Genomic DNA, 55,221 nt, shown 5'->3' on the forward strand with positions numbered 1-55,221 from the left:
GAGCTTGAGCGCGTCCGGCCCTTCGTGCAGCTCTTTGCCGATATGGGCCTGGACCAGCTCGTTGAGGCCGAGAATGCCGACCAGGTAGCTGACGCGCCACATCCGGAGGTACGGCTGGCCGTCGCGCTGCATGGCCAGGAGCGAGAGCGGGCCGCGCTGCCCGGCCGCCATGATCTCGTCGATGAACTTTTTCTTTTGTAAATGGGCCCGGGCGACCATCTCCAGCGCCTGGTCGATCAGGTCGAAGAGCCGGTTGGACGAACCGCTCGCCTTGAAAGCGAGGCGCGGCAGGTTGATCGTCACGTTCTGCAGCGCCGAGTAGCGCATCCGCCACGGCTCCTTGGCGTCGTCCAGGTCGGACTGCTCCAGCTTGAAAGAAAGCCGGCAGCATTCGGAGATCTTGGCGGTCTCGCCCCGGTCGAAGACGTAATAAGTGTTCCCCATATCAGCCGCGCACTCCGAAATGTGGCGGAGGAACTCCTCGTGCCGCGGCGTATTGAAGAACTTCTCGGTCATGTGGACGAGCGGTTTGGGGAAGAAGAACGGCCGCCCCGATCCGTCGCCCGCCTTATACACATTAAAGAGCGCCCAGACGAACTTCTGCGATTCTTCCAGGTAGTCGCCGTACTTCTTGCCGGTGTAGGTCCCGCCCGGGCCGATCGCCGGGACGTTCTCAAAGTGTTTGGGGATCTCCCAGTACAGGTTGATATCGGAGAAGATCGCCTGCCCGCCGCGGGCGACCGCCTGCTGGCTGTACTCGTAGATCATCATCTGGGCGATCTGTTCGATCTCGCTGTCGGACATGCCGACCAAAAACGGCGCGAAGAAGAGGTTGACGGCGTCCCAGCCGATCGCGCCGGCGAACACCCCCTGGAGCGCGGCGGAGAACTTGACCATCTGCGCCAGCAGAACTTCGGCGTGCTTGGCCGGCTTGGCGATGGAGATGGCGTTCGGCAGGTCGAGGCCGAATTTCTTGACGTATTCGACCGACTGGCCGCTGCAGTACGGCCGGTCGATGAAGCCGAGGTCGTGCAGGTGCAGGTCGCCCCGCATGTGGGCGTCGGCGATGTCCTGGGTAAAAACGTGCATCAGCGCGAACTCTTTCTTGATGTTCTCCGCTAACGTTAAATTCGTCGCCTCCGGGCCGTGCGGCACGTTGGCGTTCTCCTTGTTCGGGTTGAAGATGATGTTCTTGACGTCGTAGAGCGGCGAGCCGAGCCGGGTGTGCCGGCGGCGCGCCTCTTCCAGGCCGTATTCCAGCAGTTTGACGTCGACCAGCTCGCGGACGAGCGGCGCGGTGATCGAGCGGATGTTCATCGCCCGGACCTGCTTCTCCACTTCCAGCCCGATCTCTTCGGCGATATCGCGGTTAAGCTCCGTCTCCTTGATCAAGGCCTCGACGATCTTTTCCCGGCTCCAGCCGACGATGTCGTCACCGGACGTCCGGACGAATAAGGCCAAATCGGTCGAATCTGTACGTGTAGCCTGGGTCATCTTAGTACCTCCTGTTAACTCCCCGCCTATTCGGCGGGTGAAGCGGTCAATTCTTTGACTTCTTTCAGAAATTCCGACACGTGCTCGAACTTGCGATAGACGGACGCGAACCGAATGTAAGCGACCTTGTCGACCGCCTGCAGTTTTTCCATGATCAGTTCGCCGATCTTGTGGCTCTGGACCTCGCGGCCGGCTTCCCGGTGGATATCGCGCTCGATCTCGTCCACGATCTCCTCGATCGTCTCCAGCGAGACCGGGCGTTTCTGGCAGGCGTGCAGGATACCGCGGATCAGCTTATCGCGGTTGAACTGTTCGCGCCGCCCGTCCCGCTTGATGACCATGATCGGGCGCTCTTCGATCCGTTCGTAGGAGGTAAAGCGGCCCCGGCAGGACAAACACTCGCGGCGGCGGCGAACGACGCTTCCTTCGTCAACTTCCCTCGACTCGAGGACCTTATCTTCAATTGTGTCACAAAACGGGCATTTCATATAGATTTAGGGTGAGACAGAGATTAACACACCATATCTGGGGGTGTCAATAGGCCTTTTTTCCCTTAATTGGGAAGGGTTTCCGCCGTTTTTACGTCGTGACCGAGCACATAATTATAGGCATTCATCGCCTTGCCCGCCTCCGGTTTTACCGTCCGGACCAGCAGGTCCCCGCCGCCGGTAGCGACGACAAAGCCGTCGCCTTTTAAAATATGCAGGATCATCCCCGGCAGCTTGTCGCCGGTAACCAGATCAACGCCGTATGGCTCCGTTTGCAGGATCTGCAGCCGCTTGCCATGGCAAAAAGTGTGCGCCGCCGGCCAGGGAACCAGCCCGCGGACCCGGTCGTTGATCTCCGCAGCGGTTTTCCGCCAGTCGATCTCGCCGCTTTCGCGCGTCAGGACCGGCGCGTAGGTAACGGCCGTCTCAGCTTGCGGCTGATAGCGCGCTTTCCCCTGCTCGATCTCGGCTAAAGTGGCGAGCAGCAAGCTTTTGCTTTGCTCAAAAAGTTTGGCCAGCAGTGTTTCCGCATTGTCCGCCGGTTCGATCGCGAGCTTTTGCTGGCTGATGATCGGACCGGCGTCGAGCCGTTCGACCAGTTTAAAGATCGTGATCCCGGTCTCCTGTTCGCCGTTCAGTAAAGCCCATTGGACCGGCGCCGCACCGCGGTATTTCGGCAAAAGTGAAGCGTGAACGTTGATAAAACCGTGCCGGGGAATATCGAGCAGCGCCTTGGGCAGGATCTGCCCGTAAGCGGCCACGACGGCGATGTCCGGCTTAAGCGAGGCCAACAGCGACCGAAAAACCGGGTTGTCCTTGACTTTCGCCGGTTGTTCGAGCGGCAAGCCGTGCTTGAGGGCCAATTCTTTAACCGGCGAGAAAGCGAGCTTCTGGCCCCGCCCCTTCGGCCGGTCCGGCTGCGTCACGACGAGAACGATCTCGTGCTGGGACTTTATTAACTCGGCCAGCAGCGCCGCCGCCGGCTCGGGTGTGCCAAAATATATTATCTTCATGCCTTCTCCGCGACAGGAAGCTGGAAGATGAAGCGGGCCCCTTGCCCTTTCCCTGCCGACTCCGCCCATATCTTACCATGGTGATTGCCGATTATCTCCCGGGCCAGCGCCAGGCCGAGACCGACGCCGCCGACCTTGCGGGTCATGGCGTCCTCGATCTGGTAGAACTTGTTAAAGATCTTGTCCAGATACAGCGGGTCGATGCCGATCCCGTTGTCGGCCACGGTCACTTCCAGAAAATTGCCGGCGTCGCGCGCGGTAATGTTGATGACCGGCGCGCCCGCCGCGGGCGCGAACTTGAGCGCGTTCTCGATCAGGTTAATAAAGACCTCGGCCATCTTTTCCCGGTCGCCCATAAAACTGTGGTTGCGCGTCGTCAGATTCAAGTTGATCCGTGCCTGGCGCTTTTCCAGCTGCGGCCGCAGCGACTCCATTGCCGCGGTGATGACCTCGTCGATCGTGACCAGTTCCCGTTGGATGCTGAAGCGGCCGGTCTCGATCCGGGAAAAATCGAGCAGCCGGTTGATCAGCGTCAGCAGCCGCTGGTTATTCTCCTTGACGATCGTCAGGTATTTGCGCTGATCGTCGCTGATCGGCCCGGCCACGCCGGCCAGAAAGAGCGAGACGTAGCCGTCGGCCGAGGTGACCGGCGTCCGCAGCTCGTGGGAGACCATGGAGATGAACTCGTTCTTCAGCCGGTCAAGTTCGGTCAGGCGGGCGACCGCTTCCTTTTCCCGCTCGTAGCTGCCGATGTTCTCGATGGCGATTGCCAGCTGGTCGGCGATCGTCGAGAGCAGCGCCTCTTTCTGCGCCAGTTCCGAGCCGGCGTCCAGGACCAGCGTGCCGATCACTTCCCCTTTGGCCTTGATCGGCACGGTCAGCGCGCCGCGCAGGCCGTCGGTCGAACCGCCGGCAAAGCGGACGGTCTGGTCGGGGTTCAATAAAGCAAAGTTGACCACGCCGATCCGCTCCATGGTCCGCCGGATCAGGAGCTCGAGATCGAGGCTGCTGCCGATCGCCCGGGCGATATCGAACAGCGCCCGCAGGTCTTCCGTCCGCTCGCGGACTTTAACTTCCAGCTCCCGGTTCCAGTTCTCCATGACGTCGCGCGCCCGCTTGATCTCCTGCGTCATCTCGTTGAAATAATTAACGACGTCGCCCAGCTCGTCGTTGCTGTCGGGCCGGAGCGTGAAGCTGAAATCGCCGCGCGAGACCCGTTCCATGGCGCGCCGGAGGCGGCGGAGCGATTCCGCCAGGTTGCGGCTGACCAGGACCGCCGCCAGCACGACCAGCAGCGCGGTCAGGACCAGCAGGACCACCGCTTGCACCTGCACGTTGCTTAGCGCCAGCAAAAAGGACTCCCGGCTGGTCTTTAAGTTCCAGAGGAGCGGCTTATATATGTATAGGTCGATGATCTCCTTGAAAGAGACCACGGTCAACAGCGACAGCACCGTGCTCGGAATGACCGACAGGGCCACGAACAGGCCGATCAGCTTGGTAAAGACCGGTATCCGCCGGAGCGTCCGCGGCTTGGCCGGCGTGAAACGGTCGACATAATAAAGGTAAGCGCCAAAAGCGATCAAAAGATAGAACAGCCGCAGCAGAAGCGCTTGCCAGGTGACGGTGACCCGCGCCAATTGCCAGTACTCGACCAGGGCGTACAGGACCGCGCTCCAGTAGAGCGTGGCGTTCGGTTCGACCCGCTCCTTAAAGCCCGACAGGGCGTCGAGCAGGATCAGGAACATCGCCGCGATCAGGAGCGGCAATACCAGCCATTGCAGGTAGATCTGCGCCGCTTCCAGGCTGATCTTCCATTGCACTCCCCAGTAGGTCAAATTGAAAGCGGCGCCGTCGCGCGCCGCCGTCTCGAGGAGAAAATAGAGCGCGACCAGCGCCGCCAGACCGGTCAGCGCGTTGACGATCAGCTTGTTGCGGAAGATCCGGTCAAAGCAGAAGTAAAGCAGGGCGACGACCGGCGCCGCCATCAAGCCTTTGACCAGCCAGGTAAAATAACCGGCCCCGGCCAGCAGGCCGAACCAGCCGAGCAGATTGCCGGCCGCCACCGCCAGCCAGTACAAGCCGAGCAGCAGCAGGAACCGGGCGTAGTTCTTTTCGCCGGCGCGCGCGTTTATTATGTAGGCGGCGGCGCAGCAAGCCAGGCAAACTAAGAGGTCGATCACAACATTATAGAAAAGGCCGCTTTGCAGCACGATCTGCGGCGCGGGGACAAAGCCCATGCTCACCGCCATTCAGGCACGCTCTCCCACTGCTGCGGCGGCTCACCCCAGCCCTCGGGCGGCGCCCACGGCCGGGCCGTTTTCTCGAAACCGGGGGGCGGCTCCCAGCTTTGCGCCGTCTGGCCGAAATCGGGCGGCGGCGTCCAGTAGACCGCCTGCGCCGGCGACACGTACTTGAACTCGGGCGCGTCCGCCATTACCGCGGCCGCCGTTACCAGTATTAGAATGACCAGCAGGGCGCGTTTCATGTTATTTCAGGCTGCTCACCAGTCCGGCTTTCTGGTCAAAGGCGAAGACCATCATCAGCTGCGGGTCTTTCAGGTTGTCCATCGACGCGCCGACGATCCCGTAGGTGGCGATCCGGACCACCCCCGTCTTGTTCTGGTACATCACCTGGAAAAAGCCGGGCGAAAGGTTGCCGAACGAGACCGCCTGCCCCCAGTCCGCCGGCGGCTTGGGGAAATTATAGACGTAAGGGTCGACCGCCCACGCGCCGCCGGCCAGCAACAAACCAACCGCCAAAATTCCGAGCAGCCATTTTCTGGTCATATCATTTCCTCCCGTTTTTCCTGCGACTTGGGGACGTATTTGATCAAGCTCGGGTCCTTGACCCGGTCGATAAAGACCAGCCCGTCCAGGTGGTCGATCTCATGCTGGAGGACGGTCGCTAAAAAGCCCTGCGCTTCGATCACGATCTTTTCTCCCGCGGTATTGAGCGCTTCGACGGTCACCAAAGAAGCCCGCTCGACCGGCGCTTCCACGCCCGGCAAACAGAGGCATCCTTCGGTAAAAACCTGCGCGCCGGAGCGCTGCAGGATCCGGGGATTGATCAGGCCGAACGCCCCTTCGCCGACGTCAACGGTGATCACCTGCAGGGACTTGTTGACTTGCGGCGCCGCCAGGCCGACGCCCGGCGCCTGGTGCATCGTCTCGATCATGTTGTCGATCAGCTTCACGATCTCCGGCGTGACTTTTTTGACCGGTTTGGCCTTCTGGCGGAGGAGCGGGTTGGGGAACTTGATGATTTTTAAGATCATGCCAGCATTATACTAAAGGAGGGAAAGCGGCTCAACGTCTATCGCCAGTTTCACCGTCTCGGGGATGACCGCTTTGGCCAGGGCCTCGCGCACCGCGGCGCGCAAACCGTCAAGCTCTGTCCCCTTGAGCAACAGGTGGTAGCGCCATTCGCCCCGCAGGCGGCTGATCGGCGCCGGGGCCGGGCCGAGTACGCCGCCGTCCAACCTGGCGTTCAATAGTCCGGCCAGCTGGTCGATCGTTCTAACCGCTTGGTTTTCTTCCGCCGCGGTCGCCGTTATACTGATCAGCCGGGTGAACGGCGGATACATCAATTCCCGGCGGTGTTCCAGTTCCCGGCGGTAAAAAAGCTCGTAATCGTGTTTGGCCGCCGCCTTGATCGCGTAATGGTCCGGGTTGTAGGTCTGGATAATGACCTGGCCCGGCAGGTGGTGGCGGCCGGCGCGGCCGGCGACCTGGGTCAGCAGCTGGAAAGTGTGCTCGGCCGCCCGAAAATCGGGGAGGTTGAGCGCCGTATCGGCCGAGACCGCCCCGACCAGCGTCACGTTGGCGATATCCAGCCCCTTGGTCACCATCTGCGTCCCGATCATGATGTCGGCTTGGCCGGCGGCAAAAGCGGCGAAGAACGCCTCGTGCGAGCCGCGCTTGGCCACCGTGTCCCGATCGTAGCGGAGGATCCGGGCGGAGGGGAATTGCTTGGCCACTTCCTCTTCGATCCGCTGGGTGCCGGTGCCGAAGTAGCGGATCGAACTCCCGTTGCAGCGGGGACAGAGCGACGGCGCTTCCCGGCTGTAGCCGCAGCGGCTGCAGCGGACCCTTTTGTCGCTGGTGTGGTAAACGAGCGAAACGGTGCACTCCGGGCATTGCAGCGTCAGCCCGCATTCCCGGCAGATGACAAAAGTGAAGTAACCGAGCCGGTTCAGGAAGAGGATTGATTGTTCCCCTTTGGCCAGCGTCTCGCCCAGCGCGGCGCTCAGCTGCCGGGAGAGGACGCCGTAGTTCTTGGCTTTCATTTCCTGGCGCAAGTCGACGATCGTCACCGGCGGGAGCGGCCGGTCGTCGATCCGCTTCGGCAAACTTAATCTGCGATATTCCCCCTGCTCCGCCCGATAATACGTTTCCAACGACGGCGTGGCGGAACCGAAGACGACGACCGCGCCGTGCAGCTTGGCCAACTCCAAGGCGACCTCGTTGGCGTGGTAACGCGGGCTTTTGTCGGATTTATAAGTATGTTCGTATTCTTCGTCCAGCACGATCAACCCGAGGTTGGCGACCGGCGCGAACAGCGCGGATCTCGTCCCCAAAACTATTCGGCCCTCGCCGCTCGCCACCCGCGCCCAGGCCTCGGCGCGCTGCTTGGGGGTCAGTTCGCTGTGGATCACGACCGCCAGGTCGCCGAACCGGTCGCGGAACCGCTGGACCAGCTGCGGCGTCAGCGAGATCTCCGGGACCAGGACGATCGCGTTCTGCCCGCCCGGTAAAATATGGGCGATCGCCTGCAGGTAGACTTCCGTTTTGCCGGAGCCGGTGATGCCGTGTAATAGGAAGGTCGCTGGTTTGCCGGAGTCGAGCGCTGAGGTTATCTCTTTGAGGGCGACGCTTTGTTCCGGGGTCAGGGAAAGATGGGCAAAGGTAAGGACGCCGGACGAGATGCCAGCTGCTGGATGTTGGGCCTGACTTCCTACTTCCGACTTCTTATCCGGTTTCTTTGCCCGACTTCTTACTTCCATCTTCCGCAAACCGGGGGGCATGACCAATCTCAGGGCGGTCAAAAAGAACGAGAGATAATAATCGGCTACCCAGCGGGCTAACTGGACCGCTTTGTCGCTGAAGACCGGCTCGTCGGCCGCCAGGCTGATGATCTCCTTAATCCCCTTGAACTCTGTTTGCTCGACAAAGCCGATGACGTAGCCGACGTCGCGCCGCCGGCCAAAAGGGACAACCACGGCCGACCCGAGTTTGACTTGCTCCTGAAGCGCTTCAGGGATAGCGTAGGTAAAACTCCGGTCGATATCGCTGGCGGTGCGGGAGATGGCGACTTCGGCGAACATCGGTCAGTGATGCCCGCAGCTGCCGCAGGAGCCGGAGGCGCAAGAGGAGCAGGAACTGCCGGAGGAGCGGGCTGACGCGCCGCCGAGCCGGGCAAAGGCCTGGAAAACCCGAGCCAACTCCCCCGCCCCGCACCCCGCGCACTGCAACCCCGCGGGCTTTTCGTTCATCCCGTGCCGGACCTCGGTGACCTGGCCGCAGCGGCCGCATTTGTAGTCGTAAAAAGGCATTAGAGCTTGATTATATCACGCCAGCGGCGCCGTTTTTGCAGCACGGTAAAATACTCCAGCTTGTTCTCGGCGGCGTCCGATTCGAACCGCCGCGCCGCCCGAATGCGGAGCAGCGAGAAAGCCCGGCCGAGAAAATCGCGGAAAGTGGCGGAGGTCCAAACGTGCGCGTGTTCCCGCCGGGCCCGCACCCGCGCCAGCGCCTGCTCGGAACTGCCGCCGCGCAGAAGATCGAGCCAGTGTTCGTCGGTCACCGCGCTGGCCCCGGCCCGGTATTCGGCGTATAAATGATCCCAGCCGGTTAGTCCTCTGTCGCGGTCATAAGTGTAACGCTTATCCGGCGCGGAGATGACCACGAACCCGCCGGGACGGACGACCCGGAACAGTTCGCCCACCACGCGGATCGGGTTGGCAACGTGCTCGATAACGTGGTTAAGCACGGCAAAGTCCCAGCGGTTGTCGGTAAAAGCCGCCAGTCCTTGAGTATCGAGGTCGAGAATGAACTCCACCGGGGTCAGGTCGTGGGGATCCAGCTCGGGGAAAAGTTCGGCCGCCGCGGCGGCCGGGAGCGCGTCGCAATAATGCACCCGGCAACGCGCCGGCAGTCGCGCCGGCTGATGCAGCGCTCCGATCTCGATCCCTTCGCCGCGCAGCAGTTCATAACCGCGGTCGCGGTGCGGCAGCGGAGAGGCGGCGCTCACCGGGCGTTGAGCCGGTCGAGCAACCGATCGGCGATCGCCCTCTTTGCCAGTTTCGGCAGTTTTTCCGTCTTGCCGCTCCGGTCAATGATGCTGACCGTCGCCTGGTCGCCGCCGAACGTCGCCGGCCCGTTCGCGACGATCAAGTCGAGCCCCTTCTCTTTTAGTTTCTTCTTCGCGTTCCCGATCAGATCGTCCGTTTCCAGCGCAAAGCCAACAAGTTTCCTTCCCCTTTTCCCTTTCTGCTTCGCGATCGCCTCGAGAATATCTTCTGTTGGTTTTAATTCAAGTTTGAAGTTTGTTTTTTGCTTCTTTATTTTGAAGTTGGAAGTTGGATGTTTGAGGTTATAGTCGGCCACTGCGGCCGCCATGACGATCGCGTCCGCCTTGCCCTGGCCGTCCAGCACGGCCGCAAGCATTTCCGCGGCCGACTCCACCTTGACCGGTTTCAGGTCGAGCGGCGCCGGCAGGTCGACGTTCGCCGCGATCAGGGTCACGGTCGCCCCCCGGGCGCGGGCGGCCGCCGCGATCGCGTAACCCATCTTGCCGGATGAGCGGTTGGCAAGATAACGGACCGGGTCGATCGCCTCCCTGGTCCCCCCCGCGGTAACTAAAAAATGTTTTCCCTTGAGGTCCTGTTGCGGAACAAGCACGGTCAGTATCCGGGCAAGGATCTCTTCCGGTTCCGCCATCCGGCCGATGTCATTATCGCCGCAGGCCAGCTTGCCTTCGACCGGGCCGACAAAGCGAACCCCCTGCTTCCGCAGCTTTGCCAGATTCTCCTGGACCGACTGGTTGCGCCACATCTCGACATTCATCGCCGGGGCCAGCAGCTTCTTGGCGGTCGCGGCCAGAACGATAGTGGTCAAGGCATCATCGGCAATACCGTGGGCCAATTTACCGATGATATTAGCGGTGCAAGGGGCGATCAGGACCAGGTCGGCTTTTTTAGCAAGAGCAATATGCGGGACCGGCAGGTTGGCGATCTCTTCGGAAAAAAGATCGGTAATGACCGGATTGCCGGATAAAGTGCGGAAAGTCAACGGGCCGACCAGTTTGGTCGCTTCGCCCGTCATCGCCACCCAGACGTCCGCCCCCAAATCCTTTAAACGCGAAACAAGCGCAGCGGATTTGTAGGCGGCGATGCCGCCGGTAACCCCGAGGATAATGGTCTTGCCAGCCAGCAAGCCGATCACCTACTTTTTCGACTTCTTTTTCTTCGGTGCGGGAGCGGCGGCCTTTTTCCCTCTGGCCAGGCGTTCCATGGCCGACGGCAGAGCGTCCTCGTCGTCAATATTGAGGATCTCCTGAGCCTTCTTGGACGGCCCGCTCAGGACCTTGATCCTGATCTTGTCGGCCGCGATCTCGCGCAGCGCGGTGATGACCGGGTTGGTCGGGTCAAAGTTATCTATGTAAGGAAGCGAGCCCTCGGAAACCTGCTTGGCGCGGCCGGCGGCCGCGTTGACCAGCAGGAACTTGTTCTTCGCCTTGGAAAGCAAATTATCGATCGTTAGTTCTGTCATGTTAGTTAAGTAGTGTCCTCTCCTTTTCTACGTTGATTATCGCCTTGATCTTGTCGGCCGCCGACTCGACCTTGTCGTTGACCACAATATAATCGTATTTTTCCATCACCTGCAGCTCGGCGATCGCTGCCCGCAGGCGATAATTGACCAGCTCTTCGTCCTCCGTTTTCCGCTTTTTCAGCCGGAAAGCCAGGATGTCGACCGACGGCGGGATCAGGAAAACAAAAACGATCGCCGCCTTCAGCTTCCCCTCTTCGGTCAGCCGCTTAACCGACGCCGCCCCCTGGACATCCACCTCCAGGACCACGACCTCCCCCTTGGCCAGCTTCTCGTCGATAAAGCTGCGCGGCGTGCCGTAATAACAGCCGTGGACCTTTGCCCACTCCAGGAACTCGCCCTTCTTCACCTTGTGATCGAATTCTCCATCGGTGACGAAGAAATAGTGCTGGCCATGGACCTCGCCCGGCCGCGGCGGCCGCGTCGTCGACGAGATCGACATCAGCAGCTCGGGATAGATCTTAAAGAGCCGGCGCACCACGGTCGATTTCCCCACCCCGGACGGGCCGGAGATAACAACAAGCAATCCCCGCTTGCGCTTCGCTCTTTTTGGCATGGAGACAATGATTTTAACACAGATGCCTTGACAAATCAACCGCCCGTGCTAAAATCGTGTACCTTAATAAGGGGGTACCTATGAAAAAGCTCATTGTTTCGGCCCTGTTCGCCTGCCTCGCTGTTTCCGCTGTTTTCGCCATGACCCTGCCGACCGGAGTCGGCGCCAAGTACGGCGCGATGGGCGGCGCGGGCGCCTCGATCGTTGATGACATCACCTGCGCCTATTACAACCCGGCCGCCATTGTCGAGACCGGCCGGATGGAGTTCAAGCTCGCCGCCGGCGCGGCCACCGAAGGGCTTAACGACATCATGTCCACGTTCGGCAATACCAGTAACCCGACCAAGTTCCTGGCCGACAACTGGAACAAGACCGCCAACATCAACGGCGGGCTCAACGCCTTTGTCGGGATCAACGTCGCCAAGATCGGGATCAGCGTCATCCCGCTCGCCAATCTGACCCTGGTCAAGCCGACCGCCGGCACTTTCGCCGGTTCCAGCCTGACCGCGATCGGGGCTTACGAGGGGATCCTGACCCTTGGCTATAGCTTAAAAACCCCCGGTTTGCCGATCGCTACGCTCGATCTGGGCGCCAACATCAAGTCGAGCAACCTGGTCGGCGGGTTCAGCAGCGCCACCGGCGCGACGACCGCCAGCGGCGGAGTGGCCACTCTCAATGGCGTTGGTTACGACCTGGGCGCCAAGGCCAGCATCAACACCGGCGTCATGCCGTTCAACTTCGCCCTGGTGCTCAGGGACCTGAGTACTTCGCTCAAGGGGAAGATTAAACCGCAGACCAGCACCTTTAACCCGGTCACCGGCGTGGTCACCACCGTTGACGGCGCGGAGACCGACGCCGGCGATACCACCGTCGCCCCGGCCACCGTCATCAGCGCTTCGACCACCATCCCGGTCGTCGGCCTTAAAGTCGCGCTTGATATCGACAGTATCGCCGAGAGCAAGCTGCTCGGCACCACCGTCGCCAGCGGCAGCCTGACCCACATCGGGCTTGAGTACCCGCTCCTCGGCGGGATCGTCGCCCTGCGCGCCGGCCAGGTCAGCGGCAAGTCCGGCGGAGCCGACGTCCAGCAGACCACCTTCGGCGCCGGCATCCAAATGGGCGCCAACCTCAATATCGCCATGATGACCGATGCCAAGAACAGCAAGAACAACTCGACCATGGTCGATCTTGGTTTTGCGTTCTAAGCAAATAAAACAGGAGGAAAAGAAAATGAAAAAGTTTTTGTTAGCGACCCTGGCCCTGACCCTGACCCTGACCGTTGTCTCTTTGACCGGCTGCAGTTCCACTTCGTCGTCCGGCACCGCGACCAGCTCCATCCCGGCCGAAGATATTGCCGTCTCGGTCGGTGTCGCCGCGAAGAACGCTCTGACGATCGATAACAGCATTCTCGGCGTGGTCACCGGCGCCGGCGTCAGATCGAGCGGCATTAAAGTGAACGAAGTCGAAGGGCTCGCTTACGCCGACGGTTGGTGGAGCGGGACCAGCAGCTACGCCTACACTTACACTTCCGAAGGGACGACTACCGTTTACACCTACTCTTACGCTTATAATTTCAAGGTCTGGAACGCGGCCGGCACCGAGCTGACCACGTTAGCCGCCCTGCGAGGGGTCGAGGAAGAGAGCGGTCTCAGTAAGATCTGGACCTACTCTACCTTCACCTACTCGATGGGTGATTCAACCTATACGTCATCTTACGGCAACAGCAAAGATGACCCGATCAAGTTCGAAGGGCTCGGCACCTCCACCCCCACCCTGAGCGGCACGATGAAGTACGCCGGCACGTACTTGACGACCACTTATTCCATGACCTTTACCTATGACGCTCTGGGGATGACGGCCAGCGGTTACCCGAACGGCTCGATCACCTATTCCGTCGCCGAAGGCGGCGCAACCACCGCTTCGGGCGGCATCACCTATAACGGGACCAATATTTGCACGGTCACCGTCACGTCCGGCGGGGTCACTTCGACCTTTACCTGCAATCTCGACACCGGCGCGGTAACAGCGGCTGGTTCCCGGTAACGGTCCCGGTTAATCGGTTTCTTCAAGGCGGCCCGCTTCGGCGGGCCGCCTTGCTTTTTATCCCTCCATCAGCTATATTTTTGCCATGTGGCAACAGGCGGGAACGCTCAGCATCGCGGCCTTCGGCGGCTCCCTGCTGATCCATTATCTGAAGAACTTCCTCCTGGGAGAAAAGCTCCCCCTGGCCTGGGATTGGGACGGCGTCCTGGAGCGGGGGGCGATCGCCTATTTTGTCGGCGCGTTGCCGCACTGGCCGATCCTGGTCGCCGGCGTTATCCTGCTCAAGACCATCTATCGATTGGCCGGCCTTGCCATCGCCGGCGGGATCAGCAAGCGGAACGAGCCGGGGGCGATCTACCAAAAAGTCACGTTGAAAGCCGAGCTCGGGCTTGACCTGATCCTCTCCCCCGCGTTCGCCATCCTGGTCGGGATAATCTTTTAGGATGCGGCCCTTCCGCTCCTTCTTTATCCTGTTCCTGCTGCTGCTGCTTTTCTCCCCGGCCGCGCAGGCTTTTTCCGTCAAGGAGTGGAGCGCCTCGCTCTACGGCTCGATCAAAGCCGAGGCGGAAAAGAGCTTTTCGGCCTCTTTCAACCGGCCGGTCAAGATCGAACGGGCCGGCGGCATTGTCATCGGCCGGATCGAGCTTTACGGCATGACCATTCCCGGTCTGGGTCGGGCTGATCAGGTCACTCTTTCATACAATCCGATCGAATACGCTTTGGCCAAGGGCGATATGATCAAGGCGCTGACCAGGATCACCGTGACCGGCGGCGATTTTCACGTCGTCCGGGATAAACGGGGAAAATGGAACATCCTTTCCCTGGTTCCGCAGGGAGACCAGCCGGAAAGCGCCCCGCCCCCGTTCGCCGGCCGGCTGGTCCTGCGCGATTGCCGCGTCCTCTACCACGATGAGATCGGTTTCCATTCGATACCAAAAAGTTTTTCCGTGTCAGCGGTCAAGGTCGCAGGTTCGGTCGACTTGAGAAAAAAGGCCAGGGTCAATTTCAACCTGTCCGCCCTCGTCCCGGAAAAGCTCAAAGCCAAGGGCTCATTCGACCAAAAGAGCGGCAAATTCGCGGTCCAGGTGACCGCGGAAAAACTGCCGGTCAAAAAATGGGTCAATTATGCCGTCCCGCTCCCCGGTTTAACGGCCCGGAACGGACTAGCCGACGTCATGATCGAGCTCGCCCCGGCCAAAACAAAGAACTGGCCGGTCGCGCTGACCGGCAAATTCACTTTTTATGACGCGGCGGCCGACTTCTGGCAATACGCGGCCGCCCAGGTCAACGGCAAGCTCTTCATGGCCGACGACAGCCTCGGCTTCACCAATCTTAAAGGGGAACTCGACACCCTGCCGGTCGTCGTCAACGGCCGGCTGTCCGATTTCGCCCAGCCGAAGCTCGACCTGACGGTCGACCTGGCCGGCGGCGAGCTGAACAAAGCGCTCGGCCTGGTCCCGCCGCTCAAGGAGCTCGACCTGCAAGGCCGGGGGGACGCCCAGCTCCAGATCACCGGCCCGCTTAGGGCGCCGCGCGTTGCCGCCCGGATCAAGGTCAACCAGGGGGCGCTTTACGGCCAAGCGTTCCGGGGGACCGTCTCCCTGGTCTTCCAGGACGCGCAGCTAACGGCGGCGGCCGACGCCTTGTCCGTCTATCAGGGCCTCTGCTCGCTCCGCTCCACCGTCAATTTGCGCGGCGGCGAACCAACGGTCAAACTGACCGGCAGTTTTAGCCGGTTCGATCTGGCGGCGCTTTCTCAGCGATCGCCGGGGATCGAAGGGCTTGCCTCCGGGACGATCGACCTGAACGGACCGCTCAGCGCGCTCTCCGGACAACTGACGGCCCGGCTCGACCGCGCGCTGGTTTTCGGCCAGCCGATGCAGTCGCTCCGCTCTTCTTTCCGGGTCAAGGCGGGCGAATTCTATCTTGACCAGTTGAAAGCGGAGAGCGGGAACGCCGGCTTCTCCGCCCAGGGAAAGATCTCCCGCCAACTGCAATTCTCGCTTTTCGCCGAAGCGGCCGGCCTGCAGCTGCGCGGCCGCGGGGCGGCCGGCAAAATGGCGGCCACCCTGAATAATTTCCGCGGCGAGCTGGGCTGGCGGCTTAACCCCGCCTTCCTCGCCTCCCCGCTCCAGCATTTGACCGCCAGCGGCGAAGTGGTGCTGACGAACGGCCGGATCGGCGAACAAACTTTCGATCTGGCCCGGGGCAAGATCGCGCTCGGCGGCGGCGCGATCAGGATCAGCGACGCTCTGCTCCAGAACGGCAGTTCGCGGCTCACGCTCTCCGGCGTGGCCGGCGGCGGCCAACCGACCAACCTGTATATTTCCGGCGAGGCCGTGAAGCTCGAAGAGCTGAAGCTGGTGAACCTGTTCCTGCCGGCCGAGCTGCGCGACCCGAGCGGCCACGCCTCGTTCGAGGTCGCGGTCACCGGGCAGCTCTCCCGGGAATCGGCATTAACCTCGTTCGATCCGTTGCTCGATCTCTCGTTGCGCGGCCGGATCAAGGTTTGGGACGGCCGGGTCGCCGAGGTCCCGATCAATTACGCCCAGGCCGATATCCGCTGGCAGGACCGCTCCCTGACGCTGGCCGACACCCTGTTGATCATGCCCCGCTCTTCCCTGCAGCTTGACCTGAAACGGGAAAGGGACGGCCGCCTGAGCGGCTTGCTGCAAGGGGTGACCGACCTGTCGCTCTTCCAGCGCCTGACGGCGAATTACGGCCGGATCCGCGGGACCGCCGGCTTCAGCCTGCAGTTCACCGGGGAAGCGGACGCGCCGGAGTTCTGCTCCGCGTTCTGGTTCAAGAATTTTTATTTGAACGAGCTTTACTTTGACCGGGTCGACGGCAGCGTCAGCTGGCGCGGCGGCCGGCTGACGGTCCTCGACCCGATCGTGCTGGCCGCCGGGACGGACCGTTATTCCCTGGACGGGGAATTTTCCCCCGCCCGCCTCGACCTTGATTTCCATGTCCTCCACGCCGACCTCGGCGCCGCTTATAACTTATACAGCAAAGTCCAGGCGGAATTCTTCCGGCGTTTTTCGCCGCCGACCGCACGGGGGAAAAAGACCATCAATCTGACCGGCTTCCGGCTCCCGGCCGCCGCGGCGTTCGCGGACAACGGCTCGATCCGGATGTACCAGGCGGAAGGGAACAAATATTTCCTGAAAAAGTTCGCGCTGATCAGGCAGGACTTTGAAAAGCAGCTCGCCAAATCCCCGGCGGAAAACCTCAGCGGCCTCCTGACCGGAGAAGCGCATCTGACCGGCAGCGCCGCGGAGCTGAGCGGCGACTTCCGGGCGGTCGTGAGCCGCGGTTCGCTGCGCCAATACCGGTTCGACGACCTGACGTTCGCGGCCGCCCTCCAGGAGCGGAAATTAAAGATCAGCCAGGCGCTGCTGCGCAAAAGCCCGGGGAATCTGACGGTCCGCGGCGAATACGACCTGGACAATAAGCTGTTCCTCCATATCGTCGCCAACGACCTGCCGGTCGACCTGCTGGAGCTGGCTTTCCCCGGCAAAAAGTACCGCGGCAACTTTAACATGAACGCCGGGATCGACGGGCCGCTCGAAAACCTGCGGCTCACCGTGGCCGCGGCCGGCAAAGGGCTCTCCCTGGCCGGTACCGACTACGACGAGATAACTTTTGCCGCCAGCAAACGCAATGACAAGTTTTACTTGCACGAGTTTTCCCTGCTCCAGGGCGGGCTCCTTTCCCGGGCGTACGGCTCCGTCAATTTAACGCCGCCGGGCGGGATCAGCCTGGAAGCCGATCTGCAGGGCAACTCGCTCGGCTTGCTCAACCTTTTTACCGACCAGGTTGAATGGCGTAAGGGGAGATCGACCGTCAAGCTGAACATGTCGGGCAGCTTTGAGCGGCCGACGATCAGCGGCCGCGCCACCATTAACGACGGCACCCTGTACGTCCGGGCGCTCGATTCCGAGCTGCACGACCTGCGGGGAACGGCCGAGATCGAAAGCAATCTGCTGACCATCCAAAGCTTGACCGGGATCTGGCAGGGGCGGCGGACCAGGGACCAGTCCAACCCGCTGGGCCTGGCCGGCACGATCGACCTCAGCCGGGTCCTGGCGGACAAAAGCGCGATCGATCTCGACCTGGAATTCAGCCCGACCAAGATCTACGCGGCTTTCCCCAACCTGTTCGTCGGCGTAATGGACATCAAGTCGCTGACGCTCGCCGGCCCGCTCTATTTTGATCTGAGCCAGGGACCGAAACTGACCGGCCGGGCGGCCGTCAATGACGCGGTCATCACCCTGGTCCAGAGCGGCCAGGGCGGTAAAGCGTTCCCGCTCGACCTCGACCTGGCCGTCGACCTGAACAAGAACGTTTATGCCGCCATGGGCGATGTGGCCACCTTGAACCTGAGCAACATTTTAATGAACCTCGAGATCGCCGGCCCCGGCCTGAAGATCAGCGGCAGCTTGGGCGAACCGATCATGCTGGGCAAGATCGACGTTAAACGCGGCACGGTCAATATCTTCAACCGGGAATTCATGCTCCTGAACGCCGAGCAGCAGAAAAAATATTACCCGTACGACGCGGATAAGGTCCAGGAAAACCGGGCCGTCTTCAAAGGGCGCGAGGGCGCGGCCGGGGCGATGCCCGATATCAATATCACGGCGAACGTCCAGGTAGAGAACCTCGAAAAGGACACCGAGGGAAAAACGGTCAATAAGCCGGTCAACGTCCTTGCCCGGCTCAGCGGGACGATGGGCGCCAAGGAACAAACCCTCGGGCTCAAGATCGCGCTGGCCGCCTTTACGGAGGACAAGAGCAAGTCGCCGCCCGAAATGGTCCCGGCCGCTTACAGCGAACAGGACCTCAAGGTCCTGCTCCTCCCCGACTTCATCAAGTCGCTCGCCGGGATCGGGCGGCAGGAAGGGGGCCAGAGCGAGCAGGTCGAAACCAACGCGATCGTCGCCGACTACCTGAGCAGCCGGGTCTCGACCATCCTCTTCCGCGGCGTGGAGCGGGAGATCGAATCGAAGCTCGGCCTGGAAAGCCTGACGCTGGAGTACAACTTCGGACCCAAGTTCCGGGAAGCGATGGGGGCGCGCGACATCAAGGGCTTTGACACCGAAAAGCCGGCCTGGAGCGTCGGCTTCGTCAAAGGGCTCTTTGACCGGCTTTACATCGATGTCCGCTATTCCCAGGCGATGGAACAGAACCCGTCGAGCGCCGGCAACGGGAGCGCGGCCGCCAACAGCTTTAACTACCAGTTAATGTATAAATTAACCCCGATTTGGTCTATAATATATTATCGGGAGCCGATAAGTATGCAGCAGATCTCGACCGGCTATTCCAAGCTCACTCTAAAAGCCGGTTTTTCTTTTTGGTAAGCAGGTTCGCGGGAACTTTTCGGCCTTGCGGCCTGTCTAAGGAATATATGCGCAAAAACAGGATACTGATAACGCTGCTCCTCGCCTTGCTGGTCGCGGCCGCCGCCTGGGCGGCGCCGGGCGACGAGGCGCTGTCGCCCAACATCACCGCGCTGGAGATCAGCGGCAACCAACAGGTGGCGACCAAGGACATCATGGACGTCGTCTTCACCCGCGTCGGCGACACCCTGTCGGAAGAAAAGATCAAAGGCGACCTGAAGGCGATCTACGCGCTCGGCTACTTTGCCGACGTTACCCCGTCGTTCGAGGCCGCCAGCGGCGGGACCCGGGTGATCTTCCGGGTGGTGGAAAACCCGGTCATCAGCGGCATCGTCTTTTCCGGCAACACCGTCTATTCTTCCGCCGAGCTGCTCGGCCTGCTCACCACCAAAAAAGGCGCCCTGCTCAATTACCAGAAAATGCAGAGCGACATCGACCAGATCAACAACAAATACAAAAAAGACGGCTACATGCTTGCCCGGGTCATCGACGTGGAGACCGATAAAAAGACGAACGTCCTCTCTTTCCAGATCATGGAAGGCCAGGTCGAAGCGATCACCCTCGACGGCAACGAGGGGACCAAGGATTACGTGATCCTGCGCGAGATGAAGACCAAGCCCGGCTCGGTCCTCAACGAGGAACTGCTCAAGAAAGACCTGCGCCGCATCTTCAACCTCGGCTTCTTCGCCGAAGTCACCCCCAATTTTGAGCCGGGGAGCACCAAGGACAAGATCGTCCTCCAGCTCAAGATCAAGGAGACGCGGACCAGCACCGTCAATTTCGGCGGCGGCTACGGCGAGCGCGAGGGGTGGTTCGGTTTTGTCGACCTGTCGATCAACAACCTGATGGGGACCGCGCAGGGGATACTGATCCGCGGCCAGGCCGGCCAGACGATGTCGACCTACCAGTTCAAATATTACAATCCGTGGTTCCTGGAGCAAAAACTGGGCGACCACGCCGCCCTGACCGCGCGCCGCTGGCTGACGATCGGCCGGGACATCATTCTCACCACCCAGGACGGGGTCTATAACGGGTTTGACGTTTCCATCGGCAAGCCGTTCCGGGACAATTATAACGTCACCTGGACGATCGGCAGCGAGAACGTCAGCCCTTACAACGCCGCCACGTTCGAGGCGTACCGCTCCGACACGATCGGGCTGAACATCGCCTTTGACACCCGCGATTTCTGGCTCAACCCCAAAGAGGGCCGCTATTACACCCTCGACCTGCGCCAGGGGTGGAAGCACACCGGCGGGACGACCAGCTTCACTAAGGTCGGCATCGACCTGAACCAGTATTTTCCGCTCTTTGACAACCAGGTCGCCGCCTTCCACGTCGGGACCGGGATCGGCTACGGCGACGTCCCGATCGGCGATCTTTACTGGATCGGCGGCGCCAACACCGTCCGCGGCTTCTATCCGTCCGAAGCGCGGATCGGCAAGAAAAAGCTGATCGCCAACGCGGAGTACCGCCTGAACTTCTCCGACATGTTCCAGGGCGTGTTTTTCTACGACTGGGGTAACGCCTGGGACGTCGGTCCCGCCGATTACGGCTCGTTCATCTCCGGCTGGGGCCCCGGGATCAGGATCAACACCCCGCTCGGCCCGATCCGCCTCGACTGGGGCGTCCCGGGCGGCAAAGCCTTCGGTGAAGGCATTATGCATTTCTCCATTGGACAAGCTTTTTGACCTCTATCTGAACGAGTTGGTCGAGTGGAACAAGAAGTTCAACCTCACGGCCATCACCGAGCCTGAAGCGATAAAAGAAAAGCACTTCGCCGATTCCCTGCTGCTGCTTGAACATCTCCCGCTCACTAACGAATCCGTGGTCGACGTCGGCGCCGGCGCCGGTTTCCCCGGCATTCCGCTGAAGATCGCCCGCCCCGGCCTCAAACTGACCCTGCTCGAGGCGACCAAAAAGAAGGTCGGCTTTCTTGACCATCTCATCAAAACGCTCGGCCTGGCCGGGGCGGAGGCGGTCTGGGCCCGCGCCGAGGATTACGCCGGCACCCACCGGGAAAGTTTTGACCTGGCGGTCGCCCGGGCGGTCGCCGACCTGCGCGTCCTCGCGGAACTCTGCCTGCCGCTGGTCAAGGTCGGCGGCGCCTTTGCGGCCTGGAAAGAAGTGGCGATCGAGCCGGAGGTCGAATCGGCCCAAAAGGCGGTCGCGCTCCTCGGCGGCGAAATCAGCGCCGTTATAAAACACCCCCGGCGCTCTCTCTTGATCATCAAGAAAGTCCGCCCGACCCCACCCCAATACCCGCGCCGCCCCGGCGTGGCAAAAAAACAACCCCTGTGATATAATGGCCGGGTTATGGCGACGACCTACGCGGTAGTCAACCAAAAAGGCGGAGTCGGCAAAACGACTACCACCGTCAACCTGGCAGCATACCTCGCGACCTTCGGCAAAAAAGTCCTGCTGGTCGACATCGACCCCCAGAGCAATGCCAGCGTCGGGCTGGGCGTGGACCGGACCCAGATCAAGGACTGCCTCTACAGCGTCCTGATCGAAGGGACCGATCCGCAGGAAGTGATCATCAAGTCGAACATTGCCAATCTCGACGTCCTCCCCTCCACCCCGCGCCTGGCCGGCGCCGAAGTCGAGCTGGTCGCCGTGGAACCGCGGGAAACCCGGCTGAAGAGCTCGCTCGGCTCGATCCAGCAGAACTACGATATCGTGGTGATCGATTGCCCGCCGTCGCTCTCGCTCCTGACGGTCAACGCCCTGACCGCCGCCAACGAAGTGATCATCCCGATCCAGTGCGAGTATTACGCGCTCGAAGGGATCAGCCAGCTGACCCACACGCTCGAGCTGGTCCGCGAAAGCCTGAACCCCAGCCTAAAGATCCGCGGGATCGTTTTGACGATGTTCGACCCGCGCACCCTCCTCTCTTCCCAGGTCGCCGAAGAAGCCCGGAAATACTTCGGCAGCAAGGTCTTTAAGACCGTCATCCCGCGCAACGTCCGCCTGGCGGAAGCGCCCAGCTTCGGCCAGCCGATCATCTTCTACGACCCCGGGAGCAAAGGGGCCGAAGCTTACGAAAATCTTTGTCGGGAGGTGTTGGATGATGGCAGGATCTAGCAACAGCGGCGCGAATAAAAGGGGTTTAGGCAAGGGCTTGGGGGCGCTGATCCCCCAGCAATCGGTCTTTGTCGGCGGCCGGACGATCGTTAACGTCGACATCAACAGCGTGGTCGCCAATCCCCGGCAGCCCCGCACCGTTTTCACCAAAGAGGCGCTCCATGACCTGGCCGAATCGATCAAGGCCCAGGGAGTGATCGAGCCGATCCTGACCCGGATGCGCGACGGCAAGTACGAACTGATCGCCGGCGAGCGCCGGCTCCGGGCGGCGAAAATGGCCGGGATCGCCGTGATCCCCGCCATCGTCAAGGACTTTACCGACCAGCAATCGTTGGAGATCTCGCTGATCGAAAATCTGCAGCGGGAAGACCTGAACCCGATGGACGAGTCGGAAGGCTACGCGCGGCTCGCGTCGGAGTTCGGCCTGACCCAGGAGAACATCGCCAAGCGGGTCGGCAAGGACCGTTCGACCGTCGCCAACATGGTCCGCCTCCTCTCCCTCCCCAAACAGGTGAAAGACAGCCTGCGCAAGGGGGAGATCACCGTCGGCCACGCCCGGCCGCTCCTGTCGCTGGAGGACGCCGACAAGCAGATCCACTTTTGGAAAGAGATCGTTAAGGGGAACCTGAACGTCCGCGACGCCGAGATCCTGGTCACCGGCAAGGAGACCAAGGCCAAAGCGAAAAAAGGCGGACGGAAGCGGGCTTACACGACCAACACCGAGCTGAACGCGCTGGTCGAGCAGCTGACCGAGCAGCTGGCGACCAAGGTCAAGATCTTCGGCACGCCGGACCGGGGGAAGATCGAGATCGAGTATTATTCCAAGGAAGACCTGGAGCGGGTGCTGGAGCTGATCACCGGCGGCAAGATGAAGCGGCCGGAAAGCGAGCTCGCCCCGGCGCCGCACATCGCGGCCATTCCTCAGGCCAATCCGACGCCGCAACCGCCGCCGCCGGTCTTTTAACCGTCAGCGCCAGACGAACCAGAGAAAGAGCGACGCGGCCGTTACCGCCACAAGCGTGAACGGCAAACCGATGCGGGCGAACTCGCCGAAGCTAACCTGATGGCCTTCTTCTTTTAAGAGACCGCAAGCGACGATGTTGGCGGACGCGCCGATCGGCGTGATATTCCCGCCCAGGCTCGCTCCGATCAGCAGGCCGAAAAGGAGCAGCGACGGTTCGATCCCCAGCTTGGCGGAAAGCGTAACGGCGACCGGCAACATTGCCGCCAGGAACGGAACGTTATCGACGAACGCCGAGATAACGACCGAGACAACAACGATCGTAATAAAACCGAGCAGGACATTACTGCCGACCAGAGCGGCCAGCTGAGAGGCAAAGATATCGAGCCAGCCGGCCAGCGTCAGGCTGCCGACCAGGACGAACACCCCAACCAGGAACAAGGTCGTGTCCCAATCCAGTTTAACGATCTCCCGGAAGAACGGAGTCTTTTGCGTTGCCACTTTCCAGAGCAGGGAGACCAGGCCGAACATGAGGCAGATCGTGCCGGCCGCTCCCTCGAACGGGATAAAAGAGCTGAGCGCCAGACAGATCACCAGCGCGGCCAGCAGCCCGGTCGGGAATAACGACTTGATCTTTTCGACCCGGACCAGCGCGGTCTTTGCCCGCTGCTGCCGGAAGAAATAATAGAGGACAAAGAACGAAGCGAGCGCCCCCAGTTCGACGGCAAAGAAAATGCTCGGCTTTCCGTGATAAAAAAAGAAGTCCCAGAAGGTCATTTTGGCAAAACCGCCGAGCAGCATGCTGGGGGGGTCGCCGATCAGGGTGGACGTCCCCTGCAGGTTGCTGGAAACGGCGATGGCGATCATCATGTTGACCGGGTTGATCTGCAATTTTTTCGCCAGCGCCAGGGCGATCGGCGCCACGATCAAAACGGTCGCCACGTTCTCGACAAAAGCGGAAATAAAGCCGGTCAACAAGCAGATGAGCAGGATCGCCCAGCCGGTATTTTTCGCCCGGTCGACGATCAGCTCGGCCAGGTGGGCCGGCACCCTGCTCTCCATGAAAATATCGGCCACGGCCAGGGTCCCGACAAAGATCCCCATCACGTTCCAGTTGACCGCCCAAAACGCCTGTTCCGGGGTCAGCGCGCGGCCCAGCAGCAGCACGGCTGATGCCGATAAGGCCAACATCGTCCGGTGCTTGGGGAAAAAGACAAAGAGCGCGTAGGTCAGGAGGAAAATGATCAGGACCGCGATCGGCGTCGTCATGATGGGGCAATTATAGCATAATGTCGGCGGAACGGCCGCTCTCAGTGCTTGGGCCGGGGAGCGACCGCGGTCGTTTCGGTCCCCAGATCGATGCTCTCCAGGGCGCGGACGCAGTCTTCCCAGCTGGCAAAGCGGTCATCCCGCGCCTTGGCCAGCATTTTATCAACTGTTCGCGCCAGGCCGACCGGGATTCCCGGGATCTCGCTCAGATCGCGCGGCTTTTCGCTCAAGACCTTGGAAAAATAGCCGACCAGCGCCTGGTTATCGTCCAGGCCGCCGGCGCTTTCCCCGAACGGCAGTTTGCCGGCCAGCATTTCGTAAAGGATAACGCCGAGCGAGTATTGGTCGGTCCGCCAGTCGATATCTTCGCCCCGCACCTGCTCGGGCGACATGTATTCCGGCGTCCCTTTGACTTCGCCGAACAGGGTCAGGTTGGCGGTCTCCCGCTTCCCGCTCCGGTCGACCGTTTTGGCCAGGCCGAAGTCGGCGATCTTGATCGTTTCGCTCCCCGGCGCGGTCTCGTCCGGTACCACGAAAATATTGTCCGGCTTCAGGTCGCGATGAACGATCCCCTTGTAGCCGACGAACCAGAGCGTGTTGGCGATATCGATCGCCAGTTTGGCCGCCTTACCGGCCGGCAACGCCCCTCTCTCCAGATGACGGGATAAAGTCTCCCCGTTGATGAACTCCATTTCAATGTAGGGGATCTCGACCGGCATTCCCTGGTCGGCGCCCAGCCGCTGGTACTCTTCGATCCCCGTCCGGCCAAGCAGGTCGAGATAGATCTCGCGGCTCATGTGCGACAGCTTGAAAAAGCGGACGATATTCGGGTGGTTCAGGTCGAGCATCGCCCTGGCTTCCCGCCCCTTGAACTGGGCGAGCAGGACCGCGTTGTTCAGCAGGTCCGGCCGGGGGATCTTAAAGACCCAATGGCGGTCAAGATCGAGGTTCTTGACCAGCAGGGCGACCGCCATCCCGCCGATGCCAAGCGTACTCTTGTAAACGTTATGGCCGTCGAACGGCTTTTCCTGGATCTCTTCGTCCTCGATCCCCAGTTCGCGCAGTTTCCCGAGGAGCGAAGAGCGCTCGCGATGCAGCTCGTTGACCTGCTCGGCTTTTTCCGCCACCTGCCGGTCGAGCGCCGCGTTGCGGAAACTTTTGCCGAGACCCCAAGAGAGCAGCGAACTGCCGCTCCCGGTCAACAGCGAATACAGGACCAGCCCGCCAACGGTGGCCGCGCCGGGCGCCGTCAAAAAGAGCGCCGCGGTCACGCCGATCGTGGAAACGGGGAAAATATACTTTAAGGCCGTTCCCAGTTTTCTGAGGCCGGCGCGTTCCGCCGTCCGCGCGTCGATCCGGCGGATCGGGTGCAGCCAGGAGTGGACGGCCGGTTTTGGGGAGCTGACCGCCATTAAAACCCTCCCTGACGGAGCGGCTGGGGAGCTAGGATATCGCCCTGCAGCGACAGGACTAAACCGAGGTTAACGGCCGCCGCCTGCTGGTCGACGTTATAGACCGCGCCGGCCGAGAGGCCGAGGAGCAGGTCCGCTCCCCAGAACGAGACCGGCGAATAGTTCAGGCCGAGCGTCCCCGCCACCTGTGAAGAATTAATGTAACTGTAGTCGACTTCCCCGCTCAGGCTGATATCGTAGTCCTGCCAGGTATAGGTGGACCGGACCCCGCCGTAACCACCAAAGGTCGTGCCGGCAATGCCGCCGCCGTAAAGACCGAGCAGGCGGTCGAAGATCGCCGCGCCGACGCCGAGCGCGCCGAGATGTTCGCTGTTATTGTTGAGCAGATCGTTGAGCCAAAGGTACCCTCCCTGGAAGGTCAACTCCACCGTTCTCCAGCCGAGCATGAGGCTGGCCGTCGCCTGGTCCTGGGTGAAGCGGGAGGTAAAACCATTGTCGACGTTGACCAGCCCGGCATAATCCAACTGGACTGTTTTGAGCGTTCCCGGGAAATTGAACGCCAGCGTCGCCCGGTCGTGCAGCGCCGGACCAGCTTCGACCGCGGCGTTCTCGTCGCCGGCGACCAAAAAGCTATAAGACGGTATTGCGCTGACGCCGTAAGCGAACGACATCCCGCTGGCCGGCGCGACCGGCTCCGGCTGCGGATTAACCACGACCGGCGGCACGATCGGCTGAGCAATAACCGGCGCTTCGGTCCTGACCCCGGCCTGGCAGCGGTCGGCGATCAGCCGGTTAAGCCCGGCTTCGTTCAATTGATCCTGGGGGATGGTTAACTCTTCCGCCAGCTTCGCGGTCAGGAAATTGACCGCGTTCAGCGTCTTTTTTACCCCGGCATCGCCCTGGTCGGCTTCGGCCGCGATCAGCCGGTCGAGGGTCTGCGTGGAGAGAGAGAGGGCGCTCAGCTTATCCATTGCCGTCCGCAGCAAGCCGAGCCGCGCGATGGCCCGCTGCCGGTCGGCCAGTGGCAAGCCGCTGCACTGGTCGTCGGTGCAAACGCTCTGCAAGGCGCTGAAATATTTTTCGAGCGCCGTCGCCCCGGTCGCCGCCGCCATCGCCTGGCTGATCTTAATGGCGGAATTGGTGGAGAACCGTTCAATAGCCGATAAGGAGGCGTCGAGGTCGCTTAAGATCTGTCCGGCCGCTAAAAGAACGGCCAGATCGTTCAACTGTCCGATTGCCGCTCCGCTTTGCGCCGTGATCCCGGCCGGATCATTGACCACCAAACCGCCCCGGGAGCGGCAAACACTGGCGACATCGAGCTGTACCCCGTTGATCATTATATTATCCTCCGTTACAGATTTCTTAAATACGCGTCAAGCGCCCGTTTGGCGCTGGTGCGGGCGCTGTTCAGCGCCTGGGTCGCGTCCTGGACCGCCTGAAGCTCGGTCGCTTCGCGCGCCGACTGGGCTTGGTTGCGCGCCTGTCTTAAAGTGCCGGCCCGGGCCCTCATTTGGTCGTCATTGGTCGACTCCAAATCTCTGATCACGCTGGTCGCCCGGCCGATCGCCTGTTCCAGCTGTTTTTTCGCTTCCGCCATTTCGGTGCCGGCCTCCACTGCCGCCGGCGCCTGGACAACGTCCTCGGCCGGAGGCGTAATGTCCGGAGCGTTGGCGTCAACTTGCGGCTGAGGCGGCGGCACGACCGGCGGTTGTTCGGCCGGGACGGCCGGCGCCGGTACCGGGACAGGAACCGGCGTTGGCGTCGTTGTCGCTGGCGGCGCCGGGCAGATCGCCGGGCTAGACGTCTGCGGGAGGAAAATCTCCGTGTCGTTATAAAGGAAAAGGAGGAGCCGGTGGTCGACCCCGACCGGGCTGTTACTGTCGTAAGTGATGACGCCGTTGACGCCGTTATCCAGGTGGTCGACGTTCGCCGTCACCAGCGCCTGGCGGGTGGCATTGACTTGCTCGGCGGTCGGCTCCGCGATGCCGCAATACTGCCGCAAGACCTGATCGGCGGCCTTCCCCCAATCGTTCCGCGCTTCACCGGTCAGGTAGAAATGGACGCCGGGCGGCACCTGGTCGTTATGCCCCTGGTCAAGCGAGCAGCCGGTAGCCGCGGGGGCCGGAGTGGTAAAAATATCAGTAATGTAATCCCAAAGCGACCCGTCGGCGGATTTGGCCGCGTTCTGCGCCGTTACGTTTTTTGCCGTAATTTGAGCTATTTTTGAGATCAGATTGCTAATGATCATATGCCTCTTGTTTATCGGGCCGGCTTTGCTGAAATTTCACCCGACTTGGCGGTTATTTGCCTATATGCTATAATGCCGGATATATGGTCAGGGTTTTTCCCTTTCGTGGGATCATTTATAACAAGAAAAAGCTCAAGAACCTCTCGAAAGTCATGTCCCCACCCTATGACGTTATCTCCCCGGAGGAGCAGGACGAGCTCTATCGGCTTAACAATTTCAACTTTATCCGGCTGATCCTCGGCAAGGAGTTCCCGGGCGATAACGAATATAACAACCGCTATGTCCGGGCCGCCGCGTTCCTCGACGGCTGGTCCCGGCACAAGATCTTCCTCCAGGACGATAAACCGGCTTTTTACGCCTACGAGCAGAAATTCTCCTGCCAGGGGCGCAAATTCGTCCGCCTCGGCTTTTTCGGGATCATCCGCCTGGAAGATATCGGCCGGGGGAAAGTCTACCCGCACGAAGAGACCTATCCCAAAGCGAAGCTCGACCGGCTGCAGCTGATGCGCGCCACCAACGCCAACCTCGATTCGGTCTTCGCCTTCTATTCGGACAAGAAGGACAAGCTCAGCAAGGCCTTGAAACAATTCACGAAAAAGACCCCGACGATCGAGGCCAAGGACCGGGACGGGGTCACGCACCGCCTCTGGCGGATCGACAAGAAACCGGCGCTCGCCAAGATCGTGCAGGAGATGAAGGACAAGGCGGTGTTCATCGCGGACGGGCACCATCGCTACGAAGCGGCGATCCGCTTCAAGAACGAGCTGAAAACGCGCAACACGAAGTTCACCGAGGAGGAAGCGTATAACCACGTCCTGATGTACTTTACGCCGGTCGAGGGGAAAGGCCTGGTCGTCCTGCCGATCCACCGGGCGGTCAGCAATCTCGAATATTACGATCCGATCCGCTTTGAGGAAGACCTGAAGCAATACTTTACGGTCACCCCTTACCCCGCCACAAAAAAGACCGCCGAAAATGTCCGCAAGAAACTGCTCAAGGACATGGCCAAAGCCGCGGACAAGCACGTCCTGGGCCTGTACCTCGGCAATTACCGCTATTACCTGCTGACCTTGCGCGATGAAGCGATCGTGGAAGAGATGGTCGCCGAAGAGAAACCGGCCGCCTGGAAAAAGCTCGACGTCAACATCCTCCATTACGCGGTGTTCGACCGGCTGCTGAACATCGCCCAGGAGACCGAAGACAAGGTCACCTATTTCAAGAAGGAAGAGGACGCGATCAAGGCCGTTGACGCCAAAGGGGCGATCATGGCCATCCTGATGAACCCGACCAGGATCGAAGAGATCATCGCCGTCGCCAGCGACCTGGAAAAGATGCCGCACAAGTCGACTTACTTCTACCCCAAGCTCCTGTCCGGCCTGGTCGTCAACCGCTTCGAGCATGGGGATAAAGTCAAACCTTAAGGGGCCTTGCCTCGGCCTGATCGGCTGCGGGAACTGGGGCCGGAATATTTTAAGGGACCTGATCAAACTAGAATGCGAAACACAGGTCGTGGACCCCGACCCCGCCGCCCGGGACCTTGCCGCCGAGCTGGGCGCGCTCCGGGCCTATTCCAGCGTAAGTGAGCTGCCGGCCTGTGACGGCTATGTCGTCGCCGTTCCGATCCCCGACCTGACAAAAGAATGCGCCCGCTTATTGCCGCAGAAAAAGCCGATCTTCGCGGAAAAGACCCTCTGTCTCTCCCTGGCCGATTACGCTCGGCTAAAAAGCCTCGGCGGCGCCGGATATATCTTCGCGATGCACAAATGGCATTATCATCCCGGGATCGAGGCTTTGCGGCTGATCGCGCGGTCGGACCGGATCGGGCGGCTCGAGGAGCTTTGCCTGACCAGGCATGCCTGGGTAAATGATTTCCACGGCGGCGATGTTTTCTGGACCCAGTCCGTCCACGACCTGACCATTATCAAGCATATCCTGGGCGCTATTCCGGCAGAGATCAGAGCGATCAAGGTTATCAAAGACAACACCGGGCTCCCGGTTAGTCTTACCGCCATGCTTGGGCATGATCCCGCGGTTACCTTGAATGTCAGCGGCCGGCACTGCAATAAGGTCAGCGGGGTCAGCCTCCATGGCCAGAAAGGGTCCGCTGAACTTTATGATGCTTACGATGACCACCTGACGGTCAGGAATGCCAAGGGCGAAGAAAAGGTCCCGATCGACACCGCTTACCCGCTTTACCTGGAACTGCAGGAATTCGTCGCCTATCTGCAGGGCGGGCCCGCGCCGCGCTGCGACCTGGAAAGCGCCAAAGAAGTCACGCAAGCGATCCTGAATCTGCGGAAAAAGGCAGGTTTATGAGATGAAACACCATGGCAAGATCTTCGCCCCCTCCAAGGTAGGGATTGATCATCATAAAATAGAAGCGTACCTGAACAATGAACGGATATTCCCGACCACCATGGAAATGGACCTGACGCAGTTGTGTTCCCGCGACTGCCCTGCCTGCCCCTACTCAGCGTCCAAAAAGCCCGGGTTGACCTTGCAGCTCCCTTTTCTCGACAGGCTATTCGGGATACTGGGCCACAGAACTACTGGCTTAGTGTTGTCAGGGGGAGAGCCAACGATCGTCCCCCATTTTCCCGCAACGATCAAGCTGGCAAAAAAGAAAGGGTTCAAGCAGATCGCAATTATTTCCAACGGCGCCAACATCGACCGCCCCGAAGTGCAAGATGCCCTGCTGGAGCATGCGACCTCGATCCGCATTTCTCTCTATGATTGGCAGGAAGCGGACACCGAATCGCTTAGCAATACCCTGAAAAAGATCGCCGGGCTGCGCCGGCGCATCGACCGGGAAAAAAGCCCGCTGGAGCTCGGCGCCGCCATGCTGACCCGAAAAGCGTGGAACCACCGGTACGGCCCGGTCGGGGCCCAGGCGTTCGCCGCCGGTATAGACTGGCTCTATTTTCACCCGTTTTGCGTCGATTGGGAGGCGGGAACGCCGGTCCAGGACGATCAGTCCGGCACCCTGGAAGAGATCGCACGGCTGAAAACGGTCTGGCCGGAAAATTTTAACGTCCAGGTCCCCTTGGAACGTTATTCCCCTCTCCCCCTGAAGTTCGAGAAGCTGCACGGGTCTTATTTCCTGATCCAGGTCGGGGCGGACGGCGTCAATTACCTCGGCCCGGAATGCAAATACCAGAAAGAGGCCGCGCTGCTCGACTTGAACGACTATTTAGAAGATGATTTTTTATGGCATCCCAGCCGGCTCAGAAAGATCGAGGCGGCGAACAGCGATAATTACCCGTATATCGGGACCAAACACCGGCCGCCCATCTTCAGCGATTATATCCAGAAATTGATCGATACCCGCAAGGAGCACAAGGCATGGGATGGCTTGCAAGAATCGCCCAATACTTTCCAATACCCGGGCATTATTTAGAACTGAAGCCCGGCCCGGCCAGGGCAACCGTTATCATCCCGACCTACGGCGACGCCCTGTTTGCCCGCTGGGCAATAAAAAGCGTCCAACAACAGACGGTCCGCGACCTGGAGATCTGCGTCATCTGCGACGGCTCGCCCGACAAGATGGTCTCCCTCTTCCGGGAAATAGCGGACGATGACCCCCGCGTCAAAGTTTTCATTTTTCCGAAATCGCCAAGGACCGGGGAGTCTTACCGGGACGTCGTTATCAAGCAAACGACCGGCAAGATCATCTGTTATTGCAGCCACGATGACCTGTGGCTCCCCGCGCACGTCGCGGAAATGGAGCGCTCCCTGGCCGGTTGCCGTTTTACCCATTCCCTCCACGGCATTGTCGCCCCGCCCAAGAAAATCCGGGACAACAAAAATCTACTGATGGGGGTTTACTGGATAGACTTGAACGATCCCGCTATTGTCGAGCGGATGTTAAAGGGGGAAAATTTTTTCGGTTTAACCTTCGGCGCCCACACCAGAGACAGTTATTTCGGCTTAAAAGAAGGCTGGGTGACAACCCCGCCGCAGGAGATCGCGACCGATCTTTACATGTGGAAAAAACTCCTCGCCGCCTACGGAGGCGGATGTTCGACGGTCAGGAAATTCACCGCCCTGAACTTTCGCAGGTTCGACCGAGCCGACTGGTCGGAACGGGAGCGCGACGCCGAGCTGGAACGGTATTTTCACCGGCTGCGGGACAAGGGTTTTCTCCGCACGATCGCCCGCGTCGGCGCCGCTTTTAGGCCGCCGGGCGCCCCGGCGCCGGCCGGAGCGCCTTCGGCTAAGCGTTAAACCGCCACCGCGTAAGCATCCTGCAAAGCCGTGACGAAATCCGCCAGTTTTTCCGGGAATACCATGATATTGAACCGGTCGAACTTGTTCTTGTCCACCAGCCGGCTCTCCGTCACGGTCACGTACTTCTTCTCGTTCTCCGTCTGCCGGACCGAAATGAAATAGGTCCGCCTCCCAGCCTTAACCATCCGTTGGAACAACTCCTTTGTCCCTTCCTTCATTTAATTCACCTCCTCGTAACTAACGATCCGCTCGCGCAGCCAGTGCCAGCGCAGCCAGGTTTGCAATTCGTCTGACGGCATGTAAATTTCCCTGATGCTGTTGAACGGTAATTGATAAACCACCCGATACATTACGCCTCACCTCCTCGGAGAAATCCGATCCGTTTCTTCGGTCCTATAGGCGGATCAATGATTTTTCTTAAAGCGCTGAAAACGATCCGAAAACGCTTGTCATAAGTCCGCTCCATTTCCCTTATCTGTACTGCCAGCGCCTTGTATGAACCGGCCATTTCCCGCATCTTCACGAACGCCCGAACAATGAAGATGCCCATCTTGATAGCCCGTTCCGTATTCAAAACCGAGGAAAGCATCAGAGCGCCATGTTCCGTAAATACTAAAGGGAGTGATCCGCCCAGGCTCTTGGTAGTAGGTATCGCATTTTGCGATACCAGCCACCTAGTTTCTGTCTCATTCAAGCGGAACATGAAATCTGCCGGAAAGCGTCCCGGATTACGTTTTACCTGTTCCCGCAAACGGATCGGCTTAACGCCGTATAATTCCGCCAGGTCCCGATCCAGCATCACTTTAAGTCCTCTGATCTGATAGATATTCCGATCAACTATCTTCAGCAGCATCATTTGGTCCATTGTCTTTCCCCCCTTATCCCGAGCTTGTTGCGGGGTTGCGATCCATATTACGGTATTGAGTCGCTTCCGCTATATGCTTTGCCTGGATTGCGGACGAGCCGTCCAGGTCGGCGATCGTCCGGGCGACCTTGAGGATCCGGTCGTAAGCCCGGCCGGACAACTGCAGGTGCATGATCGCCGCTTTCAGCAGCGCCTCGGCCTCCTTATCCAGCACGCAGGCATCCTTCATCTGCCGCGGGCTCATCCGGGCGTTGCAGAACGCTTCGCTCCCCTGGAATCTTGCCTGCTGGACCAGGCGGGCGGCCGCGACCCTGGCCCTGATCGCTTTTGACGGTTCTCCGTTCGGCTGCGCGGCCAGCTCTTCCTTCTTCAGCCGGGGAACTTCGACATGCAGGTCGATCCGGTCGAGCAGCGGACCGGACAACTTGCTCCAGTACTGCTGGACCTTGAACGGGGAACAAGTGCAATGCTTGATCGGGTCAAGATAATTGCCGCACGGACAGGGATTCATCGCCGCCACCAGCATGAACTGGGCGGGATAAGTGAGGGTCGAATGGGCGCGGGAAATGGTGACTTTGCCGTCTTCCAGCGGCTGGCGCAGGACCTCCAGCACGTTCCGTTCGAATTCGGGAAATTCATCGAGGAAGAGGACTCCCAAATGAGCGAGGGACACCTCCCCCGGGCGCGGGATCCGGCCGCCGCCGATGATCCCGATGTCGGAAGTGGTGTGGTGGGGGGAGCGGAACGGCCGGTTGGTGATCAGCACTTTCTTGCCGTCGAGCAGCCCGGTCACGGAATACAGTTTGGTCACGTCCAGCGCTTCGCCGAGGGAAAGCGGCGGCAGGATGGTCGGCAGCCGGCGGGCAAGCATCGTCTTGCCCGAACCGGGAGAACCGACCAGTAAAAGATTGTGGCCGCCGGCAGCCGCGATCTCCAGCGCCCTTTTCGCGTGCCCCTGCCCTTTGACGTCGGCAAAATCGATCCCGTAATCCGGCTCCGGCGGAAAAAGGGCGGCGATATCTATTTTGTGCGGGGCGATCTCCCTGGCGCCGCTCAAATATTCCGCCGCTTCCCGCAGCGAGCCGACCGGCAGGACGTCGATCCCGGCCACCAGCGCCGCTTCATCGGCGTTCTCCCGGGGGACCAGGAGCGTCTTGACCCCGGCGTTTTTTAAGGAAAGACAGATCGGCAGTACGCCGTTCACTCCGCGCACGCCGCCGTCCAGCGACAGCTCGCCAAGCATGAAGGCGCCGTCCAGCCTTTTGGGGCCGATCTGTTCGGAAACGGCCAGCATCCCCAGGGCGATCGGCAGGTCGTAAAGCGGGCCTTCTTTCCTGGTGTCGGCCGGCGCCAGGTTGATCGTAAAATAGCCGGGCGGAAATTCGAAGCCGGAGTTCTCGATCGCCGCCCGGACCCGGTCGCGCGATTCCTTGACCGAGGCGTCGGGCAACCCGACGATCGACTGGCCGGGGAGCCGCTTTTGCGCGTCGATCTCGACCGTCACCCGGTAAGCTTCCAGCCCGAGCACCGCCGCCGAATTGATCTTGATCAGCACGAAAAAGCGTTCCTGTACAGCTCGATCGCCCGGGAGCCGTCCAGCCGCCGGTAGATCGTCAGGACGTCGAACCGGCAATAAGTGTCCTTGACCTGTTGCTGGTAAATATACGTTTGCGCGGCGTGGATAATGCTCTCCCGCTTGCTCTTGCGGACGGCGCCGGCCGGCGAGCCGAGGCTGCGGAACGAGTAGCTCTTGACCTCCACAAAGACCAGGAAACCGCCCTCTTTGGCGATCAGGTCGATCTCCCCCTGCTGAGAATGGTAATTCCGCTCGATGATCTGATAGCCCTGTTGCCGGAGATACTCCTCCGCCGCGTCTTCCCCCTCCTGCCCCAGCCGGTAACTCTCCATCCCCATGCCCGCGCAATAGCAATCTTATTGCCACGCTCAGCGCTAAGTGAACTGTAGTGCTTTTCGACAGTGGGGTGACTGGCGGATAGAAGAAGCCCCCTACCTTCCGGCTAAAACGCCAAAATTTAGGGGGCTTCGGGAGCTAATTGAGCTGATCGAATAAATGTTGACCCATGCTGAACTTGACGACGTTGCGGGCCGGGATCGTCAGTTTCTTGCCGGTCTGCGGGTTGCGGCCCGGGCGGGCTTTGCGGCGCGCCTTTTTCCAGGTGCCGAAGCCGACGAGCCGGACCTCCTGGCCTTTTTTCAGCGAGCCTTCGATCGCGTCAAAGGTCGTGTCAAGCATCGCCATCACCTTGGTCTTGGACATTTTGGTCTGCTTGGAAACGAAGTTGCAGAGCTGTTCCTTGTTCATCTTTTTTCACCTCCCCGGTTGGTTTTAGTAAAAATATTATAACAACGCCCCGGGCGGAGTGTCAAGCGGGTCAAGCCAGAGAGCCGACCGGCCGGAACGAACGCCGGTGAATGGGCGCCGGCCCGTATTGCCGCAGCAGGCGGCAATGCTCCGCCGTGCCGTAGCCTTTGTGGCGGTCAAAGCGGTAGAGCCGGTAAAGATAATGGTATTTTTGCATGATCCGGTCGCGAGCTACTTTGGCGATGATCGAAGCGGCCGCGACCGCCGCGCTTTTCCGGTCCGCGCCGGTCATCCCTTGCTGGGGAATGACGCTTTTGATCTTCGACCGGCCGCCGTCGATCAGTAAAAAATCCGGCTTCACGCCCAGCTTGCCGACCGCCCGCTCCATCGCCAGCCGATTGGCCCGGCCGATATGCAAGCGGTCTATTTCCAGATGCCCGGCGATACCGACGCCGACCGCCAGCGCTTTGGCCTTGATCACGCGGCACAATCTCTCCCTTTGCCGGGCGGACAAAAGCTTGGAATCATTAAGGCCCTTGATCGCGTATTGGGGCGGCAGGATAACGGCGGCCGCGACGACCGGACCGGCCAGCGGACCGCGGCCGACCTCGTCAATGCCGGCGATCAGGGTGAAGCCTTTTTGGCGGAGACGGTTCTCGTAAAGGAGCGAGGGCATCAGTCCCAGGCAAGCAGGCCGAACTTGGCGAGCGGCCAGAGCCGGAGGAACGCGGGGCCGATCAAATTGCTTTTCGGCAGGAAACCCCAGTAGCGGCTGTCGGCCGAGGCGGGACGATTGTCCCCCATGACAAAGAACGAAGCGGGCGGGATGGTGACCGGGCCGAAATTGGCGTAGTCCTCGTTCAGCGTGTGTTTCTCGGCTACCGGTTGGTCATTGATGTAGATCTTGCCGTCCTTGACCTCCAGCTTCTCGCCGGGCAGGCCAACCAGGCGCTTGATCAGGTCTTTTTTCTCCACGCCCATCGCCGGCACGCCGCGGAAAACCACGACCTCCAGGCGCCGCGGCTCGCGGAAATGGTAAGCGACTTTATTGACCACGATCCGGTCGTTGATGTCGAGCGTCGGCTCCATCGAGCCGGAGGGGATCCAAAAGACCTGGAGGAAAAAAGCGCGGATCACCAGCGCCAGAACGAGGGCGACGATGATCGTTTCGGACCAGTCAAAAAGCCAGTGGTTAAGCCGGGGCACTTTCCGTGGCCCCTTCGATCTTGTCGGCTTCGTCGACCTTGGTCGCTTGGCCGCCGATCCTCTTGCGCAGGTAATAAAGCTTGGCGCGGCGGACCTTGCCGCTGCGGATCACTTCCACCCTGTCGACTTTCGGCGAGTGGATGGGGAACGTCCGCTCGACGCCGACCCCCTGGACCAACTTGCGGACCGTGAAATTTTCCCGGCTGCTGCCGCCGGTCCTTTTAATGACGATCCCTTCAAAGCCCTGCAGCCTTTCCTTGCCGCCTTCCACGATCTTGGAAAAGACCTTGACGGTATCTCCGACCTTGAAGCTCGGGACATTCTTCTTCATTTGACTTTTTTCGATCTCGGTAATAACGTCCATGGGGAATTACGCTCCTTCTAAGCTATCGGCCTAGCAATCTATCCAGTATTATAGCAGTTGCGGAGCGAACTGACAAATGGTTATACTCGGCTTGGCCGATCACGGGCGGCAGGACCCCGTCCACCTGGTCAAAAACCTCGTCCGCCATCCCCCAGCCGGTGCCGAACAGCAGCAGGACCGGCTGGTCGCCGGTCTTCAGTTCGGCGCTCAGCTGCGCAAAGCCGAGCGTGGTCCGCGGCTTGGCCGACGTCGCGATCACTTTTGGTCTCCGGCCTTCGGCCTTTTCCACCGCGCCGATCGCGTCGGCCAGCGTCCCCTGGATCGAGACCAGCTTGAACGCCTCCGCCCTGGTCCAGTTGAACTCCAGGCTCCCTTCGTCCATCCAGAATTCAAAGATCCGCCGGGCGAACTCCTGCTGGGCCGGCAGCGGATTAACGACAAAATATTTTTTGACCCCGAAAGTCAGCGCCGAACGGGCGATATCGTGCAGGTCGAACCCGGTGATGCTGGTCGTGACCACGTCCTGCCGCTTGTTGTAGACCGGATGGTGGAGCAAGGCGAGGTAAAGATTAGCCATGCTGCACGATCTCGGTCAGGAGCGCCCTGTCCTCTGCGGTCAATTTTGCCTTGGCCAGTAGGTCCGGCCGCCGGTAAAGCGTTTGCCGCAGCGCCGCCCGGCGCCGCCACCGCTCGATCTCCGCGTGGTGCCCGGAAAGCAGCAGTTCAGGGACTTTGTCCCCTGCGTGCTCCTCCGGCTTGGTGTAGCTCGGGTGGTCGAGCAGATCGCCGAAAAAGGAGTCGTTCTCGACCGAGCTCTGCTCCTTAATGACCCCGGGAATTTGCCTGGCGATCGCGTCGACCAGGACCATCGCCGGCAGTTCGCCGCCGGTCAGAACATAGTCGCCGATCGAGATCTCCTCGTCGACCAGCTGCCTGGCCCGCTCGTCGATCCCCTCATAATGCCCGCAAAGGATGACCAGGTGCTCCGCCTTGGCCAGCTCGTTGACCTTGTGCTGCGTCAGCGGTTTCCCGGTCGGGCACATATAAATAACTCGTGACCCGTGACTCTTGACCCGTGACAAGGCCGCGGCGATCGGGCCGACCATCATCACCATGCCGGCGCCGCCGCCATAAGGCGAATCATCGGCCGTCTTATGCTTGTCGGAGGTAAAATCGCGCAGGTCGACCACTTGCAGAGAGAGTAATTCTTTTGACTGGGCTTTTTTGAGCAGGCTTTCGCTCAACGGCCCCTGGAACATCTCCGGGAAAAGGGTGAGGAGAGTAAAGCGCATTGTATCCCGAGACCGGGCGCCGGATCAGACGCCGCGGATCTCTTGGATTATCCCGTCCTTAACGACGATCTCGGCGCCGCCGACCCGTTTATACAGGTTGTCGCCGATGCTGACGGTGACCGGGCCTTCCAGCGGGCCCTGGACGAACTCGGAACCGATCTGCAGCCGCTTCGCTTCTTCGACCTTCATCATCAGATCGGCCTTGGCGGCGGACTGGCGGCCCCGTTCTTCTTCGTATTGGTGCTTGAAGGCGGCCGCTTTTTGCATGAGCCCCTTCTTTTTCAGGTCTTCCATGTACCCTTTGCTCTGGGCTTCCATCTGATTGACCTGGCCGTCGATGTTGGCAATGGCCCGTTCCAGTTCCTTGACCAGGTTGTCTTTAAAAGCTTCCGTCACGATCGCCTTGACCATCACGATCCGTTTTAATTCGATCCCTTTTTCCGCCATTATCTTGCCTCCCCTGTTCGCTTATCTTCGGTCAAGATCTCCACCGAGACCTTCTGGTTCTGTTTCGCAGACGCCGCCTTGACGATCGTCCGGATCGCGTTGGCGATGCGGCCTTCGCGGCCGATGACCTTGCCGGCGTCTTCCGGCGCGGTCCGGATCTCGATGACCGTGGCCATGGGGCCGGCCGCTTCGTTCACGGTGACCGCCTCGGGATTATCAACTAATGACTTAACGACGTATTCGACGAGCTCTTTCATGCCGCGGCCGCTTCTTCCTTGGGCGCGGGGGCTGCCGGAACGGCCGCCGCCGGGGCTTCCGCCGCTGGCGCTGCCGCCGCCTCGCCTTTCTTCTTCCGTTTCGGTAAAGCCGCCAGGTCGATCGGCGGCAGGACGCCCGCTTTGCCGAGCAGGATCCTGACCTTTTCGGTCGGCTTGGCTCCCTTGCGGATCCAGTCGAGGGTTAACTCTTTATTGACCGCAAACTCGGTCGGTTCTTTTAGGGGAAAATACGTGCCGAGGATCGCGACGACCCGCGCCACGGTCGGCCGGGCCTCGTCCTGGACAACGACCCGGTAAGACGGCTGATTTTTGGTCCCAACTCTTTGTAATTTGATTTTTGCTGACATAGTGAGGCTATTATAACACAGAAACTTGTTTTTGATAAGCGGCAAGATTCGCCTTCAGCTCTTCCAGGCTGTCGCCGCCGCACTTTTCCAGCAGCGCGTTGACCACTTCGATCAGGGCGGCCGCTTCCCCGATCACGGCGGCCGCTTCGACGGCGCAGACGTCGGCCCGCTCAACGTGGGCCGCTGCCGGCTTTTTGGTCGCCAGGTCAACTGACTGGAGCGGCTTCCCTAGCGTGGCGATCGGCTTCAGCGCCGCGCGGATCACGATCGGCTCCCCATTAGTGATGCCGCCTTCCAAGCCGCCGGCATTGTTGCTTTTATGGTAAAAACCTTTCTTTTTGACGTAGAAAAGCTCATCGTGGACCTTGGAACCGAGCCGTTTGGCCGCCTCGAACCCGAGCCCGATCTCCACCCCTTTGACGGCCGGGATTGACATGATCGCCCTGGCCAGGTTCCCGTCCAAACGCTTGTCCCACTGAGCGTAAGTCCCGAGGCCGATCGGCAGCCCAGTCACGACCACTTCGAAAATACCGCCGACCGAATCGCCGGCTGCCCTAGCTTGGTCGATCGCCCGCTGCCACTCCTTCCGTTCCTTGCGGCCGCCAATCTCCACGACCCGGCTGGTCGCCCTGATCTTGACCTCTCCCGCCAGAGCGCGGGCGACGGCGCCGACGGCGACGCGGGCCGCGGTTTCACGGGCGGAAGCGCGCTCCAGAATGTTCCGCACGTCTTTTTGGTCGTATTTAGCGGCGCCGGCCAGGTCGGCATGCCCGGGCCGCAGCGCGGTAATGGCCTTTTCGAAGAATTCGGTGCTCTTGTTGGGGATCAGCAGGGCGATCGGGCTGCCGATCGTTTTTCCCTTGCGCAGGCCGGACAGGATTTCCGCCTGGTCTTTTTCCAGTTTCATCCGGGCGCCGCGGCCATACCCCAGCTGGCGGCGAGCCAGGTCAAGATCGATATCCTCGGCGGTCAGGGGAAGATTGGCGGGGCAACCGTCCAGGATGGCGACCAGCGCCCGGCCGTGAGACTCACCGGCAGTAAGGTAACGCAGCATTTGCTCGGATTATAACACGGGGTTTTTGGGCGGGCAATGCTAATTTAGCCGGGTCAATGAGAGGAAACGATCACCCGATTACGGCCCTTTTCCTTGGCATCGTATAGGGCCTGATCGGCCCGGTAGATCAGCTCCCCAACGGTCAGCGGCTTATTCGGGTCCTGGTCCTTGACCAGCGTTGAGACCCCGATACTGATCGTCACTTTGATGGATTTTCCCTGATATTCAAAATTCTTATTCTCGACCGCTAACCTGACCCGCTCGGCGATCTCCCGCGCGCTGACCCCGCCCCCGTTCGTTTCCGGCAGGATGGCCGCGAATTCTTCGCCGCCGTAGCGGGCGACCGTATCGATCTTGTCCCGCAGCTCTTCTTTGATCGTTTGCGCCACCTGGCGCAGGATATAATCGCCGGCCTGGTGGCCGAGCGTGTCGTTGACCTTCTTGAAAAAGTCGATGTCGGTCATCAGCAGGGAAAGCGGATGGTTATAGCGGAGCGAACGGGCGATTTCCTTTTCCAAATGCTTGTTGAAGTAGCGCCGGTTGTGGACGCCGGTCAGTTCGTCGTGGACCGAGATGTCCTTCAATTTCTGGTGATTTTCCGCCCGGTCGTTCGCGCCGATCACCCCCTTGGCGAAGGTGTGCAGCAATTCCAGGTCCCGCTTCTTTTCCTCAAAGAGCGGTTTCCGGCTTTCCCAGTTGGTGATCATGAAGACTTCCTGCTCGTTCCGGTCGCGCCGGTTCAGAACCAGGTACAGTATTTCCCGGGCGCCGCCGGAGCCGTAACCGTTCCGGCCCTGCGCAACATCGCCCTCCTCGTCCTTACGCAGCTGTTCTTTGTCGACAAAGTCGCACTTGGCCCGGTCGGGAATATGCAGGAAACCCCATTCCCCGTCAAATTTCCATTCGTACAATCCTTCGCTGGCCGCCCGGGCAACGTCAGCGGCCGGGATCTCTTGCCGCAACAGCTTAATGATAAAACCTTTTTCCGAGTTGGGATCGGACGGCCGCCGTTCGGAGAAGCGGGAGACCCCTTCTTCCCCCTCGGAATTGCGATGGTGCCAGGTCCCTTCCCCGGAGTTTACCGAGTAGACGCGGACGCCGCTAAAGCCGAGCGCCTCGCGGATGCATTTGGTGGCGATCAACCGGTTCTGTTCCGGCTCCAGGCCGAGCTTCTGGACGAATTCCTGCAGGGAAAGCAGCCGCGCGTTGATGTTCCGCAATTTGATGTGGGCGTCGACCAACCGGCCGATGGCATCCCGTTCCTTGATAACCCCGGTATAAATGCCGCCGAAATTGAATTCGGCGCAAGTCAGGCCCTCCGCTTTAAGCATTCCGATCAGCTCTTCGGCCGAGCGGGGTGTTTCCGGGAACAGTTCGACCATCCGGGGAGCGATGTGTGGCAGGAATTGTTCGTTGATCCGCCCGTCGGCGCACAGCACGGCGCTGGGCAAAAGATTAAAGACCCGGGTTTGCCGTTGTTTCTTGATCTCCACGCCAAAAAAGCGGGAAATAGCCAGATTGATCTGTTGTCTTTCTATCCTGGCAACCATGACCTGATAGTATCCTCCCTACTGGTATTTATCGTGAAATATCAGCCGGAATTTCACGGTTTGCTATAATGCCTGTATGCCCGAAACGGTCAAGATCACCGCGTTGGATGAGAAAGGGAAAGGGGTCGGCGAAGGAGCAAGCTACCCTTTCACCTACCCGGGCGACGTTATCAGCGGTTCGGTCATGAACAAGAAAAAGAAGCTGGGCGCCGTCCACTCCCTGATCTCCGGCTCGCCTGATCGCCAGACGCCCCCCTGCCCCTACTTCGGCCGGTGCGGCGGCTGCTCCTGGCAAGGGCTAAAATACGCGGCCCAATTAAAACACAAAGAAACATTGGTCAGGGCCCTCTTCGGCGACTGCCGGCCGATCATCCCTTCACCGGACATCTATTACTATCGCAATCGGATGGATTACGCTTTCGGCCCCGCTCACGCCCTCGGCCTTAAAGCCGGCCGGTATAAAGTGATCGACCTGGAAAAATGCCTGCTGATGTCGGAGGCCAGCAATGAGGTCATGCAGGCGATCAAGCGCTTTGCCGCCGCGTCCGGCCTGCCGGCCTACGAATTCAAGCGGGGGCTGCTCCGCCATCTGGTCATCCGCGAAGGGAAGAACGTCAACAATCTCGTCGTCAATATCCTGACCTCCGATCAGGGGGAATTCCCGCTGCCGCCGCTCTGGGCGGAGCTGAAAGACCGGGTCGCCGGCCTGACCTGGGCGGTTAACCGCTCGCTGGCCGACCGCTCGTTCGGCGACGTTTTGCAAACGCTCGGCCGGGACCATTACGAGGAAGTCTTGGGCGGGCTAAAGTTCAACGTCCCGGTCCAATCGTTCTTCCAGACCAACATCAAAGCGGCGGAAAACATCCTAACGACCGTGCAAGGCCTGATCAAGGCGGACGGCAGCGGCACCTTGCTTGACCTCTATTCCGGGACCGGGAGCATCGGCCTCTTCCTGGCCGGGTCGGTCGGCAAGGTCATCGGGCTGGAAGAGAACAAAGAAGCGGTCGAGCTGTCCCGGAGCAACGCGCAGCTGAACGGTATCAAGAATTTCTCGGCCAGCTTGGGGCGAGTTGAGGAGATCCTTCCCTCTTACCGGGAGAAAGCCGACCTGATCGTGGTCGACCCGCCCCGTCCCGGCCTGCATAAAAAAGTGCTCGAAAAACTGGGCGAGTTAAAAGCCCGGCAGCTAATTTACGTTTCGTGCAATCCGCTGACGCAGAAAAATGACGTGGAGGCGTTAAAAGCGTTCGGGTATAAAATTGAAGCTTGCCAGCCGCTCGACCTCTTTCCCCACACCCCGCACCTGGAAAACGTTATTGCGCTGCGGCTTTAGCAGCCGCCCGGAGCTCGATGATCCGCTGGGCCGCCGCGTCGATGATCTCCATGAACTTGTCGGCATTGAGCGGTTTGCCGGAAAAAGCGTTGTCGACGTAGACCATCGCCTGCAGTTTGCCGTCCGCCCCTTTGACCGGCAGCAGGAGATAATTCTCGATCTTGCGGCCGTCAACGGCCAAGAGCTGTTCGATCTGTTCGCGCAGTTCGCGCAGCCGGACCGTGTCGAACCCGCCGTTGAACTCCAGATGGTTGAACATGGTAAAGCCGTCCTGGACCTTGATCGGGCCGTAGACGATGTTCTTCCCGACCGGTTTGCCGCTGATCGCCAGATTGAGCGCGCTCTGGCCCTGGTCGAACTTGCGCAAGAACTGCTGAACGCCGGCGGTGTAGGTGTTACGGCTCAGGTCGGTCAATTTCCGGTGGTGTTCGCTCGTGCTGGTCTCGCCGATCGCCTGGGCGCCGACCAGTTCGCCTTTTTCGTTGGGGACAAAGATCGCCACCCGGTTCGTCTCGATGGCGTAGCGCGGCATGTCGACAAAGCCGCCGGCCGTCGCCAGGACCAGCGCCCAGTTGATCACCGCCGCCTCGTTGTCGAATTCGGCAAAATCGGCCGCCATGTCGACCTCGAGCCGTTTCGCCTTGGCCGAGCCGACGATCTCCAGCAGTGAATTGATCAACATCTGGCCGCTCTCTTCGACCAGCAGGCCGCCGTTGCGGAAATCGATCTTGTAGGCGCCGCGGATCTCGCCGTTGACGATCTCCGGCACCAAAATGAACGGCTCGGGCGCCGACAGTTTGCCGTCGCGGTAGCAGCGCCGGTCTTTCTCCGGATAGGCGATGATCTGCGCCTCTTTTGTCCGAAGCAGGTCGGCCATCACTTCGCCGGAAAATTCGGCGAGCGCCTTCCAGTGGTCGAAACCGGACTGCCCCAGCTCGCTCCGGCGCTCTTCGTAAACGATCTCGCCAAAGCGTTTGCCGATCCAGCCGCGGGCGATCCGGACCGATTCGTTGTGCGCGTCGTAGCGGGTAACGCGCCAGCTGCCGGGGAGCGCCTTGAGCAAAGCCGTGGCTGCCAGTTCTTCAATCTTCGCTTCGGTCGGCGCTTCCGCCACCGCCAGCGCGGTCCGCCCGAACAGCTTGAAGGTGTCGCCGAGCGACAGGCTTGCCCGCTCCTCTTGTTTCGGCAGGAGGAGCGGATCGCTGATCCGCGGCCGCCAGACCTCGGCCACGTACTGTTCGGTCATCCGCTGCGTGTTGAAAAAGCTGCCGTTCAGGGCGATCGCCTCGATCATCTGGTTGACGAAGGTCGGGTCCGCCCCGCGGTTGCGGTAAGCTTGCAAAACCGTTCCCAGCGTCTGGTAAAGCGAAGCGGAATCGGCATTATAAAGCTGCGGATCGTTATCGCTCGGTTTGAGCGCCGGATCGCCGATCGTCCAGCCGCCGCCGCGCGTCTCCGCCCACCAGCCGTCGCTGATGCTGACGTTGGGGACGCCGTTGATCGACGCTTTCATCCCGGAGGTGCCCGACGCTTCGTAAGGCCGGAGCGGGTTATTGAGCCAGATATCGGCGCCGGAAACCAGGACCGCCGCCTTCGACATGTCGTAATCGGGGATGAAAGCGAATTTGATCTTGCCGTCGGTCTCGCGCATCAGCCGGTTGCCGACCTCGATCACGTGCGCGATGATCCCCTTGCCCGGGCCGTCGGCCGGATGGGCTTTACCGGACATGATGATCTGCAAGCCGCCGTGCTCGTCCGCCAGCCGCCGCAGTTCCGCTTCGTTGGTAAAAAGGAGGTTGCCGCGTTTGTAAGTGGCGAACCGGCGGGCGAACCCGACCGTCAAGACCTCGGGGTCCATTTGGACGCCGACCATTCTTTTGACCATGTTGATCAGCCTGGCCTTGTTCGCTTGATGCGCCGACCAAAGCGCCTCCCGGACTCCGGGGTCATCGCGCTTGATCATCAGGGCGCTGAGCTGGGCCGGGTCTTTTTTCCAGTCCGGCACGTGTTCGTCCAGCACTTGCTGGACGTTTTCCGAGGTCCAGGTCAGGTGGTGGATGCCGTTGGTGATCCCGATGATCGGCCGGAACTCGGGAAACATCTCTTCGGAAACCTGCGCGTGCAGCTGGGAAACTCCGTTCCGGACGCCGGAAAGCCGCATCGCCAGGAGCGCCATGTTGATAAAGCTCTGGTTCTGCGGGTCTTTGCCGAGCGCCAGGACGGCTGTCCGCAAAAACTGCTCGCTGAAAGCGTGGGTGATCTGGCCGATCTCGAACCGGTCAAAGCCGGCCGGGACCGGCGTGTGGGTGGTAAAGGAAAAAAGCTCCTTGACCCCCTGGAAATCTTCCGGGGTGATGTTCTCCAGCGCTTTTCCCAGCCGGTTCAGGACCTCAACAATAGCGAACGCGGCATGGCCTTCATTTAAATGATAATAAGAGATCGGCAGGCCGAAAAGCTCCAGCGCGCGGACGCCGCCGATCCCGAGAACCATCTCCTGGGTCAGTCTTTCCCACTGGCCGGCCGCGTACAGCTGGCTGGTGATCTCTTCAAAACCGTGCGGGTTCGGGACTCCCCGCGTATCGAGCAGGGTCAGCGGCACGAATTCCCCGCCGTAACCTTTGATCTCCATCCCCCACAGTTTGGCGGTGATCGTCTGCCCGGCGATCTGCAGCGAGACCGCCTCTTGCAGGTCAACGAGCCCGGTCCCCCGTTCGATGTCCCACGATTGCCTTTCCTGCCGCTGGCGGCCGTCAACTATCTGTTGTTTGAAATAACCGTCGCGGTAGAGCAGGCCGATCGGAAAAACCGGGGCACCGATATCGGCCGCCGATTTGACCCAGTCGCCGGCCAGGACACCCAGTCCGCCGGAATAGATCCGGAACTTGTTCGCCAGGGCGTACTCCATGCTGAAAAAGGCGACGTTCTGCCGCGGCCGCCTTTGGGCCATGTTATAAACTCTTTCTTTAAAAGTGTTGGCGGCAGCCGCCTTTGCTCGGGAAACCATACAGAGCTATTTCCGCGGGTCGCGGCTGAAATTTCACCCGATTTGGGCTATAATCCCGATATGGCCCGGTTGTCCAAATACCTGGAGACGGTCGACTTCCGCGACGAAAAATTCATCGGGACGATCGCTTTTCGCAACGAGGAATTGACGCTGCCCGACGGCAGCAAGCTGGCGCTCGGCGTCGACAGCGGGCACTGGGTCCTGGTATTCCAGGAACACGCGGGCGCGGCGTTCGAGATCATCGAGTACGACCAGCACGGCGGTAAGATCTTTGTCGACAAGAAGCCGGGCGGCGGTTCGGACCTGAAAAAGTTCAAGCAGCGGCTGAATTATTTCTTCGATCACGCCCAGGTCGACGACCTGGTCACGATCGTCCCGCCGCAAACGGAGGAAAGATGATCGACATGTCGGGGGTCGGCGCCTACGGGTACCTGCCCTACCTGAGCGACGACCTGGTCAAACAGGCGAAATATAACGACATCCGGACGCGGGCCGGCAAGGTCGCTTATTTAATGACGCTTGGCAAAGAAGCCAAGAAGCCGCAGGTCAAAGAAGGGGTGCACGACGCCCGCGGCGCGCTGAAATGGTTAAAGGAGGAATTGTTAGATGAGAAGTGATGCGTTGAAAAAACGGGCCCCGATCCTCTCGCTCCTGCACGCGACCGGCGTCTCCCAATCGGAAATGGGCAAGCCGTTCATCGGTCTCGCCTCCAGCTTTACCGACCTGGTCCCCGGCCACGTTGACATGCGGGGGCTGGAGCGGGTGATCGAAAAAGGGATCCACTCCGGCGGCGGCGTCGCCTTTACCTTTGGCCTGCCCGCCATCTGCGACGGTATCGCCATGGGGCACCACGGGATGCACTATTCGCTCCCCTCTCGCGAACTGATCGCCGACGAGATCGAAACGATGGCCCAGGCGCACCAGCTGGACGGCCTGGTCCTGCTGACCGCCTGCGACAAGATCACCCCCGGGATGTTGATGGCGGCCGCGCGGCTGAACATCCCCTGCATCGTCGTCACCGCCGGCCCGATGCTGGCCGGCTGTTACAAGATGACCCGGCTCGACCTGGTCCACGACACTTTCGAGGCCGAGGCCGCTTACCATCAGGGGAAGATCAGCAAAAAAGAGCTTGATAACCTGACGCTGAACGCTTGTCCGGGCGCCGGCGCCTGTTCCGGCATGTTCACCGCCAACACCATGGCCTGCGCGACGGAAGCGCTGGGGATGTCTCTCCCCTACTGCGGCACTTCGCTCGCCGTCTCGTCGAAAAAGAAAATGATCGCCTACGAAAGCGGCAAGCAGATCGTCTCGCTGGTGAAGAAAAACGTCACGCCGCGCAAGATCATGAACCTGAACGCGTTCCTGAACGCTATCCGCCTCGACATGTCGCTCGGCGGGTCGACCAACGCCGTCCTCCACCTGACGGCGATCGCCAGCGAAGCCGGGTTCAAGCTGCCGGTCGAACTCTTCGACAAGATCAGCAAAGAAACGCCGCACATCGCCAGTATCCGCCCCGGCGGCGACCATTTTATGGAAGACCTGGACCATGCCGGCGGCGTGCCGGCGGCGCTCCACACGCTGGGCAGAATGATCGTCAACAATCCGACCGTCTCGGGCCTGACGATCAAACAGATCGCGGCCGCCGGAGAGGTCTTTGACAAGAACATTATCCGGCCTCTCTCCAATCCTTATCACAAACAGGGCAGCCTGGCGATCTTGAAGGGGAATCTGGCGCCGGAAGGTTCGGTTATCAAGCAAACGGCTGTTTCGGCCAAGATGATGAAACATGTCGGCCCGGCCAAGGTCTTTGATTCCGAGGATGCCGCCCAGCGGGCGATCAATGCCGGCCGGATCAAGCACGGCGATGTCGTTGTCATCCGCTACGAAGGGCCGAAAGGCGGCCCCGGCATGAGGGAAATGCTCTACCCGACCTCGGCGATCGCCGGGATGGGGTTATCCGAATCGGTCGCGTTAATAACTGACGGCCGGTTCTCGGGCGGAACGCGCGGGCCGTGTATCGGTCACGTCTCTCCCGAAGCGGCGGAGGGCGGTCCGATCGCGGCTGTTAAGGACGGCGACATCATTGAGATCGACATCCCGAACCGGAAACTGCACGTCCGGTTAACGAACGCCGAAATGACCCAACGGCTGGCGCACTGGAAAGAGCCGAAACCGAAATTCACCACCGGCTGGCTGTCCCGCTACCAGCGGCTGGTCACTTCCGCCTCGACCGGCGCGGTTTTGAAATAGCCGTTTTATTGTGATAAAATCGGCTATATGGAGCTGACCGGCGCGCAAGCATTGCTCGAATCGCTCCACCGCGAAGGGGTGGAGATCATTTTTGGCTACCCCGGCGGGGTGGTCCTCCCCCTCTATGACGCGATGTTCGCCGACAAGCGGGTCAAACATATCCTGGTCCGGCACGAACAGGGCGCGGCCCACGCGGCGGACGGCTACGCCCGGGCAACCGGCAAGGTCGGCGTCTGCCTGGCCACTTCCGGTCCCGGCGCAACAAATTTAACTACCGGCATCGCCAACGCCTATATGGACTCGATCCCCATGATCGCGATCACCGGCCAGGTGGCAACCCCGCTCCTCGGCCGCGATTCGTTCCAGGAGGCCGACGTGACCGGCATCACCATGCCGATCTCCAAGCACAACTACCTGATCAAGAAGGTGGAGGACCTGCCGCGGATCATCAAAGAAGCGTTCCATATCGCCCGGACCGGCCGCCCCGGCCCGGTCGTCGTCGATATCCCCAAGGACGTCTTCACCAATAAGCTGGATTACCAGTATCCGGACAAAGTCGATATTCCGAGCTACAAGCCGCGGACCGACGGGCACCCGAAGCAGATCGCCCTGGCGGTCAAGGCCATTCAAGCCGCCAAAAAACCGATCATCTACGCCGGCGGCGGCGTCATTTCCGCCAACGCGGCCAAAGAGCTGAAGGAGCTGGCGGAAAAATGCAACCTGCCGGTGACCACCACCCTGATGGGGATCGGCGCGTTCCCGGAAACGCACGAACTGTCGATGGGGATGCTCGGTATGCACGGCACCGCTTACGCCAACTACGCGGTGACCGAATGCGATCTCCTGATCGGGATCGGCGCCCGCTTTGACGACCGGGTGACCGGCCACATCGCCAAGTTCGCCCCCAACGCGAAGGTGATCCATATCGACATCGACCCGGCCGAGATCGGCAAGAATGTCCGGGTGGACATCCCGATCGTCGGCGACGTCAAAAAAGTGCTGCAGGCGATCCTCGACAAGATCGGCCCCAAGGAAAAGCACCAGCAGTGGGTGGAAATGATCGCCGAGTGGAAAAAGAAATACCCCCTCTCCTATAAGCTGGACGAGACGATCAAGCCGCAGTACGTCATTGAGCAGGCGCACGAACTGGCCAAGGACCGCGACACGATCATCGTCACCGAGGTCGGCCAGAACCAGATGTGGGCGGCGATGTTCTATAAGTACACCAAACCGCGGAGCTGGATCTCGTCCGGCGGCCTCGGGACAATGGGTTTTGGCCTGCCGGCGGCGAACGGCGCCCAGTTCGGGCGGCCCGACGCGCTGGTGATCGACTTCGCCGGCGACGGCTCGATCCAGATGAACATCCAGGAGCTGACGACCGCGGTCAACAACCGGCTGCCGATCAAGATCTTTGTGTTGAACAATTGTTTCCTTGGCATGGTCCGGCAGTGGCAGGAGCTGATCTACGACCGGCACTATTCGCACACCAATCTTTGCAATAACCCGGACCTGGTCAAGATCGCGGAAGCCTACGGCGCGGTCGGCCTGCGCGTCACTAAGCCGGAAGAAGTGCGCGGGGCGATCGAAAAAGCCTTCGCCATTAACGACCGGCCGGTCCTGGTCGACTTTGTCGTCGCCAAGGAAGAGAACGTCTTCCCGTTCGTGCCGCCGGGGCAAGCCATTAACGAAATGTTGATCGACTAACATGAAACATACCATTAGCGTAATAGTGGAGAATAAGCCGGGGGTCCTCTCCCGGGTCAGCGGGCTCTTTTCCCGCCGCGGGTTCAACATCGAATCGCTGGCGGTCGGGATGACCGAGGATCCGACCATGTCGCGGATGACGATCGTCGTGGAAGGCGACGAGTCCGACCTCGAACAGATCACCAAGCAGCTCTATAAGCTGATCGACACCTTAAAAGTGTTCGACCTGCCGGCGGAGAAATCGATCCAGAGCGAGCTGGTGCTGGCAAAGGTCGCGGCCAGCGAAAAGACCCGGCCGGAGATCACCCAGATCGCCGAGATCTTCCGGGCCAAGATCGTCGACGTGGCGGAAACGTCGATGACGCTGGAATTGACCGGCGAAGAGAGCAAGGTTGAGGGAGCGATCAAGCTCCTGACAAAGTTCGGGATCAAGGAATTGGTCAGAACAGGGCGGATCGCCCTGCAGCGCGGCAGCGCGGAATAATCACGAAGGGGGAAAAGGAAATGGCTAAGGTTTATTACGACAAGGACGCGGATCTGGGGTTATTGAAGGACAAGACGGTAGCGGTGATCGGTTACGGGAACCAGGGAACGGCGCAATCCCAGAACTTGCGGGATAGCGGCGTCAAGGTGATCATTGCCGAGGTCGAAGGGACGCCGAACTGGAAAGCGGCGCAGGAAGCCGGATTCGAGGTCATGGATGCCAAGTCGGCCGCCAAGGCGGGCGACATCATCCAGGTTTTGATCCCGGACGAGCTTCAGGGCGGGGTTTACAAAGAAGCGCTGAAAAAAGCGCTAAAGAAAGGGAAAACGCTGATGTTTTCCCACGGCTTTAATATCCATTTCAAGGCGATCAAACCGCCCAAGGATGTCGATGTCATCATGGTCGCCCCCAAAGGTCCGGGCGCCATGGTCCGGAACACTTACGTTGACAGCGCCGGCGTCCCCTGCCTGATCGCCGTTTACCAAGATGCCAGCGGCAAAGCGAAGGAAACCGCCCTCGCCTACGCGAAAGGAATCGGCGGGACCCGCGCCGGCGTGTTCGAAACAACTTTTAAAGAAGAGGTCGAGACCGACCTGTTCGGCGAACAGACCGTCCTCTGCGGCGGCTGCACCGCGCTGATCAAAGCCGGGTTCGAAACACTGGTCGAAGCCGGTTACCAGCCGGAGATGGCCTACTTTGAATGCTGCCACGAGCTGAAGCTGATCGTCGACCTGATCTACAAACAGGGCTTGCTCGGGATGCGCAAAGCGGTCAGCAACACCGCCGAGTACGGCGACCTGACCGTCGGGCCCAAGATCATCAACGAGAAGGTCAAGAAGCAGATGAAGAAAGCGCTCGGCCGGATCCAGAACGGCGCCTTCGCCCGCGAGTTTATCAAAGAGAACAAGGAAGGCTGCAAGAACTTCAACGCCCTGCGCGAGAAAGACAAGAACCACCAGATCGAAAAGGTCGGCGGCGAGCTCCGCGGCATGATGCACTGGCTGAAGAAAGGGAGCTAATTGGTCACCCACCTAATTGACCTGATCGTTGTCTTTGTGACGGGGACCGTTTCAGCGGTCGGCTATCTCGGGGTCTTGGTCCTGATGACTTTCGAATCGGCCTGTATCCCGATCCCCTCCGAGATCATTATGCCGTTCTCCGGCTTCCTGGTAACGACCGGCAAATTAAACATCTGGGGGGTGACGCTGGCGGGAGCGCTCGGTAATTTGCTCGGCGCGGTCATCACCTACGCGATCGGCTTCTACGGCGGCCGCCCTTTCATCCTGAAATACGGCAAGTATTTCTTCGTCAAGGAAAAGGAAGTCCACCACGCCGAGAAGTTCTTTGCCAAATGGGGAGATTGGTCCGTTTTTCTCTCCCGCAACCTGCCGGTGATCCGGACCTTTATCTCCCTGCCGGCCGGCGTCGCCGAAATGCCGTTTATTAAATTTGCCGTCTTTTCTTTCCTCGGCTCGCTTCCCTGGTGTTTTGCCCTCACCTATCTTGGTTTTATCCTGGGTAGCAACTGGATGGTAATCAGACAGTACGGCCACTATCTCGATATCTTGGCCGGCATCGCGATCGTCGCGTTGATCGTCAAGATCATCTGGGATTATTATCACGATAACAATGGCGACTAAACCGTCGGAACAAAAGAAAGGGATCGCGATCCTCGGCTCAACCGGGTCGATCGGCAAACAGTGCCTGGAAGTCATCTCCATCTTCCCAAGCCGTCTCCGGGTCTCTGCCATCGCCGCTAAAGACGAAGTCGACCTGATCGTCGAACAGGTCAAAAAGTTCCAGCCGCGGATCGTCTCCGTTCTGAACGAGGACATTAAAGCTAAAGTCGAAGCTAAATTGGCCGGCGCCAAGGTCGAGCTTTACCACGGCGCCGAAGGCCTGTTGAAGGTCGCCACCGCCGCCGACGCTAAAACGGTCGTCGTTGCCATCCCCGGCTCGCTCGCCTTAACTGCCGTCCTGGAAGCCGTTAAGCTAAAGAAAGATATCGCCCTGGCGACCAAAGAAGTCCTGGTCGCCGCCGGCGAACTCTTCATGAACGAAGTGAAGGCGGCCGGCGTCAAGGTCCTGCCGATCGACTCCGAGCACAGCGCCATCGCCCAGTGCCTGCGCGGGGAAGACAAAAAGACGGTCAAGAAGCTGATCCTGACCGCTTCGGGCGGGCCCTTCCTCAAGACCCCGGTCGAAAAGCTGACGCAGATGACCGCCAAAGAAGCGCTTAAGCATCCGACCTGGAAGATGGGGCCGAAGATCACGATCGATTCCGCCACCTTAATGAACAAAGGGTTTGAAGTCATCGAAGCGCATTTCCTTTTTGGGATCGATTACGCCAACATCGAGGTCGTTATCCACCCGGAAAGTATCATTCATTCAATGGTCGAGTTCGTCGACGGTTCGGTCAAGGCGCAGCTCGGCGCCCCCGACATGCGGGTCCCGATCCAGTACGCCCTGCTCGAAGAAGAGCGGTCCTCCAACCACTGGGGCCGGCTCGACCTGACCAAAACCCCGCAACTGACCTTCCAGAAGCCCGACCTGGTCAAATTCCCCTGTCTCGCCTACGCGTATGAAGCCGGCAAGGCTAAGGGTACCCTTCCCGCCGTTCTCAACGCCGCCAACGAAGAAGCCGTTAACCAGTTCCTCGCCGGCAAGTTCACTTACGACAAGATCGCCGTCAAGATCAAAGCCGTTCTTGACCAGCACCAAAACAAGCTGAACCCCGGCCTCGGCGATCTCCTGGAAGCCGACGAACTTGCCCGTGCCCAGCTCCGGTGATATACTCTCTTTGATGACGAAAAAAGAGATCGAACTTGAGGTTTTGCGCCACTCCACTTCCCACGTGATGGCCCACGCCGTGCAGGCACTGTTCCCTGGGGTTAAACTGGGGATCGGACCGGCCATTGAGAGCGGTTTCTACTACGATTTTGACCTGCCGACCCAGATCACGCCCGAAGATCTCCCCAAGATCGAGACCAAAATGCAAGAGATCATCAAGAAAGAGCATAAGTTCGAACGCCAGGAGATCGCCAGGCAAAAGGCGATCGAGCTGTTCGAAGAACGCGGGGAAAAGTATAAAGTTGAACTGTTAAAAGAGATCGAAGCGGAAAAAGTGACGCTCTATAAGAGCGGGGACTTCCTCGATCTCTGCCGCGGGCCGCACCTCGAGCACACCGGCCACATCAAGGCGTTCAAGCTCCTTTCCATCGCCGGCGCCTACTGGCACGGGATCGAGACGAACCCGATGATGCAGCGGATCTACGGCACGGTTTTCCCGTCCCAGAAAGAGCTGGACGAATACTTGAAGAACCTGGAAGAGGCGAAGAAGCGCGACCACCGCAAGCTCGGCAAGGAACTGGACCTCTTCTCTTTCCACGAGGAAGCCGGCGCCGGCTTCGTCTATTACCACCCGCGCGGCGCGACCGTCCGGATGCTGATCGAGGATTTTTTAAAGAAAGAGAACGCCAAGCGGGGTTACGAGTTCGTCGTTATCCCCCACATCGGCAAGATCGACCTCTGGAACACTTCGGGCCACACCAATTACTACCGCGAGAACATGTACTTCATGAAGATCGACGAGCAGGATTACGTCGTCAAACCGATGAACTGCCCCGGCCACATCCTGATCTTCAAGCGGAAAACGCGCAGCTACCGCGACCTGCCGATCCGCTACTTTGAGCTCGGCACCGTCTATCGCTACGAAAAATCGGGCGTACTGCACGGTCTGCTCCGGGTCCGCGGGTTTACCCAGGACGACGCCCACATCTTCTGCCGCGAGGACCAGCTGGAAGGCGAGATCCTGGCGATCATCGACTTCATCACTTACGTCATGAAGGTTTTCGGCTTTGAGTTCAAGGTGAACCTCTCCACCCGGCCGGAACATTTTGCCGGAACGCCGGAAAACTGGGAACGGGCCACGGCGATCCTGGAAAAGACCTTGCAGGACCGCGGACTCCCCTTCGAGATCGATCCGGGCGCCGGCGTCTTCTACGGCCCCAAGATCGATGTCAAACTGAAAGATTCGCTCGGCCGCGAGTGGCAGGGACCGACCGTCCAGGTCGACTTTAACCTCCCCCAGCGGTTCGACCTGACCTACACCGATGACAAGGGGCAGGCAAAGACTCCGGTCATGATCCACCGGGCGGTCCTCGGCAGCCTGGAGCGGTTCCTCGGCGCTCTGATCGAGCACTATGCCGGTGCTTTCCCGACCTGGCTTGCCCCGGTCCAGGTGGCTATCCTCACTATTTCCGATAAACACCTCGAATACGCGGCTAAGGTCGCCGCCCAGCTCCGGGAACACGGGGTCCGGGTCGAGGTGGACGACCGGAACGAGAAGATCGGCGCCAAGATCCGCGGCGCCCAAATGCAAAAAGTCCCTTACATGCTGGTGGTCGGCGAAAAAGAAGCCACGGCCGGCCTGGTCGCCATCCGCCACCGCTCCCGCGGTGATCTGGGGGCCAAGTCGGTCAGCGATTTCCTCTTTGACCTGAAAGGGGAAATGAGCTATAATAGTGGCAATGACGGGGGTTAGCGCGTATTAGGGACTATCAGATTAACGAGCGGATTTGGGCCAAGGATGTTCGGCTCATTGACGAGAACGCTAAGCAGTTAGGTGTCGTCGCCACCCCGGAAGCTCTAAGACTTGCCCGCGAGCGTGGTTTAGATCTCGTTTTGATCGCACCCGCTTCCAA

The 55,221-nt window shown here is 60.2% G+C and carries 57 protein-coding genes (2 of these 57 only partly in view); 23 read left to right on the plus strand and 34 right to left on the minus strand.

Annotation, left to right across the window (positions count from 1 at the left end):
• The 13 genes from nrdD to gmk all read right to left on the minus strand — a co-directional run.
• A protein-coding gene (gene nrdD / locus WC529_02245) for an anaerobic ribonucleoside-triphosphate reductase (protein ID MFA5113098.1) crosses the window boundary here: on the minus strand, positions 1–1,461 show its 5' portion. Its footprint begins 591 nt before the window's first position; only the first 1,461 of its 2,052 coding nucleotides appear in the window; it begins with the start codon at positions 1,459–1,461; the stop codon falls past the left edge of the window.
• A 59-nt stretch (positions 1,462–1,520) separates the two neighbouring features.
• A complete protein-coding gene (gene nrdR / locus WC529_02250; GenBank protein ID MFA5113099.1) occupies positions 1,521–1,982 on the minus strand; it encodes a transcriptional regulator NrdR in 462 nt (153 codons plus the stop codon).
• Positions 1,983–2,047: 65 nt separating this feature from the next.
• Positions 2,048–2,995 carry a methionyl-tRNA formyltransferase gene (fmt, locus tag WC529_02255; GenBank protein ID MFA5113100.1) on the minus strand — a complete coding sequence of 316 codons (948 nt, stop codon included), beginning with the start codon at positions 2,993–2,995 and terminating at the stop codon, positions 2,048–2,050.
• Positions 2,992–5,244 carry an ATP-binding protein gene (locus WC529_02260; GenBank protein MFA5113101.1) on the minus strand — a complete coding sequence of 751 codons (2,253 nt, stop codon included), beginning with the start codon at positions 5,242–5,244 and terminating at the stop codon, positions 2,992–2,994. Before WC529_02260 ends, fmt begins: the two co-directional genes overlap by 4 nt.
• A complete protein-coding gene (locus WC529_02265) occupies positions 5,235–5,480 on the minus strand; it encodes a hypothetical protein (GenBank protein ID MFA5113102.1) in 246 nt (81 codons plus the stop codon). Before WC529_02265 ends, WC529_02260 begins: the two co-directional genes overlap by 10 nt.
• 1 nt (position 5,481) lies before the next feature.
• Positions 5,482–5,781, minus strand: coding sequence for a hypothetical protein (locus WC529_02270; GenBank protein ID MFA5113103.1), 300 nt, complete (start codon positions 5,779–5,781; stop codon positions 5,482–5,484).
• Positions 5,778–6,269 (minus strand): peptide deformylase, encoded by a 492-nt coding sequence (gene def, locus WC529_02275; GenBank protein ID MFA5113104.1) that lies wholly within the window; start codon positions 6,267–6,269, stop codon positions 5,778–5,780. Before def ends, WC529_02270 begins: the two co-directional genes overlap by 4 nt.
• A 12-nt stretch (positions 6,270–6,281) precedes the next feature.
• Positions 6,282–8,318: a primosomal protein N' gene (gene priA, locus WC529_02280; GenBank protein ID MFA5113105.1), complete on the minus strand. Its 2,037-nt coding sequence runs from the start codon at positions 8,316–8,318 to the stop codon at positions 6,282–6,284.
• Positions 8,319–8,321: 3 nt separating this feature from the next.
• The gene (locus WC529_02285) at positions 8,322–8,546 is read right to left on the minus strand and encodes a zinc ribbon domain-containing protein (GenBank protein MFA5113106.1); all 225 of its coding nucleotides are present in this window, start codon (positions 8,544–8,546) and stop codon (positions 8,322–8,324) included.
• On the minus strand, positions 8,546–9,244 hold the full coding sequence (locus tag WC529_02290; protein ID MFA5113107.1) for a methyltransferase domain-containing protein: 699 nt from the start codon (positions 9,242–9,244) through the stop codon (positions 8,546–8,548). Before WC529_02290 ends, WC529_02285 begins: the two co-directional genes overlap by 1 nt.
• Positions 9,241–10,437, minus strand: a complete 1,197-nt coding sequence (gene coaBC / locus WC529_02295; GenBank protein MFA5113108.1) for a bifunctional phosphopantothenoylcysteine decarboxylase/phosphopantothenate--cysteine ligase CoaBC — start codon at positions 10,435–10,437, stop codon at positions 9,241–9,243. Before coaBC ends, WC529_02290 begins: the two co-directional genes overlap by 4 nt.
• The gene (gene rpoZ, locus WC529_02300; GenBank protein MFA5113109.1) at positions 10,438–10,764 is read right to left on the minus strand and encodes a DNA-directed RNA polymerase subunit omega; all 327 of its coding nucleotides are present in this window, start codon (positions 10,762–10,764) and stop codon (positions 10,438–10,440) included.
• Between the two features lies 1 nt (position 10,765).
• A complete protein-coding gene (gmk, locus tag WC529_02305) occupies positions 10,766–11,377 on the minus strand; it encodes a guanylate kinase (GenBank protein MFA5113110.1) in 612 nt (203 codons plus the stop codon).
• 80 nt (positions 11,378–11,457) lie between these two features.
• On the opposite strand from gmk, the gene WC529_02310 reads away from it, so the two are divergent.
• The 8 genes from WC529_02310 to WC529_02345 all read left to right on the plus strand — a co-directional run bounded on the left by WC529_02310 (position 11,458) and on the right by WC529_02345 (position 22,864).
• Positions 11,458–12,582: a hypothetical protein gene (locus WC529_02310; GenBank protein ID MFA5113111.1), complete on the plus strand. Its 1,125-nt coding sequence runs from the start codon at positions 11,458–11,460 to the stop codon at positions 12,580–12,582.
• A 25-nt stretch (positions 12,583–12,607) separates the two neighbouring features.
• On the plus strand, positions 12,608–13,420 hold the full coding sequence (locus WC529_02315; GenBank protein ID MFA5113112.1) for a hypothetical protein: 813 nt from the start codon (positions 12,608–12,610) through the stop codon (positions 13,418–13,420).
• 85 nt (positions 13,421–13,505) lie between these two features.
• Entirely contained in the window at positions 13,506–13,862 is a 357-nt protein-coding gene (locus tag WC529_02320; GenBank protein MFA5113113.1) for a hypothetical protein, read from the plus strand.
• 1 nt (position 13,863) lies between these two features.
• On the plus strand, positions 13,864–18,780 hold the full coding sequence (locus tag WC529_02325) for a translocation/assembly module TamB domain-containing protein (protein ID MFA5113114.1): 4,917 nt from the start codon (positions 13,864–13,866) through the stop codon (positions 18,778–18,780).
• Positions 18,781–18,827: 47 nt separating this feature from the next.
• The gene (locus tag WC529_02330) at positions 18,828–20,507 is read left to right on the plus strand and encodes a BamA/TamA family outer membrane protein (protein ID MFA5113115.1); all 1,680 of its coding nucleotides are present in this window, start codon (positions 18,828–18,830) and stop codon (positions 20,505–20,507) included.
• Entirely contained in the window at positions 20,491–21,117 is a 627-nt protein-coding gene (gene rsmG / locus WC529_02335) for a 16S rRNA (guanine(527)-N(7))-methyltransferase RsmG (protein ID MFA5113116.1), read from the plus strand. Before WC529_02330 ends, rsmG begins: the two co-directional genes overlap by 17 nt.
• Before the next feature lie 15 nt (positions 21,118–21,132).
• Positions 21,133–21,900, plus strand: coding sequence for an AAA family ATPase (locus tag WC529_02340; protein ID MFA5113117.1), 768 nt, complete (start codon positions 21,133–21,135; stop codon positions 21,898–21,900).
• The gene (locus WC529_02345) at positions 21,887–22,864 is read left to right on the plus strand and encodes a ParB/RepB/Spo0J family partition protein (GenBank protein MFA5113118.1); all 978 of its coding nucleotides are present in this window, start codon (positions 21,887–21,889) and stop codon (positions 22,862–22,864) included. Before WC529_02340 ends, WC529_02345 begins: the two co-directional genes overlap by 14 nt.
• 3 nt (positions 22,865–22,867) lie before the next feature.
• On the opposite strand, the gene WC529_02350 is transcribed toward WC529_02345, so the two are convergent.
• The 4 genes from WC529_02350 to WC529_02365 are packed head-to-tail and all read right to left on the minus strand — an operon-like array spanning position 22,868 to position 27,790.
• On the minus strand, positions 22,868–24,130 hold the full coding sequence (locus WC529_02350) for an SLC13 family permease (protein MFA5113119.1): 1,263 nt from the start codon (positions 24,128–24,130) through the stop codon (positions 22,868–22,870).
• Positions 24,131–24,171: 41 nt separating this feature from the next.
• The gene (locus tag WC529_02355; protein MFA5113120.1) at positions 24,172–25,542 is read right to left on the minus strand and encodes a serine/threonine-protein kinase; all 1,371 of its coding nucleotides are present in this window, start codon (positions 25,540–25,542) and stop codon (positions 24,172–24,174) included.
• Complete coding sequence (locus tag WC529_02360) at positions 25,542–26,879, minus strand: hypothetical protein (protein ID MFA5113121.1); 1,338 nt, start codon at positions 26,877–26,879, stop codon at positions 25,542–25,544. The genes WC529_02355 and WC529_02360 overlap by 1 nt, the downstream gene beginning before the upstream one ends.
• Positions 26,880–26,893: 14 nt before the next feature.
• The gene (locus tag WC529_02365) at positions 26,894–27,790 is read right to left on the minus strand and encodes a hypothetical protein (protein ID MFA5113122.1); all 897 of its coding nucleotides are present in this window, start codon (positions 27,788–27,790) and stop codon (positions 26,894–26,896) included.
• A gap of 83 nt (positions 27,791–27,873) precedes the next feature.
• On the opposite strand from WC529_02365, the gene WC529_02370 reads away from it, so the two are divergent.
• Genes WC529_02370 through WC529_02385 form a run of 4 tightly spaced genes read left to right on the plus strand, consistent with a single transcriptional unit; the run spans position 27,874 to position 32,014 of the window.
• A complete protein-coding gene (locus WC529_02370; GenBank protein MFA5113123.1) occupies positions 27,874–29,211 on the plus strand; it encodes a DUF1015 domain-containing protein in 1,338 nt (445 codons plus the stop codon).
• A complete protein-coding gene (locus tag WC529_02375) occupies positions 29,189–30,106 on the plus strand; it encodes a Gfo/Idh/MocA family oxidoreductase (GenBank protein ID MFA5113124.1) in 918 nt (305 codons plus the stop codon). Before WC529_02370 ends, WC529_02375 begins: the two co-directional genes overlap by 23 nt.
• Position 30,107: 1 nt before the next feature.
• The gene (locus tag WC529_02380; GenBank protein MFA5113125.1) at positions 30,108–31,187 is read left to right on the plus strand and encodes a radical SAM protein; all 1,080 of its coding nucleotides are present in this window, start codon (positions 30,108–30,110) and stop codon (positions 31,185–31,187) included.
• The gene (locus tag WC529_02385; GenBank protein MFA5113126.1) at positions 31,133–32,014 is read left to right on the plus strand and encodes a glycosyltransferase family A protein; all 882 of its coding nucleotides are present in this window, start codon (positions 31,133–31,135) and stop codon (positions 32,012–32,014) included. Before WC529_02380 ends, WC529_02385 begins: the two co-directional genes overlap by 55 nt.
• Here the strand turns inward: WC529_02385 and WC529_02390 are convergent.
• The 16 genes from WC529_02390 to WC529_02465 form a co-directional block, all read right to left on the minus strand.
• Positions 32,011–32,235 carry a DUF3276 family protein gene (locus tag WC529_02390; GenBank protein ID MFA5113127.1) on the minus strand — a complete coding sequence of 75 codons (225 nt, stop codon included), beginning with the start codon at positions 32,233–32,235 and terminating at the stop codon, positions 32,011–32,013. The two genes, WC529_02385 and WC529_02390, sit on opposite strands and share 4 nt — an antisense overlap.
• Complete coding sequence (locus WC529_02395; protein ID MFA5113128.1) at positions 32,236–32,358, minus strand: hypothetical protein; 123 nt, start codon at positions 32,356–32,358, stop codon at positions 32,236–32,238.
• 8 nt (positions 32,359–32,366) lie between these two features.
• Positions 32,367–32,873 (minus strand): ORF6N domain-containing protein, encoded by a 507-nt coding sequence (locus WC529_02400; protein MFA5113129.1) that lies wholly within the window; start codon positions 32,871–32,873, stop codon positions 32,367–32,369.
• 22 nt (positions 32,874–32,895) lie between these two features.
• Positions 32,896–34,437: a YifB family Mg chelatase-like AAA ATPase gene (locus WC529_02405; GenBank protein ID MFA5113130.1), complete on the minus strand. Its 1,542-nt coding sequence runs from the start codon at positions 34,435–34,437 to the stop codon at positions 32,896–32,898.
• A complete protein-coding gene (locus tag WC529_02410) occupies positions 34,431–34,796 on the minus strand; it encodes a YraN family protein (protein MFA5113131.1) in 366 nt (121 codons plus the stop codon). Before WC529_02410 ends, WC529_02405 begins: the two co-directional genes overlap by 7 nt.
• Before the next feature lie 136 nt (positions 34,797–34,932).
• Positions 34,933–35,205: an HU family DNA-binding protein gene (locus WC529_02415; protein ID MFA5113132.1), complete on the minus strand. Its 273-nt coding sequence runs from the start codon at positions 35,203–35,205 to the stop codon at positions 34,933–34,935.
• A gap of 70 nt (positions 35,206–35,275) precedes the next feature.
• The gene (locus WC529_02420; GenBank protein ID MFA5113133.1) at positions 35,276–35,881 is read right to left on the minus strand and encodes a ribonuclease HII; all 606 of its coding nucleotides are present in this window, start codon (positions 35,879–35,881) and stop codon (positions 35,276–35,278) included.
• Complete coding sequence (lepB, locus tag WC529_02425; protein MFA5113134.1) at positions 35,881–36,411, minus strand: signal peptidase I; 531 nt, start codon at positions 36,409–36,411, stop codon at positions 35,881–35,883. The genes WC529_02420 and lepB overlap by 1 nt, the downstream gene beginning before the upstream one ends.
• Complete coding sequence (gene rplS / locus WC529_02430) at positions 36,398–36,775, minus strand: 50S ribosomal protein L19 (GenBank protein MFA5113135.1); 378 nt, start codon at positions 36,773–36,775, stop codon at positions 36,398–36,400. The genes lepB and rplS overlap by 14 nt, the downstream gene beginning before the upstream one ends.
• 22 nt (positions 36,776–36,797) lie before the next feature.
• Positions 36,798–37,352, minus strand: a complete 555-nt coding sequence (locus WC529_02435) for an RNA methyltransferase (protein MFA5113136.1) — start codon at positions 37,350–37,352, stop codon at positions 36,798–36,800.
• Positions 37,345–38,067: a tRNA (guanosine(37)-N1)-methyltransferase TrmD gene (gene trmD / locus WC529_02440; GenBank protein ID MFA5113137.1), complete on the minus strand. Its 723-nt coding sequence runs from the start codon at positions 38,065–38,067 to the stop codon at positions 37,345–37,347. The genes WC529_02435 and trmD overlap by 8 nt, the downstream gene beginning before the upstream one ends.
• 24 nt (positions 38,068–38,091) lie before the next feature.
• Positions 38,092–38,514: a YlqD family protein gene (locus WC529_02445; protein ID MFA5113138.1), complete on the minus strand. Its 423-nt coding sequence runs from the start codon at positions 38,512–38,514 to the stop codon at positions 38,092–38,094.
• Entirely contained in the window at positions 38,514–38,771 is a 258-nt protein-coding gene (locus WC529_02450; protein MFA5113139.1) for a KH domain-containing protein, read from the minus strand. Before WC529_02450 ends, WC529_02445 begins: the two co-directional genes overlap by 1 nt.
• Entirely contained in the window at positions 38,768–39,139 is a 372-nt protein-coding gene (gene rpsP, locus WC529_02455) for a 30S ribosomal protein S16 (protein MFA5113140.1), read from the minus strand. The genes WC529_02450 and rpsP overlap by 4 nt, the downstream gene beginning before the upstream one ends.
• Positions 39,140–39,149: 10 nt before the next feature.
• Positions 39,150–40,193, minus strand: a complete 1,044-nt coding sequence (locus WC529_02460) for a chorismate synthase (protein ID MFA5113141.1) — start codon at positions 40,191–40,193, stop codon at positions 39,150–39,152.
• Between the two features lie 53 nt (positions 40,194–40,246).
• Entirely contained in the window at positions 40,247–41,743 is a 1,497-nt protein-coding gene (locus tag WC529_02465) for a GGDEF domain-containing protein (GenBank protein ID MFA5113142.1), read from the minus strand.
• Positions 41,744–41,819: 76 nt separating this feature from the next.
• Here WC529_02465 and rlmD point away from each other — a divergent pair, with 76 nt between their 5' ends.
• Positions 41,820–43,076, plus strand: coding sequence for a 23S rRNA (uracil(1939)-C(5))-methyltransferase RlmD (gene rlmD / locus WC529_02470; GenBank protein MFA5113143.1), 1,257 nt, complete (start codon positions 41,820–41,822; stop codon positions 43,074–43,076).
• Here rlmD and glgP read toward each other — a convergent pair.
• A complete protein-coding gene (glgP, locus tag WC529_02475; GenBank protein MFA5113144.1) occupies positions 43,057–46,080 on the minus strand; it encodes an alpha-glucan family phosphorylase in 3,024 nt (1,007 codons plus the stop codon). The two genes, rlmD and glgP, sit on opposite strands and share 20 nt — an antisense overlap.
• A 60-nt stretch (positions 46,081–46,140) precedes the next feature.
• On the opposite strand from glgP, the gene WC529_02480 reads away from it, so the two are divergent.
• The 10 genes in view from WC529_02480 to infC are tightly spaced (at most 27 nt apart) and all read left to right on the plus strand, a layout consistent with a single transcriptional unit that may run on beyond the window.
• Positions 46,141–46,479 (plus strand): hypothetical protein, encoded by a 339-nt coding sequence (locus WC529_02480; protein ID MFA5113145.1) that lies wholly within the window; start codon positions 46,141–46,143, stop codon positions 46,477–46,479.
• Positions 46,476–46,697: a hypothetical protein gene (locus WC529_02485; GenBank protein MFA5113146.1), complete on the plus strand. Its 222-nt coding sequence runs from the start codon at positions 46,476–46,478 to the stop codon at positions 46,695–46,697. Before WC529_02480 ends, WC529_02485 begins: the two co-directional genes overlap by 4 nt.
• Positions 46,687–48,330, plus strand: a complete 1,644-nt coding sequence (gene ilvD, locus WC529_02490; GenBank protein MFA5113147.1) for a dihydroxy-acid dehydratase — start codon at positions 46,687–46,689, stop codon at positions 48,328–48,330. The genes WC529_02485 and ilvD overlap by 11 nt, the downstream gene beginning before the upstream one ends.
• Positions 48,331–48,357: 27 nt before the next feature.
• Positions 48,358–50,034, plus strand: coding sequence for a biosynthetic-type acetolactate synthase large subunit (gene ilvB, locus WC529_02495; GenBank protein ID MFA5113148.1), 1,677 nt, complete (start codon positions 48,358–48,360; stop codon positions 50,032–50,034).
• 1 nt (position 50,035) lies between these two features.
• On the plus strand, positions 50,036–50,518 hold the full coding sequence (ilvN, locus tag WC529_02500; protein MFA5113149.1) for an acetolactate synthase small subunit: 483 nt from the start codon (positions 50,036–50,038) through the stop codon (positions 50,516–50,518).
• Between the two features lie 20 nt (positions 50,519–50,538).
• On the plus strand, positions 50,539–51,537 hold the full coding sequence (ilvC, locus tag WC529_02505; GenBank protein MFA5113150.1) for a ketol-acid reductoisomerase: 999 nt from the start codon (positions 50,539–50,541) through the stop codon (positions 51,535–51,537).
• Positions 51,538–52,158, plus strand: coding sequence for a DedA family protein (locus tag WC529_02510; GenBank protein MFA5113151.1), 621 nt, complete (start codon positions 51,538–51,540; stop codon positions 52,156–52,158). It begins immediately after the preceding gene.
• Positions 52,148–53,308, plus strand: a complete 1,161-nt coding sequence (locus tag WC529_02515; protein MFA5113152.1) for a 1-deoxy-D-xylulose-5-phosphate reductoisomerase — start codon at positions 52,148–52,150, stop codon at positions 53,306–53,308. Before WC529_02510 ends, WC529_02515 begins: the two co-directional genes overlap by 11 nt.
• Before the next feature lie 13 nt (positions 53,309–53,321).
• A complete protein-coding gene (gene thrS, locus WC529_02520; protein MFA5113153.1) occupies positions 53,322–55,061 on the plus strand; it encodes a threonine--tRNA ligase in 1,740 nt (579 codons plus the stop codon).
• A gap of 20 nt (positions 55,062–55,081) precedes the next feature.
• Positions 55,082–55,221, plus strand: the start of a protein-coding gene (infC, locus tag WC529_02525; GenBank protein MFA5113154.1) for a translation initiation factor IF-3. Its footprint extends 400 nt past the window's final position; only the first 140 of its 540 coding nucleotides appear in the window; it begins with the start codon at positions 55,082–55,084; the stop codon falls past the right edge of the window.

Source organism: Candidatus Margulisiibacteriota bacterium, assembly GCA_041650855.1.
Lineage (GTDB): Bacteria > Margulisbacteria > WOR-1 > O2-12-FULL-45-9 > XYB2-FULL-48-7 > JALOPZ01.

What these genes read in the sequence shown, in the direction of transcription:
- WC529_02485 (MFA5113146.1), top strand. Translation starts at nt 46,476, where the DNA reads ATGATCGACATGTCGGGGGTCGGCGCCTACGGGTACCTGCCCTACCTG.
- WC529_02315 (MFA5113112.1), top strand. Translation starts at nt 12,608, where the DNA reads ATGAAAAAGTTTTTGTTAGCGACCCTGGCCCTGACCCTGACCCTGACC.
- WC529_02365 (MFA5113122.1), bottom strand. Translation starts at nt 27,790, where the DNA reads ATGATCATTAGCAATCTGATCTCAAAAATAGCTCAAATTACGGCAAAA.
- WC529_02415 (MFA5113132.1), bottom strand. Translation starts at nt 35,205, where the DNA reads ATGAACAAGGAACAGCTCTGCAACTTCGTTTCCAAGCAGACCAAAATG.
- rpoZ (MFA5113109.1), bottom strand. Translation starts at nt 10,764, where the DNA reads ATGACAGAACTAACGATCGATAATTTGCTTTCCAAGGCGAAGAACAAG.
- def (MFA5113104.1), bottom strand. Translation starts at nt 6,269, where the DNA reads ATGATCTTAAAAATCATCAAGTTCCCCAACCCGCTCCTCCGCCAGAAG.
- WC529_02375 (MFA5113124.1), top strand. Translation starts at nt 29,189, where the DNA reads ATGGGGATAAAGTCAAACCTTAAGGGGCCTTGCCTCGGCCTGATCGGC.
- WC529_02360 (MFA5113121.1), bottom strand. Translation starts at nt 26,879, where the DNA reads ATGATCAACGGGGTACAGCTCGATGTCGCCAGTGTTTGCCGCTCCCGG.
- WC529_02480 (MFA5113145.1), top strand. Translation starts at nt 46,141, where the DNA reads ATGGCCCGGTTGTCCAAATACCTGGAGACGGTCGACTTCCGCGACGAA.
- thrS (MFA5113153.1), top strand. Translation starts at nt 53,322, where the DNA reads ATGACGAAAAAAGAGATCGAACTTGAGGTTTTGCGCCACTCCACTTCC.
- WC529_02400 (MFA5113129.1), bottom strand. Translation starts at nt 32,873, where the DNA reads ATGATGCTGCTGAAGATAGTTGATCGGAATATCTATCAGATCAGAGGA.
- WC529_02420 (MFA5113133.1), bottom strand. Translation starts at nt 35,881, where the DNA reads ATGCCCTCGCTCCTTTACGAGAACCGTCTCCGCCAAAAAGGCTTCACC.
- WC529_02265 (MFA5113102.1), bottom strand. Translation starts at nt 5,480, where the DNA reads ATGAAACGCGCCCTGCTGGTCATTCTAATACTGGTAACGGCGGCCGCG.
- fmt (MFA5113100.1), bottom strand. Translation starts at nt 2,995, where the DNA reads ATGAAGATAATATATTTTGGCACACCCGAGCCGGCGGCGGCGCTGCTG.
- WC529_02260 (MFA5113101.1), bottom strand. Translation starts at nt 5,244, where the DNA reads ATGGCGGTGAGCATGGGCTTTGTCCCCGCGCCGCAGATCGTGCTGCAA.
- rplS (MFA5113135.1), bottom strand. Translation starts at nt 36,775, where the DNA reads ATGGACGTTATTACCGAGATCGAAAAAAGTCAAATGAAGAAGAATGTC.
- nrdR (MFA5113099.1), bottom strand. Translation starts at nt 1,982, where the DNA reads ATGAAATGCCCGTTTTGTGACACAATTGAAGATAAGGTCCTCGAGTCG.
- WC529_02410 (MFA5113131.1), bottom strand. Translation starts at nt 34,796, where the DNA reads ATGGGGATGGAGAGTTACCGGCTGGGGCAGGAGGGGGAAGACGCGGCG.
- trmD (MFA5113137.1), bottom strand. Translation starts at nt 38,067, where the DNA reads ATGCGCTTTACTCTCCTCACCCTTTTCCCGGAGATGTTCCAGGGGCCG.
- WC529_02330 (MFA5113115.1), top strand. Translation starts at nt 18,828, where the DNA reads ATGCGCAAAAACAGGATACTGATAACGCTGCTCCTCGCCTTGCTGGTC.
- WC529_02270 (MFA5113103.1), bottom strand. Translation starts at nt 5,781, where the DNA reads ATGACCAGAAAATGGCTGCTCGGAATTTTGGCGGTTGGTTTGTTGCTG.
- WC529_02345 (MFA5113118.1), top strand. Translation starts at nt 21,887, where the DNA reads ATGGCAGGATCTAGCAACAGCGGCGCGAATAAAAGGGGTTTAGGCAAG.
- WC529_02380 (MFA5113125.1), top strand. Translation starts at nt 30,108, where the DNA reads ATGAAACACCATGGCAAGATCTTCGCCCCCTCCAAGGTAGGGATTGAT.
- WC529_02325 (MFA5113114.1), top strand. Translation starts at nt 13,864, where the DNA reads ATGCGGCCCTTCCGCTCCTTCTTTATCCTGTTCCTGCTGCTGCTGCTT.
- WC529_02390 (MFA5113127.1), bottom strand. Translation starts at nt 32,235, where the DNA reads ATGAAGGAAGGGACAAAGGAGTTGTTCCAACGGATGGTTAAGGCTGGG.
- glgP (MFA5113144.1), bottom strand. Translation starts at nt 46,080, where the DNA reads ATGGTTTCCCGAGCAAAGGCGGCTGCCGCCAACACTTTTAAAGAAAGA.
- WC529_02435 (MFA5113136.1), bottom strand. Translation starts at nt 37,352, where the DNA reads ATGGCTAATCTTTACCTCGCCTTGCTCCACCATCCGGTCTACAACAAG.
- ilvB (MFA5113148.1), top strand. Translation starts at nt 48,358, where the DNA reads ATGGAGCTGACCGGCGCGCAAGCATTGCTCGAATCGCTCCACCGCGAA.
- gmk (MFA5113110.1), bottom strand. Translation starts at nt 11,377, where the DNA reads ATGCCAAAAAGAGCGAAGCGCAAGCGGGGATTGCTTGTTGTTATCTCC.
- ilvN (MFA5113149.1), top strand. Translation starts at nt 50,036, where the DNA reads ATGAAACATACCATTAGCGTAATAGTGGAGAATAAGCCGGGGGTCCTC.
- WC529_02355 (MFA5113120.1), bottom strand. Translation starts at nt 25,542, where the DNA reads ATGGCGGTCAGCTCCCCAAAACCGGCCGTCCACTCCTGGCTGCACCCG.
- WC529_02460 (MFA5113141.1), bottom strand. Translation starts at nt 40,193, where the DNA reads ATGCTGCGTTACCTTACTGCCGGTGAGTCTCACGGCCGGGCGCTGGTC.
- WC529_02385 (MFA5113126.1), top strand. Translation starts at nt 31,133, where the DNA reads ATGGGATGGCTTGCAAGAATCGCCCAATACTTTCCAATACCCGGGCAT.
- WC529_02310 (MFA5113111.1), top strand. Translation starts at nt 11,458, where the DNA reads ATGAAAAAGCTCATTGTTTCGGCCCTGTTCGCCTGCCTCGCTGTTTCC.
- WC529_02445 (MFA5113138.1), bottom strand. Translation starts at nt 38,514, where the DNA reads ATGGCGGAAAAAGGGATCGAATTAAAACGGATCGTGATGGTCAAGGCG.
- rlmD (MFA5113143.1), top strand. Translation starts at nt 41,820, where the DNA reads ATGCCCGAAACGGTCAAGATCACCGCGTTGGATGAGAAAGGGAAAGGG.
- ilvC (MFA5113150.1), top strand. Translation starts at nt 50,539, where the DNA reads ATGGCTAAGGTTTATTACGACAAGGACGCGGATCTGGGGTTATTGAAG.
- WC529_02515 (MFA5113152.1), top strand. Translation starts at nt 52,148, where the DNA reads ATGGCGACTAAACCGTCGGAACAAAAGAAAGGGATCGCGATCCTCGGC.
- priA (MFA5113105.1), bottom strand. Translation starts at nt 8,318, where the DNA reads ATGTTCGCCGAAGTCGCCATCTCCCGCACCGCCAGCGATATCGACCGG.
- WC529_02340 (MFA5113117.1), top strand. Translation starts at nt 21,133, where the DNA reads ATGGCGACGACCTACGCGGTAGTCAACCAAAAAGGCGGAGTCGGCAAA.
- WC529_02450 (MFA5113139.1), bottom strand. Translation starts at nt 38,771, where the DNA reads ATGAAAGAGCTCGTCGAATACGTCGTTAAGTCATTAGTTGATAATCCC.
- WC529_02320 (MFA5113113.1), top strand. Translation starts at nt 13,506, where the DNA reads ATGTGGCAACAGGCGGGAACGCTCAGCATCGCGGCCTTCGGCGGCTCC.
- rpsP (MFA5113140.1), bottom strand. Translation starts at nt 39,139, where the DNA reads ATGTCAGCAAAAATCAAATTACAAAGAGTTGGGACCAAAAATCAGCCG.
- WC529_02350 (MFA5113119.1), bottom strand. Translation starts at nt 24,130, where the DNA reads ATGACGACGCCGATCGCGGTCCTGATCATTTTCCTCCTGACCTACGCG.
- WC529_02370 (MFA5113123.1), top strand. Translation starts at nt 27,874, where the DNA reads ATGGTCAGGGTTTTTCCCTTTCGTGGGATCATTTATAACAAGAAAAAG.
- ilvD (MFA5113147.1), top strand. Translation starts at nt 46,687, where the DNA reads ATGAGAAGTGATGCGTTGAAAAAACGGGCCCCGATCCTCTCGCTCCTG.
- WC529_02465 (MFA5113142.1), bottom strand. Translation starts at nt 41,743, where the DNA reads ATGGTTGCCAGGATAGAAAGACAACAGATCAATCTGGCTATTTCCCGC.
- WC529_02285 (MFA5113106.1), bottom strand. Translation starts at nt 8,546, where the DNA reads ATGCCTTTTTACGACTACAAATGCGGCCGCTGCGGCCAGGTCACCGAG.